At 71.1% G+C, this 42262-nt stretch carries 29 protein-coding genes and 1 pseudogene; 11 read left to right on the top strand and 19 right to left on the bottom strand.

Annotated features, from left to right (window positions below; translation table 11 throughout):
• Together aqpZ and FJ251_01610 are read left to right on the top strand one after the other, a co-directional pair.
• The coding region (gene aqpZ, locus FJ251_01615) for an aquaporin Z (GenBank protein ID MBM4116427.1) at positions 1–459 on the top strand (459 nt) is incomplete at its 5' end.
• A gap of 287 nt (positions 460–746) precedes the next feature.
• Complete coding sequence (locus tag FJ251_01610; protein ID MBM4116426.1) at positions 747–2519, top strand: hypothetical protein; 1773 nt, start codon at positions 747–749, stop codon at positions 2517–2519.
• Positions 2520–2533: 14 nt separating this feature from the next.
• On the opposite strand, the gene FJ251_01605 is transcribed toward FJ251_01610, so the two are convergent.
• The 4 genes from FJ251_01605 to trxA form a co-directional block, all read right to left on the bottom strand.
• Positions 2534–2758, bottom strand: coding sequence for a NifU family protein (locus tag FJ251_01605; protein ID MBM4116425.1), 225 nt, complete (start codon positions 2756–2758; stop codon positions 2534–2536).
• 62 nt (positions 2759–2820) lie between these two features.
• Positions 2821–4029 (bottom strand): aminotransferase class I/II-fold pyridoxal phosphate-dependent enzyme, encoded by a 1209-nt coding sequence (locus FJ251_01600; protein MBM4116424.1) that lies wholly within the window; start codon positions 4027–4029, stop codon positions 2821–2823.
• A 111-nt stretch (positions 4030–4140) separates the two neighbouring features.
• Positions 4141–6039: an ATP-binding cassette domain-containing protein gene (locus tag FJ251_01595; GenBank protein ID MBM4116423.1), complete on the bottom strand. Its 1899-nt coding sequence runs from the start codon at positions 6037–6039 to the stop codon at positions 4141–4143.
• A 161-nt stretch (positions 6040–6200) separates the two neighbouring features.
• The gene (gene trxA / locus FJ251_01590) at positions 6201–6527 is read right to left on the bottom strand and encodes a thioredoxin (protein ID MBM4116422.1); all 327 of its coding nucleotides are present in this window, start codon (positions 6525–6527) and stop codon (positions 6201–6203) included.
• Between the two features lie 394 nt (positions 6528–6921).
• On the opposite strand from trxA, the gene FJ251_01585 reads away from it, so the two are divergent.
• The 6 genes and pseudogenes from FJ251_01585 (at position 6922) to FJ251_01560 (ending at position 15600) form a co-directional block, all read left to right on the top strand.
• On the top strand, positions 6922–7905 hold the full coding sequence (locus FJ251_01585; GenBank protein ID MBM4116421.1) for an AAA family ATPase: 984 nt from the start codon (positions 6922–6924) through the stop codon (positions 7903–7905).
• Between the two features lie 5 nt (positions 7906–7910).
• Positions 7911–8801: pseudogene (locus tag FJ251_01580) on the top strand (DUF58 domain-containing protein).
• 1336 nt (positions 8802–10137) lie between these two features.
• Positions 10138–11133, top strand: coding sequence for a VWA domain-containing protein (locus FJ251_01575; protein MBM4116420.1), 996 nt, complete (start codon positions 10138–10140; stop codon positions 11131–11133).
• On the top strand, positions 11130–12194 hold the full coding sequence (locus FJ251_01570) for a VWA domain-containing protein (GenBank protein ID MBM4116419.1): 1065 nt from the start codon (positions 11130–11132) through the stop codon (positions 12192–12194). The genes FJ251_01575 and FJ251_01570 overlap by 4 nt, the downstream gene beginning before the upstream one ends.
• Positions 12176–12967 carry a hypothetical protein gene (locus FJ251_01565; GenBank protein MBM4116418.1) on the top strand — a complete coding sequence of 264 codons (792 nt, stop codon included), beginning with the start codon at positions 12176–12178 and terminating at the stop codon, positions 12965–12967. Before FJ251_01570 ends, FJ251_01565 begins: the two co-directional genes overlap by 19 nt.
• Before the next feature lie 2 nt (positions 12968–12969).
• The gene (locus FJ251_01560) at positions 12970–15600 is read left to right on the top strand and encodes a tetratricopeptide repeat protein (GenBank protein ID MBM4116417.1); all 2631 of its coding nucleotides are present in this window, start codon (positions 12970–12972) and stop codon (positions 15598–15600) included.
• A 78-nt stretch (positions 15601–15678) separates the two neighbouring features.
• On the opposite strand, the gene FJ251_01555 is transcribed toward FJ251_01560, so the two are convergent.
• Positions 15679–16377 carry a hypothetical protein gene (locus FJ251_01555; protein MBM4116416.1) on the bottom strand — a complete coding sequence of 233 codons (699 nt, stop codon included), beginning with the start codon at positions 16375–16377 and terminating at the stop codon, positions 15679–15681.
• On the opposite strand from FJ251_01555, the gene FJ251_01550 reads away from it, so the two are divergent.
• On the top strand, positions 16369–19710 hold the full coding sequence (locus tag FJ251_01550) for a hypothetical protein (protein ID MBM4116415.1): 3342 nt from the start codon (positions 16369–16371) through the stop codon (positions 19708–19710). The genes FJ251_01555 and FJ251_01550 overlap by 9 nt on opposite strands.
• A gap of 4 nt (positions 19711–19714) precedes the next feature.
• On the opposite strand, the gene FJ251_01545 is transcribed toward FJ251_01550, so the two are convergent.
• Positions 19715–21655 carry a hypothetical protein gene (locus FJ251_01545; protein ID MBM4116414.1) on the bottom strand — a complete coding sequence of 647 codons (1941 nt, stop codon included), beginning with the start codon at positions 21653–21655 and terminating at the stop codon, positions 19715–19717.
• A gap of 591 nt (positions 21656–22246) precedes the next feature.
• Here FJ251_01545 and FJ251_01540 point away from each other — a divergent pair.
• The gene (locus FJ251_01540) at positions 22247–23689 is read left to right on the top strand and encodes an MFS transporter (protein MBM4116413.1); all 1443 of its coding nucleotides are present in this window, start codon (positions 22247–22249) and stop codon (positions 23687–23689) included.
• 169 nt (positions 23690–23858) lie between these two features.
• Positions 23859–24389 carry a cyclic nucleotide-binding domain-containing protein gene (locus tag FJ251_01535; protein ID MBM4116412.1) on the top strand — a complete coding sequence of 177 codons (531 nt, stop codon included), beginning with the start codon at positions 23859–23861 and terminating at the stop codon, positions 24387–24389.
• A gap of 51 nt (positions 24390–24440) precedes the next feature.
• Here FJ251_01535 and FJ251_01530 read toward each other — a convergent pair whose 3' ends face one another.
• The 13 genes from FJ251_01530 to FJ251_01470 all read right to left on the bottom strand — a co-directional run.
• Positions 24441–25340, bottom strand: coding sequence for a methionine synthase (locus FJ251_01530; GenBank protein MBM4116411.1), 900 nt, complete (start codon positions 25338–25340; stop codon positions 24441–24443).
• Between the two features lie 2 nt (positions 25341–25342).
• A complete protein-coding gene (locus tag FJ251_01525; protein ID MBM4116410.1) occupies positions 25343–25996 on the bottom strand; it encodes a cobalamin-binding protein in 654 nt (217 codons plus the stop codon).
• A 19-nt stretch (positions 25997–26015) separates the two neighbouring features.
• On the bottom strand, positions 26016–26729 hold the full coding sequence (locus tag FJ251_01520; GenBank protein MBM4116409.1) for a hypothetical protein: 714 nt from the start codon (positions 26727–26729) through the stop codon (positions 26016–26018).
• The gene (locus FJ251_01515; GenBank protein MBM4116408.1) at positions 26726–28453 is read right to left on the bottom strand and encodes a hypothetical protein; all 1728 of its coding nucleotides are present in this window, start codon (positions 28451–28453) and stop codon (positions 26726–26728) included. The genes FJ251_01520 and FJ251_01515 overlap by 4 nt, the downstream gene beginning before the upstream one ends.
• Entirely contained in the window at positions 28339–29367 is a 1029-nt protein-coding gene (locus FJ251_01510; protein ID MBM4116407.1) for an RluA family pseudouridine synthase, read from the bottom strand. The genes FJ251_01515 and FJ251_01510 overlap by 115 nt, the downstream gene beginning before the upstream one ends.
• On the bottom strand, positions 29276–30274 hold the full coding sequence (locus tag FJ251_01505) for a hypothetical protein (GenBank protein ID MBM4116406.1): 999 nt from the start codon (positions 30272–30274) through the stop codon (positions 29276–29278). The genes FJ251_01510 and FJ251_01505 overlap by 92 nt, the downstream gene beginning before the upstream one ends.
• The gene (locus FJ251_01500; protein ID MBM4116405.1) at positions 30274–33483 is read right to left on the bottom strand and encodes an amidohydrolase family protein; all 3210 of its coding nucleotides are present in this window, start codon (positions 33481–33483) and stop codon (positions 30274–30276) included. Before FJ251_01500 ends, FJ251_01505 begins: the two co-directional genes overlap by 1 nt.
• A 183-nt stretch (positions 33484–33666) precedes the next feature.
• Positions 33667–34152, bottom strand: coding sequence for a hypothetical protein (locus tag FJ251_01495; GenBank protein ID MBM4116404.1), 486 nt, complete (start codon positions 34150–34152; stop codon positions 33667–33669).
• 33 nt (positions 34153–34185) lie between these two features.
• The gene (locus FJ251_01490) at positions 34186–36396 is read right to left on the bottom strand and encodes a thiolase domain-containing protein (protein MBM4116403.1); all 2211 of its coding nucleotides are present in this window, start codon (positions 36394–36396) and stop codon (positions 34186–34188) included.
• Entirely contained in the window at positions 36389–37501 is a 1113-nt protein-coding gene (locus FJ251_01485) for a hypothetical protein (GenBank protein MBM4116402.1), read from the bottom strand. The genes FJ251_01490 and FJ251_01485 overlap by 8 nt, the downstream gene beginning before the upstream one ends.
• 214 nt (positions 37502–37715) lie before the next feature.
• Positions 37716–38915 (bottom strand): ABC transporter permease, encoded by a 1200-nt coding sequence (locus FJ251_01480; protein ID MBM4116401.1) that lies wholly within the window; start codon positions 38913–38915, stop codon positions 37716–37718.
• A complete protein-coding gene (locus FJ251_01475; GenBank protein MBM4116400.1) occupies positions 38912–40132 on the bottom strand; it encodes an ABC transporter ATP-binding protein in 1221 nt (406 codons plus the stop codon). The genes FJ251_01480 and FJ251_01475 overlap by 4 nt, the downstream gene beginning before the upstream one ends.
• Positions 40104–42262, bottom strand: a 2159-nt coding sequence (locus FJ251_01470) for a M28 family peptidase (protein MBM4116399.1), incomplete at its 5' end; no start/stop codon positions are given. The genes FJ251_01470 and FJ251_01475, both read right to left, overlap by 29 nt.

The raw sequence follows: 42262 nt of genomic DNA, 5'->3' as shown, positions 1-42262 counted from the left end.
GGTAAGCTGATCGCCTACATCGTGGCCCAGGTCGCGGGCGGCATCGTGGCCGGCGGCATCCTCTACCTCATCGCCAGCGGCAAGGCGGGTTTCGACGTGGGCGCGGGCTTCGCGAGCAACGGCTACGGCGACCACTCCCCGGGCGGCTACTCGCTGCTGGCGGCCCTCGTCTGCGAGATCGTGATGACGATGATGTTCCTCATCGTCATCCTCGGCGCCACCGACAAGCGCGCGCCGCAGGGGCTGGCGCCCATCGCCATCGGCCTCTGCCTGACGCTCATCCACCTCATCAGCATCCCGGTGACGAACACCTCGGTGAATCCCGCGCGCAGCACGGGCGTCGCCGTGTTCGTGGGCGACTGGGCCCTGGGCCAGCTCTGGCTGTTCTGGGTGGCGCCCATCCTCGGCGCGCTGCTCGGGGCTCAGGTCTACCGATTCATCGGGAGCGAACAGACCTAGCGCCGATCGCGCGGGGGCGGCCCTCCTGCCCCCGCGCTTCGCCAGCCGGGGCGACAGGTGTACTGGCGGCGCCGGGCGAGGCGGAGCGCGTCGATCCCGCGGGACCGCGGCCGGGGCCGGCTCTCAGGCCGGCCGAATCACACCTGTGAAATGTAGGAATCCGCACAATATGGGAGATTTCCCAGGGGGGCCCCGTTTGGTGCATGGTAGAATTGTGAGATCTCCGAGTACTCGCGGCGCTCAATTCACGGCCCCTCTCGGGCCCCAGCGACGATGGAGGTCCTCAAATGAAACTCCCCCGACGATTCCGATCGCTCACTGCCTCCGTGTTCCTCCTGCTGGCCTGGGCGGCCTTCGCTTCGCCGGCCCGGGCCGACGGCGAGATGGGCGTCGGTTGCGGGCCGCCGGCCAAGGGCGGCTGGGTGAAGCTGTCGATCACGATCGCGCGGCCCACCCTGCCCGATGGCACCCAGGTCACCGAAACCGCCATCATCGAGCTGCAGATCACCGGTCCGCCCGACTGGACCGCCGAACTCAAGGCCGAGCTCTTCCGCACCGGCCTGCCGTCCGAGTTCGAGGGCAAGATCGAACTCAGCGGCGAAGGCCGAGAGGTCTGGGCCACCGGCAAGAAGGGCTGGCGCGTCTCGTCGATGAGCATCTTCGGTGACGAGACCAACGAGCCCGACGCCACGCTGTCCGCCGTGACGCCCACCGACGAGCTGGGCTTCTGCTCCCTGAGCGGCATGGCCAGCGGCCTGAGCGCCAGCGGGGCACCCGGTCGCTTCGCGCTCAACGCGGGCGGTCATGCCGTCATGGTGCCCACCGCCCCCGGCATGCCCGCCCAGGTCGTCGAGCAGCAGGTCTTCATGCAGCTCCTGGCCCAGGGTGCCACGGTGCGCTTTGCGACCGCCGCGGACCTGGCGCTGCTCGGCGCGGTTCCCCACGACGGCACGGCGCTCGTCATCGAGGGGCTCGACGCGGCGGGGCTCGCGCAGTCGCTGAGCGACACCGGCCTCACCGTCGACCTCGCGGGCCTCGCCTCGCCGGTGCTGCCGGCGGCCGATCCCGTCGCGACGGTTCCCGGCACCGAGCCGGATGGCACCTTCGTGGCGTTCGGCTCCGGCAGCATCCCACCGCTGCCCGGGGGCTTCTTCGGTCCCGGATCGGATCCCTTCTTCGGCACCGTGTGCTTCGCCGGCGAGCCGCTCGCGCCCCCGGTTCTGGGCGACGCCTCCACCGTGGTCCAGCGCCACGGCGGCTTCCTGGATCCCTGGGCGCCACCCGGGTCGCACGTGGAGATCCCGATCGAGATCCTCGCGCTGAACTTGGTCTCCTGCGAGCCGATCACCGTGACCTACAACGGCGGTACCCAGCCGGAGTCCTGGAACGTGCAGGTGGACCTGTCAGTCAGTCACCCCTCGACGGGCACACTCGGAGCGACGAAGACCCATCCGAACGGAGGCACCTTCAGTTCGACCTTCTTCGTGCAGCCGCGCTTCGTCTTCACGCGCGTGAGCGACCAGCACCAGGTGGAGCTGGAGGCCGGCCTGCCGCCGCTGCTGTTCACCGCGCCCGATGGACATTGGGTCCACGCGATGAACCCGGCTCTGGGCGCCCTCGCTTTCTCGGACGGGTCCTTCGTACCGGGCGTCGAGGAAGTGATGCCTGGCGATCCCCTCTCACAGCAGCTGCGCCGGCTGCACGCCCATGAGGCCAGCGGCGCCGCGCGGCACACGGTCTTCCCGGCGCGGCTGCCGGGGACCGCCGTGCCGAGCGCGGCGGACGGCGAGTTCTGGGTGCGCTGCTACCCGAATCCCAGCAATCCGGGCCCGCGGATCGTCTACGCGATGCCGGCGCCGGGCGCGCTCGCGATTGCCATCTACAACCTGCGCGGCGAGCGGGTGCGGGCGCTCGTCGACAGGATCGTCGATGCGGGGGCTGGTTCGGTGATCTGGGACGGCAGGGACGATCGCGGCGCGCAGACGGCGTCGGGCATCTACCTGTGCCGGATCGAGGCGCTGGGCCGGGCGGCCAGCACGAAGGTCGCGCTCATGAAGTAGGAGGCAGACGAGCGCTAGAAGACGCTCTCGACGCGGGTGACCTCGGGGATCTCCTGCTTGAGCGTGGCCTCGATGCCGGCGCGCAGGGTCATCGTGCTGGCCGGGCAACCGTGGCAGGCGCCGACGAGACGGACGAGCACGACGCCGTCCTCGGTGACGTCGACGAGGTCCACGTTGCCGCCATCCATGATCAGCGCCGGCCGGATCAGATCCAGGGCCGCTTCGACGCGCTCGCTCAGTGTCGCTTCCGCCATCGCATCCTCGTTTCTCGGCCGGAAGGACCGGCCCGTTTGCTGTCGCGCTACGCGCGCGTCGCCATCGGCAGTTTGGCCAGGGCCTGCTCCAGGTCGGCCTGGATCTCGCTCGCGTCTTCGATGCCCACGCTCAGGCGGACCAGACCGTCCGTGATGCCGGCCTGTCGTCGCAGCTCGGCTCGCATGCTCGCGTGGGTCATGCTCGCCGGGTGCTGGATGAGCGTCTCGACGCCGCCCAGGCTCACGGCCAGCGCCGCGAGCTGGACGCCCTCCATCAGCGCGCGGCCCGCCGCGAGTCCGCCCTTCAGTTCGAAACTGATCATACCGCCGGGCCCGCTGGCCTGCTGGCGGCTGAGCGCATAGCCCGGATCGGCCGGCAGCCCCGGGAAGCGCACCCAGTCCACGGCCGGGTGCCGGGCGAGGAACTCGGCGATCCGCTGCGCGCTCTCGCAGTGGCGAGCCATGCGCAGGGCGAGCGTCTTGAGCCCGCGGTGGACGAGGAAGGCGTCATGCGGCGGCAGCGTACCGCCGGCCAGGTTGAGCGTCTGCCGCAGCAGCTTCCAATCGGCCTCGGTCTTGGGGACGATGATGCCGCCCACCACGTCCGCATGGCCGTTGAGGAATTTCGTCAGGCTGTGCATGACGACGTCCGCGCCGAGCGCGAGCGGCTGCTGCAGGAGCGGCGTCAGGAAGGTGTTGTCCACGGTCAGGCGCGCGCCCGCCGCATGGGCCAGCGCGGCGGCGGCGGCGATGTCCGTCACCGAGAGCGTCGGGTTGGCCGGGGTTTCGATGTGCACGATCGCCGTCCCCGGCCGGATCGCGGTCTTCAGCGCCGCCAGGTCGCTGCTGTCGACGAACTGGGTCACGACGCCCAGGCGCGCAAAGAGCCCGCCGAGCAGGCTGGTCACCGGCCCGTAGATCGACTCGCTGCAGACGACGTGATCGCCGGCCTTGAGGAAGGCCGCGAAGGTCGTGTGGATGGCGGCCATGCCGCTCGCGCAGGCGAGGCCGTCGTGGCCGCCCTCGAGTTCGGCGAGCGCGCGCTCGAGTCCGCGCACGGTCGGGTTGCCGAGCCGCGTGTAGATGTAGCCCTCGCCGCGATCGGCGCCGCCGGCGAAGAGCGCGGCGCCCTGCTCGACGCTCTCGAAACGGAAGGTCGAGGTCTGGTAGATCGGCGGCACGATCGCGCCGTGCGCATCGCGGCCGACGCCCGCGTGGACGCAGAGGGTGTCGGGCTTGTGCTGCCGCTTGCTCATCGGGCTCTCCTCGCTGCGCTCCCGCAGGGAGCTGCCTGGGAACGCGCCTTCAAAATAGTCCCGGCGACCCCGCTTGTCACCCCCGCGACCGGGCGCCGCGCGGCGCCCGGCCTAGCTGCCGCTGGCGAACTGCAGCTCATAGAGCTGCTTGTACAGCCCCCCCGCCGCGAGCAGCTCCTCGTGTCGCCCCTGCTCGACGATGCGCCCCTCGGCCAGGGTGACGATCCGCTGCGCCCCCTGCACCGTCGAGAGCCGATGGGCGATGACCAGGGTCGTACGCCCGCGCATCAGCCGCTCGATCGCCTCCTGCACGAGGCGCTCGCTCTCGCTGTCGAGCGCGCTCGTCGCCTCGTCGAAGATGAGGATCTCCGGGTCGCGCAGGATGGCCCGCGCGATGGCCAGGCGCTGCCGCTCGCCGCCCGAGAGCGAGAGGCCCCGCTCGCCGATCGCCGTGTCGTAGCCCCGCGCGGTCGCCAGGATGAACTCGTGCGCGCGGGCGGCGCGCGCGGCGGCCTCGATCTCGACCTGGCTCGCCTCCGGGCGCCCATAGGCGATGTTGGCGCGGATGCTGTCGTTGAACAGCAGCACGTCCTGCGTGACGATGCCGAGCTTGGCCCGCCAGGCGCGCAGGCTGAAGTCGCTGAGCGCGCGGCCGTCCATCGTGATCGCGCCCTCGCTCGGCTCCCGGAAGCGGGCGAGCAGATCGGCCAGCGTGCTCTTGCCGCTGCCGCTGGGACCGACCAGGGCCACCACCTCGCCCCGGCGCAGCTCGAGGTCGATGCCCGTCAGCACCGGGCGGCCAGGCTCGTAGGCGAAGCCCACGCCCGCGAAGCGGATCGCCTCGCCCAGGGGGCCGGGCTCGCTGCCGCCCGCAAGCAGTGCCGTTTCGCCCTCCTCGTCGAGGAGCCCGAAGACGCGGCGACCGGCGGTGTAGCCGTCCTGGAGCATCTGGTTCAGCTCGGAGACCTTGCGCAGCGGGCCGACGAGCGAGATCGCCGCCACCAGGAAGAGGATGAGCTGGCTCGCGCCCATGCGGCCGGCCAGCACGTGGTGGCCTCCGTAGGCGACGATGAAGACCACGGCAAGGGTGCTGAGCATCTCGCTGAGCGGCGCGTTGAGGGCGCCCAGCGCCCGCAGGCGCACGTAGCTGCGGAAGTAGTCCCAGTTGAAGCGGCGGAAGCGCGCGATCTCCGCCTCCTCGCGCCCGAAGGCCTTGACGACGCGCGCGCCGGCCAGGGTCTCCTGCAGGTGGCCGGCCATGTCGCCCATGCGCACCTGGATGCGCGTGCTGTCGCGCTGGAGCAGCTTGCCGAGGCGGCGCATCAGCCAGGCGTTGAGCGGCACGACCAGTAGCGCCGCCAGGGCCAGCCGCCAGTTGAGCCCGAGCAGGAAGCCGAGAAAGATGACGAGCAGGAGGCCCTCGCGCAGGAGCGTGGCGGTCGCGCCGATGATCGCCCCGCGCAGCATGTTGACGTCGTTCACCACCCGGCTGATCAGCTCGCCGGTCTTCTGGCGGCCGAGCCAGCCGAGGGGTTGCTGCTGGAGCGCGCGGCAGAGGTCCTGGCGCAGGTCGAAGAGGCAGCGCTGCTCGAGCCAGTTGACCAGGTAGGGATCCAGGTAGCCGAAGAGGTTCTTGAGCAGGAAGACGAGGACGATCAGCGCCACCACCCGGCGCAGCCGCGCGAAGGGATCCCCGCGGTCCAGCCAGGCCCGGCCGGCCGCCAGGCGCTCCTCGACCCAGCCCCGGGCGCCGTCCAGGGCGGGGAGCTGGCGGGCGAGGGCCTCGCCCATCCCCTCGGCGATGCCCGGCGGCTCGCCGATCGGCGCCGCTGGCAGCTCGATCCCCGGGGCCGGCCGCCCCGCCTGGAAGAGGTTGTCCAGGAAGGGCACCAGCAGGGTCAGGGAAGCGCCACTGAGGACCGCGTAGGAGAGGATGGCGGCGAAGGCCAGCAGGGCCCGTCGCCAGTAGGGCCGCAGGTAGCCGAGGAGCCGTAAGTAGATGCGAATCATGGCCCTTTCCCGGTCGGGGCGCGGCGCGGCGCCCACTGGCGGGCAGGCTAGCACCCGGGCCGGAGGGGGCGCAAGCCAACGAGAGCGGGCGGCCCCTTGCGAGGCCGCCCGTCCCTTCCGCTTTCCTATTACTATCACAAGGGCTTAGCTGTGTTCGTCACCTACAACACATGTTTTTCAATGCGATCCCGCAGGGTGAAGCGCGGCGGCACCCCGGTGATGGTGTCCACCGGCCGCCCGGCCTGGAAGACCAGCAGCGTCGGCACGCTCTGGATTTGGTACCGAATGGCGATCTGCCTGGCCTCGTCCACGTTCACCTTGACGAAGCGGACGCGGCCGCCGAGGAGCTGGTTCATCTCCTCGAGCATCGGCTCCATGGCCTTGCAGGGAGCGCACCAATCGGCCCAAAAATCAACCAGGACAGGCACTTGCGAATCGCGAATGACGGCGTCGAAGGCTTGGCTGCTGACGTCCTGGATGCCGGCCATGCACGAGACCTCGCTGCGCTGGGGAAGGCGATGACGGGCGCACAGTACCCATGCTGGGGCATCGTCTGGCAAGGGGATTTTCTGAGAGAATTTCGCGCCACCTTCATTACCAATGACCGTGGACAACTGCAAGACCAATGGGCGCTTAGCGAACGGTGATTTGGGTTTCCTGGTGCGGGTTTAGGGGTCGGGTTTCCGATACTTCTAATACTCGCTTCAATCCCGCCGGTGCGACCCCCAATCCCTTGCCCGACCGAGACTTGTCGGAAGGCATTCGCCGTGATATATCTACCGGAACTTCGCCGAGGGGCTGGCGTAAGGGGCCCTCGCTCCCGATTTCGCGCCAATCCACGAAATGACAGGCAGTTAACCGCAAGCAAGGGCAGGCGTCCGCATGGAGAAGAACTACGACGTGGAGGTGCTGACCGAGCGGGTGGAGCGCGAGAGCCGCTTCGTCCGCGCGATCAGCGAGGAGCTGGGCACGGTGATCGTCGGCCAGCACTACCTGGTGGACCGTCTGCTCATCGGCCTGCTCTGCGGCGGCCACGTGCTCCTGGAGGGCCTGCCCGGCCTGGCGAAGACGCTCGCGGTCAGCAGCCTCGCCGGCACCATCCGCGCCCAGTTCAAGCGCATCCAGTTCACGCCGGACCTGCTGCCCGCCGATCTGCTCGGCACGCAGATCTTCGACCCCAAGACGGGCGGCTTCTCCACGCGCAAGGGCCCGATCTTCGCGAACCTCATCCTCGCCGACGAGATCAACCGCGCCCCCGCCAAGGTGCAGAGCGCGCTGCTCGAGGCGATGCAGGAGCACCAGGTCACGCTCGGCGCCGAGAGCCACCCCCTGCCCGAGCCCTTCCTCGTCCTCGCCACGCAGAACCCGATCGAGCAGGAGGGCACTTACCCGCTGCCCGAGGCCCAGGTCGACCGCTTCATGCTCAAGGTCAAGGTGGACTACCCCAGCCGCAGCGAGGAGAAGGAGATCCTCGCCCGCATGGGCGGCCTCGAGACGCCGGCGGTCAAGCCCGTCATCGAGCTCGAGCGCATCTTCGCGGCGCGCAAGCTGGTCAGCGAGATCTTCATGGACGAGAAGGTGAAGGACTACATCATTGCCCTCGTCTTCGCGACGCGCGAGCCCGAGCGCGGCCTCAAGGACCTCATCGCCTACGGCGCCAGCCCGCGCGCCACGCTCTACCTGGCCCGGGCGGCGCGCGCCCACGCCTTCCTGCGCGGGCGCGGCTACGTCACGCCCGAGGACGTCAAGAAGGTGGGCCTGGACGTGCTGCGGCACCGCGTCATCGTCAGCTACGAGGCCGAGGCCGAGAACCTGGACAGCGACGCCGTCATCCGCCGCCTCTTCGACAGCGTCGAGGTGCCCTAGCCGCGATGGCCGAGACCGAACGCATTCCGCCCGAGATCCTGCGCAAGGTGCGCGCGATCGAGCTGTCCACGCGCCATCTGGTCGACGACTTCTTCGGCGGCGAGTACCACTCGGTGTTCAAGGGCATGGGCATGGAGTTCGACGAGGTGCGCGAGTATGCGCCCGGCGACGAGGTGCGCTCGATCGACTGGAACGTCACCGCGCGCATGGGCCGACCCTTCATCAAGCGCTACCGCGAGGAGCGCGAGCTGACCGTCATCCTCGTCGTCGACGCCAGCGCCAGCGGCCTCTTCGGCAGCCGCAACCGCCTCAAGAGCGAGGTGATCGCCGAGGTCGCGAGCGTGCTCGCCTTCAGCGCCATCCGCAACCAGGACAAGGTCGGCTGCCTCTTCTTCACCGATCGCGTCGAGATGTTCATCCCGCCCGCCAAGGGCCAGCGCCACGTCCTGCGCATCATTCGCGAGCTGCTCTACTTCAAGCCGGCGGGCAGTGGCACCGATCTCGCCACGGCCCTGGAGACCCTCGGCCGCCTGCTCAAGCGGCGAGCGGTGCTCTTCCTCGTCAGCGACTTCATCGCCCCCGACTTCGAGACGCCCCTGCGCCTGGCCGCGCGCCGGCACGACCTCATCGCGCTGCAGGTGCGCGATCCGCTCGAAGAGGCGCTGCCCGACGTCGGCCTGCTCCAGGTGCGCGACGCCGAGACCGGCGAGCGCGTCTGGCTGGACACCGGCAGCGCGGGAGTGCGCCGCCACTTCCGCGCGGAGGCGGCCGCGCGCGCGGCGCGGCTCAGTCAGCTCTGTGCGCGCCACGGCGTCGACGAGATCCGCCTCGACGCGACCGAGGACTACACGCGCCCGCTCGTGCAGTTCTTCCGCCGGCGCGCCAAGCGCCTGGCCAAGGGCTTCGGCCGCAGCGCGCGCGGCGGCGCCCGCGCCTGGCTGTCGCCGCTCCTGGCCGCAGCAGCCCTGGCCCTCGGCGGCGCCGGCGCGCTCGCCCAGCGGCCGACGATCCCCCAGGCGCCGCCGGCGCCCGGCCAGCCCGGCGCGCAGCCGGCGCCCGGCCGGCCCGGCGCGGCGCCTGCCGGACCGAGCTTCCCGGTCGTGCCCCGGGACGCGCTCGAGAAGGCCGATCTGCCGACTCTCGACGAGCTGACCGGCGCGGCGCGCCCGCGCCTGGACAGCACGCGCGCAGAAGGCATCGCGGTGGAGACCCGCCTCGCGCGCGACCTGCAGGCCGTCGGCCAGCCGAACGAGCTGCGCTGGCGCGTCCTGCTTGCGCCCGGCGCGCGGTTGGACAGCCTCGTGGTCGAGGGCGACCAGCTCCTCCCCTTGCCGGATCGCCTCGACGCGCGGCTCGCCGAGGAGCTCAGCGCGCGCCGGGCGCGCGGCGAGCCGATCGGCCTCGCGGACTTCATCGCCGCCGATACCCTGCGCGGCGCCGGCGCCGACACGCTCGAGTACCGGCTCGCCTTCACCTGCGCGGTGCCGGACACCTTCCTCATCCCGGGCCAGCGCCTGCGCTACCGGCTCGCCGGCGAGAGCGAGGCGCGCAGTCTCAGCACCGCGCCGCTCGCCCTCGCCTGCCGGTCGACCCTAGCCAGCGGGCCCGACAGCAGCGCCCTGCGCGACTGGAAGGCGCCGGGCGAGCTGCGCGGCGACTGGCTCGGCCTGGCCGCGCGCTGGGGCTTGCCGATCGCGCTCCTGCTGGCGGCCCTGCTCTGGTTGCTCCTCTGGTGGCGACGCCGGCGCGCCCGCGCGCTGGCGCCCGCGGCGCCAGCCGTCCCCGCCGACGAGGAAGCGCTCGCGGCCCTCGAAGCTCTCGCGCTGGCCGACCTGCCCGCGCGCGGCGCCTTCGTCGACTACTACTTCGAGCTGTCGCGCATCCTGCGCCGCTACCTGACGCGGCGCTTCGGCCTGCCCTTCAGCGACTGGACCCGCGAGGAAATCGAGAGTGCGCTGCATGGCGGACCCGACGGCGACCGCCAGCTCGTTCTCGATCCCCAGCTCAGCGCGCCCCTGCTCGAAGACCTCGCGCGCGGTGACCTCGTCAAGTTCGCCCACCGCCAGCCCAGCCGCGCCGAGTGCGTGGAGTCCCTGGCCGCCGCGCGGCGCCTGATCAAGGCGACGCGCCCCCTTGCGGAGATCGCGAGTCCCGAGGCCGAAGCGGAGGCCGCCGCATGAAGGCGCGCGAGTTCGGCTGCGTGGCCGCCGCAGGCTTGCCGGAGGCGGTGTTGTGATCGAGCGCTTCGTCTACCCGGCCGCCCTGGCCGCGCTCGCCGTCCCGGCGCTGCTCGTCGCCTGGCGCTGGTGGCGGCGCGACCGCCACGAGCTGGTCTTCACGGTGTCGGCCGCGGCGCTGCACCGCCTGCAAGCCGGGCGCGGCCGCGTCGCGCTGCGCTACCTGCCGCCCGCGCTGCGCCTGGCCGCACTCGTGCTGCTGGCCATCGCGCTCGCCCGGCCGCAGGGCGGGACGCGCACGCGGGAAGTGACGAGCGAGGGCGTCGACATCATCCTCACGCTCGACAGCTCGACCTCGATGAAGGGCGAGGACTTCCGCCCGCGCAACCGCCTCGAGGAGGCGAAGGCGCAGGCGGCCGAGTTCGTCAGCCGGCGCCAGAACGACCGCATCGGCCTCGTCGCCTTCGCCGGACAGGCCTACACGGCCTGTCCGCTCACGCTCGACCACGACCTCCTCACCCAGTTCCTCGGCCAGGTGAAGATGGGCGTCGTCGTGGACGGCACGGCGATCGGCACCGCGCTGGCGACGGCGACCAACCGGCTGCGCGAGTCGCAGGCGAAGAGCAAGGTCATCGTCCTGCTCACCGACGGCGACAACAACGCCGGCAGCGTCGACCCGCTCACCGCGGCGCGCGCGGCAGCGGCCATGAGCATCAAGGTCTACACGATCGGCGTGGGCAAGGACGGCCAGGTGCCCTATCCGGTCGACGATATGCTCTTCGGCAAGCGCTACCAGTACGTGATGTCCAACCTCGACGAAACGGTCCTGCGCCAGATCGCCGAGCTGACCGGTGGCCGCTATTTCCGTGCCACCAGCAACGAGGCGCTGGCGCGCATCTACGCGGAGATCGACAAGCTCGAGCGCAGCGAGGTGCAGAGCATCGAACGGGTGGACTACCACGAAGCCGGTCTGCCCTTCCTGCTGCCGGCGGCGGCGCTGCTGCTGCTGGAGTTCCTTCTCGCCCAGCTCTGGCTGCGGAGGTCGCCATGACGGCCGGTGCGGGCGCTCTCTTCGCCATGAGCATGAGCTTCGGCGAACCGCGCCTGCTCTTTCTCCTCTGGCTGCTGCCGCTGGCCTTGCTGGTCGCTCTCTTCGGCGGTCGGGCTCGCGCCCGCGCCCGCGGCCGTCTGGTCGACGCCGCGCTGCTCGCCCGGCTCGTGCCGGGCTTCGCCCCGGCCCGGCTGCGCTGGAAGCTCCTTCTCTTCCTCGCCGGCTTCGGATTCGTGCTCTTCGCGATCGGGCGCCCGCAGATCGGCTCGAACCTGCAGGAGGTCAAGCGCCGTGGCCTCGACGTGGTCGTCGCCCTCGACACGAGCAAGAGCATGCTCGCCGAGGACCTGCGGCCCAACCGCATCGGCGCGGCCAAGCGCGAGGTCGAGGACCTCTTCCGCCTGCTGCGGGGCAATCGACTGGGTCTGGTCACCTTCGCCGGCGAGAGCATCACGAGCTGTCCGCTCACGCTCGATGCCTCGGCGGCAACCCTCTTCCTCGACGGCGTGGGCGTGAATGCCGTGCCCGTGCCGGGGACGAACCTGGAGAAGGCCATTCGCCGCGGCGCAGCGGCCTTCGGCAGCAGCGAAAGACGCTTCAAGGTGCTCGTCTTGATCACCGACGGCGAAGGCCACGAGGGCGACGCCCTGGCCGCCGCCAAGGAGGCGGCCAAGGAGGGCGTCGTCATCTTCACGATCGGCATCGGCACCCCCGAGGGCTCGACCGTGGGGCTGCGCGATCCGGACTCGGGCGCCCTCCAGGAGAACCTGCGCGATCGGCAGGGCCGGCCCGTCTTCAGCCGCCTCGACCGCAATGCGCTGCAAAAGGTGGCCGCCGCGACCGGTGGCGCCTACTATGAGTCCAGCGGCGGCAACCTCGAGCTGGACCACCTGCAGCAGACCATCAGCCAGATGGAGACGCGCGAGATGACCGGACGCCAGGCGCGCAAGCCGATCGAGCGCTACCCGCTCTTCGTCGGCTTCGCCCTGCTGCTCCTGGCGCTCGAGTTCGCCCTCGCCGAGGGTCGCAAGGAGGAGACGGCATGGTCCGGCCGCTTCTAGTCGCGCTGTGTCTCGTCGCCGGGCTCGGCGCCGCACGGGCGCTCGCCAAGGACCCGGCGCCGCCGAGCAAGCCACCGCGCGTTCCCGTCGCGGTCGCGCGCGCCAACGCGCGCGGCAACGCCCTGCTCGCGGACGGCAAGTTCGACGAGGCGGCGAAGGCCTACCGCGAGCAGGCCCTCAAGCGGCCGGAGAACGCCGTCCTGCAGCAGAACCTCGCCGGCGCGCTCGCCCGCTCGGGCCAGCTCGAGGAAGGTCTGGCCGCCTCGCAGCAGGCCCTGCGCTTCGCGCCGACCCCCGCGGCCAAGGCCGGCGTGCTCTACGACCTCGGCAACGCGCTGGCGACCAGCGGGCAGCTCGAACCCGCCCTGCAGACCTACATGGCCGCAATGCTCCTCGACCCGGACGACATGGACGCCCGGCACAACTACGAGCGCGTCCTGCGCGAGCTGCAGCAGCAGCAACAGCAACAGCAGCAGGACCAGCAGCAGAACCAGGATCAGGAAGATCAGCAGAACCAGCAGCAGAACCAACAGCAGCAGCAGGAACAGCAGCAGCAGGAACAGCAACAGCAGGAGCAGCAGCAGCAGGAACAGCAGCAACAGCAACAGGAGCAGCGCGAGCAACAGGTCCAGCAAGCTCAGGACGAGGAGCAGATGAACCCCGAGGACGCCCAGCGCCTGCTCGACGCGATGCTCGAAGAGGAGAAGGAGCTGCAGGCCGAGCGCAACCGGCAGCTCCAGCCGCGTGACCCCCGCGTGGACAAGGACTGGTAGCCATGCGTCGCCCCCTGCTTGCGCTCTCGCTCGCGCTCGCCCTGGCGACGCTGGTCGCGCCCGCTCCACGCGCCGACGACGAGGTCCAGATCGACGCCACGCTGGACACGCAGTCGCCCGTCGAGGGCGAGTCCTTCAACTTGACGATCACCATCACCGGTCCGATGCGCGGCAGCGAAGCGCCGCTCCTGCCCGAGATGGCCGACTTCGCCCTCGCCGGCAGCTCCAGCTCGAGCAGCTTCTCCTTCGTGAACGGACAGACGAGCAGCTCGAAGATCTACCGCTACACGCTCGTGCCGCTGAAGAGCGGACAGCTGCAGATTCCGGCCATCCCCGTGCGCGTGAAGGGCAAGGTCTACCAGACGCGGCGCCTCGACCTGCAGGTCGCTCCGGCCGGCAGCGGCGCCCCCGCACCCGGCGCCCCGCCCGCGGGCCAGCCCAGCGCGCCGCCCGCGCGGCGCGGCGGGCGCGAGGATGCGGGTGCCGGCAACCGCGACGTCTTCGTGCGCTCCTGGCTGGACCGCGAGCGCGTCTATGTCGGCCAGCAACTCACGCACCACTTCGCGCTCTTTCGCAAGCCGACCGTGAGCTTCCTCGGCACGCCGCAGTACGCGCCGCCCGAGTTCACCGGCTTCTGGACCGAGCCCCTCGGTGACGAGATCAGCGGCTTCCGCTCGGTAGACGGCGTCAACTACGCGGCCACCGAGCTGCGCATGGCTCTCTTCCCCAGCGAGCCGGGGACGCTCAAGGTCGGCGCGGCCGGCGTCCAGGTGCGCCTGCGCGACCGCAGCCGCTGGGATCTGTTCGCCTTCGACGCCGGCCCCGAGAAGCTCCTGCGCACGCCCGAGCTTGCGGTCGAGGTGCTGCCCCTGCCCAGCGCCGGCCGGCCCGCGAACTTCCAGGGCACCGTCGCCGAGCAGCTCAGCCTCGACCTGCGCGTCGATCCCGGGCCCTACGCCGCCGGCCAGCCGCTCACGGTAACGATCGCGCTCAGCGGCCTCGGCAACCCGCGCGCCTTCGCCGAGCCGAGCTACGAGCCCGGCCCCGCCTTCAAGGCCTACGACGCCGAGCTCGACAGCAAGACCAAGGTGGACGGCGAGCGCATCCGCGTCGACAAGCGCTTCACGCGCGTGATCGTGCCGCGCGAGGAAGGACGCTTCACGCTGCCCGCGATCGAGTACGCCTGGTTCGATCCCACGCAGGGCCGCTACCGCACCGAGACCACCCAGCCGATCACGCTGCAGGTGGCGCCGGGCACGGGCCAGGAGACGGCGCCGGTGGTCTTCGGCGATCTGCGGCCGGACCGCGTGGAGCTGCTGGGCAAGGACGTCCACCACATCAAGACGCAGCCGCTGCTCGCCGAGGACGGCAAGCGTTTCCCCCGCTCGCCGGCCTTCTGGATCTTCCTCGCGCTGCCCTGGCCGCTGGTCGCCGGCACCTGGGTCTGGCGACGCCGTCGCGAGGCCGAGCTGGCCGATGCGGCGGGCACCCGCGCGCGCGGGGCGCTGAAGGTCGCCGCGACCCGCCTGCGCGCGGCGCAGCAGGCGCGCGCGGCCGGCGACTACGACGGCTTCTGCACCGCGCTGGCCGTCGGCCTGCGCGGCTATCTCGCCGATCGCCTGAAGCTCTCGGCGGCCGGCCTCACCGGCGATGCGGCCGAGAGCGGCCTGCGCGCGGCCGGCGCCGCCGAGGAGTCCTGCGCGCTCACGCGAGGGCTGCTCGAGGACTGCGACTACGCGCGCTTTGCGCCGGGCGTCGCCGAGAAGCAGGGCGAGCGCATGGACGCCCTCATCGAGCGGGCGCGCGCGCTCATCGTGCGCCTCGACGGCGAGACGGGCGCGCCGCGCCGCGGCCGCCGCCTGCCCATCGGCCTTGGGCTCATCGCGCTCGCGGCGCTCCTGGCGGCCACCGGCCTCGCGCCGCGGGCGCTGGCCGCGGACAGCCTCGAGCAGCGCATGGCCGACGCGGCGGCGCGCTACGAGGCCGACGACTTCGCGGGCGCGACCGGCATCTGGGAGTCGCTCGCCCGCGAGGGTCTCGAGGACAGTCACCTCTGGTACAACCTGGGCAACGCCTACTACCAGCAGGGCGATCTCGGGCGGGCGATTCTCAGCTATCGGCGTGCAGAGCGCCTGGCTCCGCGCGACGCGCAGCTGCGGGACAACCTCGCTCTCGCACGCGCGCGCCGCGCCGACGGCGATCAGGTCGCCGCGGGCGGCTCCGCGGCGCCGCGCGCTTGGCGCGGGCTGCGTTCGCGCGTCTCGTCGGGCGAATTCGCGGTGGCGGGGCTCGTCCTGCTCTGGCTGACGGCTGCACTCGCGGTGCTCGGCCTCCTGCGCGTGCTGGCCTGGCGGCGCCTGCGCTGGCCGCTCGTCGGGCTGGGCGTGCTGCTGCCGCTGGTCTCGATCGCCGCCTGGACGGCCGAGTGGCAGGACTGGAACGGCCGCGAGGCCGTGCTGCTCGCGCCGCAGGTCGGGGTGACCAGCGGGCCCGGCGCGGACTTCTTGACCCTGTTCCAGATCCACGCCGGCGCCGAGCTGCGCGTCGAGGAGGAGCGCGGTGACTGGCTGCGCGTCAGTCTCGGCGAGCAGCTCGAAGGCTGGATCCCCCGCGGTAGCTGCCAGACGCTCTAGCTGTTCAGTTTCGCGGCTGCGCGGCCTCGTCTTTCTGTGCTATCATCTGATTCGCACGGGAAGGGAGGGGCCATGCGCTCAGCGTTCCTTGCGATCATCCTCAGTATCATCGCTGGCCCGGCGGGCGGAACTGTCATTCGGGTAAACCCGGACGGCAGCGGGAACTTCCTCAACATCCAGACCGCGATTGATCATGCCGCCAGTGGTGATACCGTCCTTTGCGGACCCGGTACCTACCGGGGCATCGGTAACAGCGGCATCCGGCTGCGAGGGCTGGACATCCTGGTCATGAGCATTGCCGGCTCCGGCGGAACCACGATTGATCCCCAGAATCTCAACCGCGCCTTTTACCTTTCCGGTGGAGAGAGCCCGGCCGCTGAGATCCGAGGCTTCACGATCTACCAAGGGAGGATCTCGGGTGTCGGCCGTGGCGGCGGCATCTACCTCGACGGTTCGCGTGCGACCCTGCGCGATCTCGTCTTCTCCACTTGCCGGGCCGGCAATGGCGGCGCACTGGCTCTTCATGCCACCGACGTCCAGCTCTTCGACATCCGGATCAGCGGGTGCACGAGCACGGGCGACGGCGGGGCAATCCACCTCGACCAAGCGCAGGTGACCGTCGCGGGTGAGTTCCTTCTCACGGACAATGTCGCCGGCGATGATGGCGGGGCGATCTATGCCAGCGGGTCGGAACTCGCTGCCACCGGAGCCACTTTGCGAGGCAACACCGCCGACGACATCGGGGGCGCCTGTTACGCGACGCAGTCCGTGATTCACCTGAGTGAGGCGCTGATAGCCGCAAACCAGGCCGGCAATACGGGCGGCGCCTTCTCAGCCCTGAACTCGACGCTCGATCTCCAGAGCCTCACGATCGTCGCCAACACTTCACCCCTGGCCACGCTCAATTTCGGCTATCAGGCAATCGGCATGCTCGGCGAGAGCCTCGTTGCCTTCAACGCCGGCAGCGGTCTGCAGCGAACGAACAGCGCCACGGTAACTCTGAACTGCTGCGACCTGTACGGCCACCCCGGCGGTGATTTCGTCAACTTCCCGGAAGACCCGATCGGCGTTGACGGCAACATCAGCCTAGACCCACGCTTCTGCGACCTCGATGCAGGTGACTACTCGCTCGAGATTGCCTCCCCCTGCCTGCCTGAGCACAACGATTGCGGTTCTCTCATGGGCTGCTTCGCGGTCGGGTGCACCTATCCAAGCATCGTCATTGCCGGGCACGTGATCGACGGCGATGGGCAGCCGCTCGTCGGCGTCGAGATCACGGGAGCAGGCGGCCCGCCGGTCCTCACGGACGCGAGCGGCAGCTACGCCGTCGATGTGGTGGACGGCTGGAGCGGCACCCTCGTCCCAAGCCTCCTTGGCTACGCCTTCACTCCCTCGAGTCGAGTCTACACCGGCGTTGTCGTCGACCAGATCGACCAGGATTTCGTTGCTTCGCACGACACCGGTCTCGAAGTGCCCCTTGATTACCCTACGATCGCAGCGGCCCTTGCGGTGGCTGCCCCGGGCGACACGGTCTTCGTCGCTCCGGGCACCTACGCGGGAACGGGGAACCGCAACCTGCTCCTGCCCCCCTTCGACGTGGTGGTGCTCGGTTCGGGAGGCTCTGAAGTGACCACCCTGGATTGCGGCAACTACTATCGTGCTTTCACCGTGAATCAGGGCCAGACACCGGCCACATTGATCCAGGGCTTCACGATTCTCGACGGCATGCCGAGCAGCGCCAGTGGCGGGGGCATCTACAGCGCGGGTGCCTCGCCGACCCTGCGCGATCTTCGCTTCGTGCACTGCCGCGCCGGCGGTGTCGGCGGCGCCGGCGGCGCGATCTACATGCAGGGCGCAGCCGGGGCACTGCTCGAGGACATCGTCATCGTGGATGGCTATGCCTACGACGGCGGCGGCGCGGGGATCGCCTTGCGCCAGTCCAGCGTCGCAATCGACGGATTGCTCGTGGGCGGCAACCGCAGCGCCGTCCTCGCCTGCGGTCTCGACGCCCAGAACAGTCAGCTCAGTCTCATGAACGCCACCTTCGTCGATAATGCCTGCACGGGCGTGGGTGCGGTCATCGCGCTGGCCGGCGGCAGCGCCACGCTCAGTCGCTGCCTGGTCGCCTTCAACGCTGGGGACGGCGGCATCTCGGGAAGCGAGGACGCGCTGCTGTCGATCAACTGCAGCAACCTCTGGCAGAACCAGGGTGGCAACTACACGGGCGAGTTCGGCGATCTCACGGGGCAGGGCGGCAACCTCGCCGCGGATCCCCTGTTCAGCGACCTCAGCGCAGGCGATTGGCATCTGCACGCCGACTCGCCCTGCCTGCCCACCGGCAACACCTGCGGCGTCCTCATCGGTGCGTTGGGCGAGGGCGGCACCGGCGTCCTGCACCGCATCGCCGGTACGGTGCGCGACGCGGCCAGCCAGGGGCTGCCCGGCGTACTCCTTGAAGGACTGGCCGTCCTCGTAGAGACCCAGGCAGACGGCAGCTACGGCGTCTGGCTCCCGGAAGGCTGGAGCGGGACACTGACCCCGGGCGCGGCGCACCTGCGCTTCACACCCGCCGCCCGGAGCTACGACGAGCTGGCCAGTGATCACACGGCCGAGGACTACCTCGCCAGCAACCCCACACGCTTCCAGTTTCCCACCGACTTTGCCGACCTGCAGGAGGCCGTGGACTTCTGCGACGACGGCGACACACTCATAGTGCTCCCCGGCACCTACAACCTGCCAACGGACGAGTACGGAATCCCAGGACTCGATCTTGGCAACAAGGCGATCTGCATGCAATCGCTCAGCGGCCCCCAGGTGACTGTCCTGCAACATGGCTCGATCGGGCTCTTGATGCAGGCGAATGACGACCTCACGATCCGAGGTCTCACGATCGCGGACTGCGACGTAGCAGTCAGCTGCTATGGCCTGGGGGCCCCACGCTTCGAAGATGTGATCATCGAAGACAGTGGCGCCCTGCCCGACGCCCTGTACGCCCTGGACAGTGCAGCGTTCTCTTGCTGGGGATCCAGCCCTCAGCTCGTGAATGTCCTTTTTCGGAACAACGATGGGCGACAAGAGGGCGAGCTGACGCAGGGCGGCGCTGTGTACTGCAGCGGCAATGCTGCCCCGCAGTTCTTCGGCTGCCGATTCGAGAACAACATCGGCGTCATGGGCGGTGCGATCTACCTCCAGGACGCTTCACCGATCTTTATCAACAGCCAGTTCATCGGCAATCAGGCAGCCCCTCTCTACACTTACAACGAGCGCTGGACCTGGGATGCCTACGGCGGCGCCATCTATTGCGAGGGTGGTGCCCCGAGCTTCATCTACTGCAGTTTCGTCGACAACGAGGCCTGCATGCTCGACGACCCGGGAGATGTCTCCGGCGGTGCCGTTTACCTGGCGGGCAGCGCAGCGCCGAGCTTCCTCAACTGCAGTTTCTCGGGTAACGGCGCCATCGCGGCGGGGCACACGGCCCTCGGCGGCGGCATCTACCTCGAGGCCGGCGCCGCACCCGTGCTGGCGAATTGCATCCTCGCTTTCGGCACCGGGGGCGGCGGCTTCTACAGCCCGAACGACACGCTGGCTCTGGCGATGAGCTGTAGCGATGTCTTCGGCAACGAGGGCGGCGACTTCCTCGGCCTGCCCGATCCGACGGGCAGCCAGGGTAACATCTCCCTCGATCCTCACTTCTGCGATCGCGAAGCGGGCGACCTCCAGCTTGCCGCGAACTCCCCCTGCCTCCCCGCGAACAACGCGTGCGGAGTACAGATGGGTCCCTTCGGGCAGGGCTGCGCAGCTACGGCCCTGCCCGATGCGGATGTGCCGCGGGCGCTGAGCCTCTCGCAGAACAGCCCGAATCCCTTCAATCCGAGCACGACGATTCGCTTCGGCTTGCCACGGCCGGCTACGGTCGATCTCTGTGTCCACGATGCGCTCGGCCGTCGGGTCGCCACCTTGATCGCCGGCGAACGCCTGCCGGCTGGCTACCACGAGCCGCGGTGGCTTGGGAAGGATGCCGCCGGTCGCGCCCTCGCGTCGGGCGTCTACTTCCTGCGGCTCGAGGTCGAAGGCCGCCGCCTTACGCGGAAGATGCTCCTGCTCAAATGAGCATCTAGGCGCGACGCCCCCCGAGAATCTCGAAGCGCGGCGGCGCGCTGGGCGCGGGCGCCGGGCGCTGCGAGATCATCTCGAATGCCGGCGCGGGTGCGGCGGCCGCGGGGCGACCGGGCAGCGGCGTCGGCTCGTCGCCGATGGGCCGCGCGCCACCGGCGGCAAAGTCCGGCGGCGGCGCAGCGGGCGCGAGCGCCGGCGGCGCGATCGCGCTCGCCGCGGCGCCGCTCGGCGCGAGTTGGCCGGAGGCTGCGCTCACGTCGCGCACGCTGATCACCGAACTGACCGCGGGTGTCGGCAGCAGTTCGAGCAGCTTGCAGGTAGCGCCCAGCTCGCGCGCCAGCGTGAGCAGCAGGTCCTGCAGCTCGGCGGCCGCTTCCTGCCAGTCCTGCTGCGCCGCCCCGGGCAGCGACTCCCCGCGCAGGCCGCGCGGCGAGAGCCGCCCGAGCCCGCTCTGCAGGGCCGTCATCACACCCACGGTGCGATGCAGGGCGCCCGTCAACTCGGCGTAGGTCTGGGCGTCGGCGCCCGCGCGCAGGCCGCTGCGCGGCAGGCGGGCGAGGCGCGCCTCCGTCTCGCCGAGGGGCGCCATCAGGGCCTCGATCTCGCGGCCCAGGCGCGCAAACACATCGACGACCTGCTTGAGCTCGGGGGCGAGCGCGGCGTCCTCGCGGCAGTGGCGGGCGTGGTTCTCCAGTCCGCGCAGCAGCTCGCTCAGGCCGGCGGCGCGCCGCAGCGCCTGCAGCGCGGAGCCGGGGCCGCGACCGCCGAGCGGATCGCGGCGGTGCTCGGCGATGGCCTCGCTGCCGTCAGCCAAGGCGTGAAGCGTGCCCTGCAAGCTGCCGAGGATGGCCGCAAGGAGCTCGTAGGCCTTCTCGGCCGGGGTGAGCGGCGCGCGCGGCGCAGCCATCGGCGGCCGCTTGGGCAGCGGCGCCGGCTTGTAGGCCGCCGGACGCGGCGCCCGCCGAAGCAAGGGCCGCCGGCGTTTCAGGAAGGGCACGCGTGTCAGGGAGGGCAGCGCGCCCCGCCGGCGACGAAGGAACCCGAATGCCAGGACCGTGAGGACGACCAGCGCCGAGGTCCCGAAGGCGCGCGCCGGCCAGCTGGTCAGCTCGGCCCGCGTGGGGAAGATCGCGCGCAGGTCGCGCCAGCTCCGCTGCCAGGCGCCGGCCTGCGGCAGATAGGCGCGCAGAGTCCAGCGCTGCTCGCCTCCTGCCGTGATCGGGTACTCGATGACGTCGCAGTCGAGACTGCCGAGCGCGGGCTCGTCGCCCGCGATCAGGTCGCCCGCCCCATCGAAGAGCGCGACCGCGCTGCCGGGCTCGGCGCCGGGCGCCCGGGCCGCCTCGGCGACGCGCGCCGCGAGCGGCGCGAAACGCAGGCAGTGGCTGAGCACGGCGACGAGACGCTGGCCCGCGAAGACCGGCACCGTCACGCGCAGGACCTCATCTTCCTTGACGAAGACGCGGGCGACGTCCGGGTCGTCGACCGGCCCCTCGATTCGCGACCGCGCCTGGGCGCCGGCGGCCGCGAGGGCGAGGAACCAAGGGCGCTGGCGGAAGTCGTCGAGGTAGAGCGTCTGCGAATCGACTGGCAGCTTGTCGGCGCCGTGCGCGTTGACGGCGACGAGCTGGCCGTCGAGATCGACGAGCTGGGTGAGCAGCAGGCCGTCGAGGCTGGCCACCGTGCGATCCATGAGCTGGACGATCGCATTGTCCTGCCAGGGACGATACCAGTGCTCGTGGTGGCGAAAGAGAGGATCGCTCGCGAAGGCGGCCGTGAACTGGCGCAGGCGGGTGAGTTCGGCCTCGATCTGCTGCGCGAGCAGCTCGGCATCGGCGTCGGCCGGCGGCAGCTCCGCAGCGCGTGCCGCCGGAGCGACGAGCGAGAGGAGGACGGCGGTGGCGAGCAGGCGGCGGAGCGAAGGCTGGCGAGCCGGCACCGGGAACCCCCGAGCTGGGACGGCGGGGCGGCGGACGCTTTTCGTCCAGCCGGCGGCGCGAGACTGGCCGCCGGATACCGCCCGCGCGGCAGGCCCCGAGGTCGCCCCCGGCAAGCGCTTGTGACTGCTTGCCTTCGGCGCCGGGCCCGCGCATCGCCGCCGCGGACGGGGAAGCCTGTGCAAGCGCCGTGCAGAACTTGCCGCCCAGCGGGAAAGCAGCGGCCAGGGCCTTCCGCTCATTCGCATACTAAGCTCATTCGCAGAAGGCCCTGGCCGCCGCCGTCCACCCCGCAGCAAGGTCTGCACGGACCCGCGCTGGTGCCGCGTCCGCGGCGGGGGTGCGGCGGGCCGGCAATCGTGGGCGCGCGCTACAACTGCAGCCGCGTGGGCAGGGCCCGGCGCGGGGGTTCTGCCGCGGCGCGACCGGCGGCCTACGCAAGCCACGGGGCACTGCCAGGGCGGCGCGGGCCCGCTGCACCTTTCTCGAGCGAGCTTAGTATGCGAGCGAGGGGAAGGTGCAGCGGACCTGCAGCGCCGTCTTGACAGTGCAGCCCGCGTCGGGGTCTTCTCGCGCGGCTTCAGCGGAGGGGCGTGCGCATGATCGACGAGCAGCCGTTGCCGGCCGCCGCGGACGCCGCGCTCGTCCAGCGCGCGACGCGCATCTCCACGGTCGAGGGCGCCCTCGCCCAGATTCACTTCACCATCGCCCAGCCGGGCAGCGTCTTCACGACGAAGTTCGCGCTCCTGCTCGGCGCGGGGCCGCTGCAGCTCGGGCTCCTCGCGGCGATCGGGCAGTTCTCGCTGCTCTTTCAGCCGCTGGGCTCCCTGCTCACGCGGCGGCGCCGCTCGCGGCGCGGCGCCACCGTGGCCTGGGCCGCGACCAGCCGGCTGCTCGTGTTCGGTTTCGGGCTCGGCGCGCTGGTCTGGTCGCCCGCGGCGGCGCTCGCGCTCTTCATGGCGCTGCTGCTCGCGAGCGCCGTCACCCAGTCCGTGAGCGCGAACATCTGGGTGGCCTGGATCAGCGACCTCATCCCGCGCGAGGTGCGCGGGCGCTTCTTCGCGCGGCGCTCGCAGTGGCTGCTCGTGGCGGGCACGCTGGCGGGCACCCTGCTCGGCCTCCTGCTCGACGGCATGCAGAAGAGCGGCGACTGGCCGCTCATCGCGCGGCCGGGCTGGGCCCGCGCCGAGAACCTGCTGCCGGCCTTCGCCTGGCTTTTCGCTGCCGCGGCGCTGGTAGGCGGCATCGGGCAGCTCTTGCTATGGCGTCAGCCCGAACGGCCGAAGGCGCACGAGGTGGACAGCGCGGCCACCCTGCTCGTCGCGCCCTTCCGCGACCCGAACTTCCGCCGCCTGCTCGTCTTCGCGGTGTGGTGGATGCTGGCCGTCGGCGTCGGCGCGCCCTTCTGGCAGCCCTTCATGATCGACAACCTGGCGATGCCCCTGGTCGAGATCCAGATCTACAGCACGATCAGCACCGTGGCTTCGCTGCTTTCGCTCAGCGTCTGGGGGCGCCTCGTCGATCGCCTCGGCAACCGCACGGCGATGGCGCTGTCGATCGTGATGGGCGGCTTCATCCCGCAGGCCTGGCTCTTCGTGTCCGAGGGCCACTACGGGATCCTCTTCGTCGAGGCCTTCTTCTCGGGCGTGATGTGGGCGGGCGCGGGGTTGGTGGGGACGAACTTCGTGCTGGCGATCGCGCCGGCCAACCGGCGGCAGGCCTACGCCGGCCTCTACGGCGCCTGCGCGGGCCTCGCCATGATGGCGACGATGCTGCTCTCGGGGATCTTCCTGCCCGAGCCGCTCGCCCTCGGGCCGCTCGCGCTCCAGTCCGAGCAGGTGCTCTTCGGCCTCACGGGGCTCCTGCGCTGGACGGCGCTGATTCCCCTGCTGCTCATTGCCGAGCCCGAGGTGCCCTCGACGGCCGAGGCCTTCATCACGTTGCAGAACTACGCCCGCGTGCGGATCGCGATGGCGGTAGGCCGCATCGCGCGGCGGCGTCGCGTAGACCGTCATCCCTGGCGAAGACACGGCTAGGCCGGGCGCACTCGACCTGCGCGAAGATGCGCGCCGGCTCAGGAAGGCAGCGAGCTTGCCTTTTCCGGAGGCAGTATCCTATGCTGGATTCGAGGCTTCCCTCCGATCCTCGCGATCGCCGCGGGGAATCGGAAGCCGAGCGGATTGCTTGCAGGGGAGGACCGAAGCGATGGTGGACCTACGCTCGCTGAGTGCCGCCGACATGCTTGCTGGGTTGACGGACGCTGATTTGCAGAAGCTCGGCGCCATCGCCGAGGAGAGGCAGACCGCCCCGGGAGAACAATTGCTCAAGAGGGGAGACACGGCCGAGTCACTGTACCTGATTCGGGACGGCCGCTTCGCGCTGACCATCGCAATCGTCGCGGCCGGGCACCAGACCGAGGTGCCGATCGAGGAGAAGGGACGCGGCGACATGTTGGGGTGGTCGGCCCTGGTCGAACCTCGCACCTCGATCTACACGGCAGTGTGCACCTTGCCGGGAAGCGTGATCGTCATTCCCAGAGATGCCTTCCTGGTGCTCGCGGCTTCCGACGCCGGACTCGGCTATCGATTCATGATCAACCTCTGCCGGCTCATCAAGAGCAGGGCCAGCACCTTGCAGGCGCTCTGGATCGAAGAGGTCGAGCAGAGCATGTCGCGGGTGAAGTACTGGCTGAACCGGGGCCCGCGCAGCGATTCCGCTGCCGGCCGAAACGGCTGATCCAGTGCGGCGCCGCGGCGCTCAGCGAAGCGCCCGGGGCGGGAAGGCGACTCAGGCGCGGGCGCTGAGCCAGCGCGCGCGGGTCTCGGCGAGGGCCCGGATGTGCTCGGGCGTCGTGCCGCAGCAACCGCCGACCACCCGGACGCCCAGGTCCAGCAGCTCGCGCGCCCGCTCCGCCATGAACGCGGGCGATTCGCCGTAGATCGTCTTCCCGCCCACCACCGCGGGCCGGCCGGCGTTGGGCTGGATGATGACGGGCAGCCGCGTGGCGGCGACGAACTCGCGGGCCACCTTCACCATCGCCGCCGCGCCGTTGCCGCAGTTGGAGCCGACGACGGCCGCGCCCGCCGCGGCCAGGCCGGCGGCGGCGGCGGGCACGCTCGCGCCCATGATCGTGAAGAAGCCCCGCGGCGTCTCGTCGAAGGTCATCGTGGCAAGGATGGGCAGCTGCGGGGCGGCCTCTCTGGCGGCCGCGACGGCGAGCACAGCCTCGGCGAGGTCCGTCATCGTTTCGATGGAGAAGGCGTCGACGCCCGCCGCGGCCAGGGCGGCGGCCTGCCGGGCGAAGCCCGCCGCCAGCGCCGCGGGCTCGGTGTCGCCGTAGGGCTTCAGCAGCTTGCCCGTGGGACCGATGCTGCCGGACACGGCCGCGCGCGCGCCAGCGCCGCGCCGGGCGGCGGCCACGGCAGCAGCCACGATTTCCTCGAGCCGGTCGGCGAGGCCGTAGGCGGCCAGCTTCTGGGGCGAAGCGCCGAAGGTGTTGGTGACGACGAGGTCGGCCCCGGCCGCGGCGTAGGCGCGGGCGATCGCCTCGAGCCAGTCGGGGTGGGACAGGCTCAGGGCTTCGGGGCAGGACCCGGGTCCCATTCCCCGCTCGATGAGCTGCGTGCCCAGGGCGCCATCGCCGATCAGGACCTCGCCCGCCGCCAGGCGCTCGCCGAGGCCGCGCATCCTCAGCGCTGCCCCGCACCGGCGCCGCGGAGCAGGGCCTCCACCGTCTGCACCGCGTTGGCGCCGTCGAAGGCGTAGGCATCCGCCCCGATCTCCGCGGCGAAGGCCGCCGACAGCGGCGCACCGCCCACGACCACCTTGATCTTGCCGCTCAGGCCTTCCGCCCGCAGCAGCTCGACGACCCTGCCCATCACGGGCATCGTCGTCGTGAGCAGCGCGGACATGCCGATCAAGCCCGCCCCCTCGGCCTTCGCCGTGGCGACGAAGCGCTCGGGGGCGACGTCGCTGCCGAGGTCGATCACCTCGTAGCCGGCGCCGCGCAGCATGATGCCCACGAGGTTCTTGCCGATGTCGTGCAGGTCGCCCTGCACCGTGCCGATGACCACCTTGCCGCGCCCGGGCACGCCGGCCTGCTCGAGCAGGGGCTTGAGGAGCCCCAGCCCGGCGTACATCGCCCTGGCCGCGAGCAGCACGTCGGGCAGGAAGATCTCGTGCGCGCGGAAGCGCTGGCCGATCGCGTTCATCCCGGCGATGAGGCCCTCGTCGAGAATCCGCCCGGGTGGCGTCCCGGCCGCGATCGCCGCGGCGACCGCCGTCGCCGTCCGCTCGTCCTCGCCCGCCATCAACTCGGCCGCGACGCGTTCCAGGATCTCCATGCTCGCCCTCCCTGGATGTCTAGGATTGCAGGATGGTTCGAATCCGCTGGCGGCATCCCCGCGTGTCGCAGTCGGCACAGAAGGGATAGTCGTCCGCGAAGCTGTGGATGGCCCCCGGCCCCGCCACGATCACCCCCGAGATCGACTTCAGCGGCTCCATGAGGTAGCTCTCGCGCAGGGTGATGCCGATCGCCGCCGGCCGCAGTGCGGCGAAGAGCGCGCCTTGGCCGCTGAGGTGCCAGCCGCAGTAGCCAGGGCTGTAGCGCAGAAGCCGCGTCTGGCCGTTGAGGCCGCCTGTCTCGCCAAGGGCGCGGGCGTAGTTCCGCTGCAGCGAATCGGCGATCAGCTCGGCGCTCTCCGAGGCCGCGGCGTCGAGCATGGCGGCCAGGGCGAAGTCGCCGGCGGCGAAGAGCGATGCGATGCGCTCGGTGACCGGGGCGCCCAGCGTCAGGGCGAAGAGCGCCAGGCGCTCCGCGCGGGGAGCGATCTCGGCCAGCGGCGAGCGCTCGGCATTGCGACCCTCGCCGCAGTAGACCGCGGCGAAGTCCGCGCGGGAGAGCTCCTGGAGGAGACCGGTCGGCCGCGCGAGTCCCTCCAGGAGTCCGAGGGCCTCGGTGCAGAGCCCGGCCGTGCGCGGGTCCGCCGCCCGATCGCGCTTCACGCCCTGGGCGCGCAGCACCGCCTCCGGCGCCGGCACGAACTCGGCGGCGGTGAACCCGAAGACCTTTCTCATGCCGGGCGCTCCGGCAGCCTGGCGAGGCCGAAGCGGGCGGCCTCGGCCGTCATCAGGCGGATCAACTCGGCCTTCGTCTCCTGCGGCAGGCGCGAGGGCGCGTAGGCGGCCAGGTGGGCTGCGACCTCGCGGCGGGCGCGCGCGTCCAGCGAGAGGCCGCCCTCCTCCCGCCAGCGGGAGCGATTGGCGCGGTCGATGACGGGGCCCGGGAAGTAGTGCTCCGCGCGCAGGTGGCGCCGGGTGTGCGTGGAGATGAGCAGGTGGCCCTCGGCGAGCAGCTCCTCGAAGCGGGGCAGCGCCGGGAAGTCCTCCCTGGGCTCGATGCCGCGCGTGAGGCGCAGCGCCAGACCGCAGAGCTCGTTGTCCAGGACCAGCTTCTCCAGGCTCTGGCAGCTCTCGAAGTCCAGCATGCCCGGCCCGCTGACGTTGTTGATGCCGGCGAGCGCGGCGAGGGTGGCGCCCATCGCCGTCTCCGCGCCCGCCTGGGCGTCGAGGCGCTTGGCGTCGCTGAGACCGATGTAGGCCTGGGTGGGCAGACCGAGGTACTTCCCGATCTCGCAGTAGGCGCAGTCGATCATCTGGGTCTCGACCGCTCCCATCGGCGTGGTTTCGTAGCGGAGGTCGAAGGCCGCGGGCGAGCCGCCGTAGAGCGCGGGGGCGCCGGGGCGGACCAGTTGCGTCATCACGACGCCGCTGAGCGTTTCGGCGGTGTGCTGGACCAGCGCGCCCACCAGCGTGACCGGGGACATGAAGCCGGTGAGCGGCATCGAGATGTACTCGACGGGGACGCCCAGCTCGGCGCAGTCGACGAGGTTCTGGCTGGTGACGTCGCTCCACTTGAGGGGGGCGGTTGGGCAGACGCTGAACACGGTCAGCGGCTTCGCGGCGAGCGCCGCCGCGGAGCCGCGCACGGCGAGCTGGAGGTCGCGCATGAGGGCGAAGGACGCGATCGTGAAGGCGCCGGTGACGACCGGCTTCTCGCCGTAAAGCAGACTGAGGAAGAGTCGGTAGGAATCGGACACGCCTTCGGGTACGTCGGCGGGGATGAAGGCCGTGGCCTGGGAGGCCAGATGCGGCAGGCGGGAGACGAGCTTCACGAAGTCGACGTAGTCGACCGTCGTCGGCGGCCGCATCTCGCCGCTGTGCGCGTCCAGGACGTTGATGGCGGCCGAGCCCGGTGTGAAGTGGACCTTGTCACCCGCGAAATCGCAGGCCTCTTCCCCCAGCACATCGTAGAGCTTGAAGGCCGGAGCCGCCGTCTGGAGACCGCGATCGATCACGCTGGCGGGGAAGCGGACGCGCCGCGTGGCGCGATCGACCGCAGCCCCGTGCGCGGCCAGGCGGTCGAGCAGGCCCTCGTTGTGGATCTCCATGCCGAGCTTGGCGAGGATCTCCCTCGCCTCGTCGAGGATGCGGCCGATCAGGCTGTCGTCGAGCAGTCGCAGTCCGGGTCTCACGCGCTGGCCCCCCTTGCCGGCCGGGGCGCCCCAGCGCCCCGCAAGCGCGGCGAGCCTAGCACCCGAACCGCTCGGATGCCAGCGCTTGCTCAGGGGGCAGGATGCCGGCCGGGGCGAGTGTCCGCCTGGGGGTCGCAAGCGGCCGCGCGCATCTAGCCCGCGCGGCCGCGCGCGCCCCGTTCCGTTGCGCTTAGGAGCGCCCGCGGCGGCGGACAGCGGATGTCCACGGGCTCGCCCGTCTCCGGATGCGCGAAGGCGAGGCGGCAAGCGTGGAGCAGGTAGCCCGGCGCGCCGGGGCGAGCGGCATCCTCGCGCAGGCCGCCGCCCGCGGCGTAGAGCGGCTCCCCCACGAGCGGATGCCCGGCGGCCGCCAGGTGGATGCGAATCTGATGCGGCCGGCCGGTCGCAATGCCCACCTCGACGAGACTCTCCCCTTCCCTTCGCTCCAGCACGCACAGCTCGCTGCGCGCGGCCAGACCCGCGGGATGCGCGGCGTAGACCGCACCGAGCATCGGATGCGGAACGCGCCCGATCGGCATCTCGATCAGGCAGGAATCCTCCGTGGGACTGCCGGCGACGAGTGCGCGGTAGACCTTGCGGACGCGCCCTTCCCGCCAGGCCAGCGCGATCGCGCGCGCCGCGGCGGCCTTTCTCGTGAAGAGGACGACGCCCGAAGCCCCGCGATCGAGCCGGTGCAGCGGCGAGGCAGCGGGGAAGCGCTGGCGAACGAGCGCGAGCAGCGTGTGCTCGAGGTAGCCCCCGCCGGGCAGGGTCGGCAGGCCGATGGGTTTGGCGACGGCGACGAAGCCGGCGTCCTCGTACAGGATCTCGTAGCTGAGCGGCGCCGCGGGTTCCACCCAGGGCGGCCGCGCCCAGGTGACCGTGTCGCCGGACGCGAGTGCTGTGTCAGGCGTGGCCGGATCTCCGTTGACCCGAACTTGCCCCGCTGCGATGCGCTCCCGCCACTGGGCAGCACTGCCGTGCGGGTAGCGCCACGCGAGGTGCTCGAGCAGCGGGCGCCCGGCGCCGCGGGCGTCGATCCGTTCGGTGTAGGTGTAGCCCCGATTCAAGGTGGATCGCGGTCCTTCCTCAGTCGGCGCCACTCGCTCCCGGGCGATCAGGCGCGTCGGAGGCGCGCGTGGCGCGCTCCCGGATCGCGTTGGCGTAGCGCAAGACGCCATCCGCGTAGGAATCGATCGGATTGTAGCGGAAGATGCCCCGCCTTCTGGCCGCGGCGCTCGGACCGTAGCCATTGGCCTGCAGGTAACTCGCCACGCTGAAGACGGCGTCTGGCCAGTGATTGAGGTCGATGACTCCGTCGCCATCGCCATCCGCGGCGTGCCGGAACGAGGCCGGCATGAACTGGGGATAGCCGATCGCCCCAGCCCAGGATCCCAGCATGAGCGTGGGATGGGGCCCTTTGGCCTTGGCCAACCGCACGAGCGCGACCAGATTGGTGACCGCTCGCCGGGTCAGCTTCTGGATGCGATGAGCCTGCTCCTTCGGCGTCGTTGCTTCGAGGGTCCCCGGCCCGTCGATGGCGCGCTGCTCCTCGCGGGCAACCCGCATCGCCGGCTCGAGATAGAGCAGCTGGCCGAGCAGCACATCGAAGACGCGATGGCGACCCACGTGGCGCCCCAGCCCGGACTCCCACATCAGGATCGCCACGATGTCCTGCGGGGCGACCTCGTAGCGCGCTTCCGCCGCCCGCAGCAGCGCGTCGTGCTCCTGCAGGAAGTCGGTGCCGGCCTGCACTTGCTCCGCCTGCATCAGGCTGCGCACGAACTCGGCATGCTCCCGATCTTGATTGCGCTTGCTGCCGGGCACGGCATAGCGGAAGAGCGCCTTGCGGTCGACCAGGGGACCGGCCTGGTCGCAATAGGCGAGGAACTCCTCCGCGCTGACGGGCGCGCCCTCCCCGGCCGGGCTCTCCAGCCGCCGCAGGACCTCCGCAATATCAGGATTCGCCGGCGCGCCGCCCGGAAAGACAGCCGCCGCGGAGATCGCCCACTGCTCCTGGCCTTGCGCCTGGCCGGTCGTCGACCCGGCTACCAGGACAGCGAAGGCGAGGATCTGCCGCGAACGCATCACTCCCACCAGAACCTTCCCCGCGTCCGCGGCTCGGGCGCGAGCTCGTTCATCGTCTGCGGGTCGTAGAGGCGCCCGTTCGCCATCACGTAGCGGAGCTGGGTCGAGTTGCGGATGTCCGCGAGCGGATCGGCGCCCAAGACGACGAGGTCGGCGAGCTTGCCGGCCTCGATCGACCCCAGGTCCCCGTCCAGCCCCACGTACTGCGCGCCGGCAAGTGTTCCGCAGCGCAGCGCCTCGTGCGGCGTCATGCCGCCCTGGACGAAACTCCACAGCTCCCAGTGCGCGGCGAGCCCCTCGCGCTGGCCGTGGGCGCCGAGCTGCACCGACACGCCGGCATCGAGCAGCGCCTTCGCCACTTCGGCCGCCTTGATGTGATTCCACTCCTCAGCGGGCGCGAGCTGGCGCCGGCGCGCGCGGGCGTCGAGCAGCGGTCGCGGCACGAAACTCGCCAGCGGCTGCTCCTTCCAGACCTCGGTGTGCGCGTACCAGTAGTGCTCCCCGTCGAGCCCGCCGTAGGCGACGCCGAGGGTTGGCGTGTAGGTGACCGCGGTGCCGCCCCAGAGCTGCTCGACGTCGTCGTAGATCGCACCCTGCGGGAGCGCGTGCTCGATGCCGGTATGGCCGTCGACGACCATCGTCATCACGGCCGGAAAGAGCGCGCCGCCCTCGGGAATGACCATCATCCCGAGCTCGCGCGCAGCGGCCAGCACCTGCTGGCGCTGCTCGCGCCGCGGCTGGTTGTAGCTCTTCACCGTGATGGCGCCCATCGCCTGCATCCGCCGCAGGTGCGCGCGCGCATCGCCAAGCGAGTCGATCTCGGCGCGGTAGGCGCCCATCGCACCGTAGAGGATGGTGCCTGTCGAGAACACCCGCGGGGCGACGATCCTCCCCGCCTTCTGCAGGTCGGCGGCGGCGAAGACCTCGCGCGAGTCGTTCGAGGGGTCGTGCGCCGTGGTGACCCCGTAGCAGAGGTTGGCGTAGAGCTCCCAGCTCTCTTCGGGGATCCAGAGGTCGGAGCCGAAGGCGCCGTGCCAGTGCACGTCGACGAGACCCGGGATGACCGTGGCGCCCGCGATGTCGATGGTCTTCGCCCCGACCGGCACCGTCACTTCGCCGCGCCGGCCGACAGCCGCGATGCGATTGCCCCTGACGACCACGACACCGTCCTCGATCACCTCGCCTTCGCGCATGGTGACGAGCCGCCCGCCGACGAGCGCGATCGTGCCCGCCGGCTTGCCGTAGGGCACGTCGAAGGAGAGATCGATTCCCTCCGCCGCGGGCGCGGGGAGCGGCTCCGGCGCACCGGCGAGCCAGGCGAAGGAATCCGCGAGGTCGCGCGTGAGGAGCTGCGGCCCCAGCGACCAGTGCAGCCGCCGCGAGTCGCCCGACCAGCGCAGGTTGTCGCCGGCATCGCGCGCCACCTTGGCGAGCGGCATGGCGTCAGCCTTGGGGCCGATCTCGACGCTCCTCCCCGTGGGCACGAAGGGCGTGACGAACACCTGGTAGCGCTCGGCGAAGGCGAGCCACCTGCCGTCCGGCGAGACGCGGAACTCGACCGCCGCGGCGGAGCTCGCGTGCCTGCGCTCGTCGGAACCGTCGAGCTCGAGGGAAACGAGCGCGCGCTTGTCCTCCTCGCCCTCGCGCAGCAGGAAGACGCGCCGCGGGTCGGCGCCGAAGTGCGGGGCCTGGCCGGACTTGGTCACCAGCACCGGCGTGCCGCCCGCCCCCGCGACGGCGTAGATGCCGGGCGCCCGCCCCCACTCGCGCGAGCGCAGCCAGTTGCCTTCCGCCTTGCGGTAGACGACGGTCTTGCCGTCGGGCGAGAAGCAGGGCTCGAAGTAGTGGCCGGGCTCGGGGGTGAGCACCTTGCCCTCGCCGCCCGCCGCGGGGACGACGCGGATCGCCCCCAGCGCCTGGTCGTCGAAGCTGGCGTAGACGATCCACTTGCCGTCGCGCGAGAAGGCGGGAAAGGCCTCCATGTGGCTCTCCTGCCGCGTCAGCCGCCGCGCTTGGCCCGCGGGCAAGGGGCGAATCCAGAGCCGGCCCAGCGTCTCGAAAACGACCGACTTCCCATCGGGCGCCACCTCGACGCCGCGCAGCATCGTCGGGCGGAAGGTCTCGGGAGCAACGGCGACCGGATAGCGCAGCGCCGTCGCCACCTTGCGCGTCGACTGCACGTGGAAGGGGATCGTCGCCACGGCGCCGGTCTCGGCGTCCACCTTGCACAGCTTGCCGCCCGCCCAGACGACGATCGCCTGCGCGTCGGGCGTCCAGGCCATCTGCGGGTAGACGCCGTGGATCGCCCAGATCTCCTGGAGGTCGCGGTCGAGACCGGACCAGAGCGCGCGCTCGGCGCCCGAGGCGAGGTCCTGCACGAAGAGCGTCGATTGGAAGCGCACGCGGCGGATGAAGGCGAGCCGCTTGCCGTCGGGCGCGGGCGTCGGCCGGATCGCGCCGCCGGGGCCGGTCACCCAGTCGACGATCTCGCCCGTCTCGCGATCGAGGCGGCGGATGACGTAGATCTGCCCGTTCGCGTCCTTGTTGTACTCGAAGTGGTCCCCCGGCGTCGCGTCCTGGCTGAAGTAGAGGTAGCGGCCGTCGGGCGAGAAGGCCGGCTCGCCCAGGTCCTTCTGGTCGTTCGGCTTCTCGGTGAGCTGCAGCCCGGCGCCGCCCGTGCGGTGATAGAGCCAGATCTCGCCGGCGCCGGCCGAGCGGAACTTGGTGAAGTGCTTGCGCGCGGCGATCCACTCGCCGTCGGGCGACCAGGCGGGACTGTTCAGGAGGCGATAGCTCTCCTTGCTCACCTGCTGCGGGTTCGCGCCGTCGCGATCCACGATCCAGAGGTTGTCGGCGCCGCCGCGGTCCGAGGTGAAGGCGATCGAGGCGCCGTCCGGCGACCAGCGCGGCTGCTCGTCCCAGGCCAGGCCCGTGGTGATCGCCTTTGCCTCGCCACCCGCGATCGGCAGCGTGTAGAGATCGCCGAGCAGGTCGAAGACCAGCGTGCGCCCGTCGGGCGAGACGTCCACCGACATCCAGGTGCCCTCCTCGACGTCGATCGCCACCTCCTGCCAGTCCCAGTCGCCCTCGGGATCCTCGACCGACCACCTCTGCTCTTGGGGATGGTCGTCGCCGGCGAGAGCGGGCGCGGCGAGCGGAGCGGCGAGGGCGAGACAGTGCAGGAGCGCGCGGCGGATGAAGCGGAACATGCGGGCCTCCGAAGGCGCGGATGGCGCGGCAACGGCGCTGTAGAGGGAAATCGGCGGCGCCAAGTATGCGTCCGGCTCGCGCGCCTGTCAACGCGAGCGCCCTGCTGAGGGCGGCGGGGGCGACCACGCGATCGATCTCGCCGAATCCCCGGCGGGGCTGCGCGACCGCTGCGCGGAGCGCGCCTAGGCGGAGGGCTTCTTGGCAGGGCCCTTCGCCGCGCCCGCCTGGCCCGCGAGCACCTGCGCCGCGAGGGCATCGGCCGCCGGGCCGGCCTTGATCTCCGCTGCCGATGCCACCATGACGAAGACGCGGATGTTGTTGCTGCCGCTGTCCGCCGGGAAGAGGAAGAAGCCGCTGCGCGTCGGGTTGTAGGTCAGCGAGTAGCCGCACTCGAGTTCGCCATCGCGAAAGAGCACCGCCACCTTCTTGCCCTTGGAGGTCTCGGGTGGGGCCGCAAGGAAGCCCTGGAGCTTGGGTCGCTCGCGGTCGCCCTCGAAGGTCTTGACGAAGTAGAGCGCCTTGAGCTGGTCGCAGCGAACCTCGCGCGCCTCGGTGCTGCCGATCGGGAACAGGTGGAACAACTGACCCGTGGGATTGAAGTCCCAGGTGTTGCCCTTGATGACGCTGCCATCGCCGAAATGGGCGACAACGCGCAGTGCTTCTGGCATGCGGATCCTCCCTTGACGGTACGCTGCGCGCGCCTACTTGCGCCGCGCCGCCTTCAGCCGGAACTTGACGTGCTCGGGGCCGACCTTCTTGCCCGTCGGCACCAGCTCCACCGCCGCGCCGACCTGGGCCGCCTGGCCCTTGCGCAGCTCCAGGACGCCGAACAGGCTGCCGACGGTGCCCGGATAGCCCACCTGCGCGACGACGACGGGCGCGTCCAGCAGATGCCCGGAACGGTCCTCATGGACCTCGGTGAAGGACAGCACGACGCCCGACGCCACATTGACCGCGCGCGCCTGCTTGTCCACGTCGAGCAGCACCATGCCGAACTCGCAGAAGGCCGTCGGCGGCACGTGCACGGCCTCGCAGTGCGAGCACCAGGTGCCGCTGAGCCTGCCCTTGGCCAGATCGGCGTAGAAGCGGCTGCCGCCCAGCCCGGCCGTGTAGAGGTACTCCATGGGGATCCTGCCCGGGAACGACTTGGCCGACGCGGCGTCGATCTCCGCGGGCTTGATCGGCTTGACGGTGCGCAGGTTTCTCTCCCGGGTCCCCAGCGGCCGGAAGTACTTGATGTCCAGCACGGAGCCTTCCCGGTCCTTCGCGTCCTTCCAGACTGCCCTGACCTTCATGCCGATCTTCACGTCCTTCGCGCTCACCTCGCCCAGCCTGTGCACCAAACCCATCTCGGGCGCCGCGCCGTCGATGGCGATCACCGCGAAGACGTCCACCCGTCCCCTCGGCAGGGGCGAGGAGTCCCAGTTCACGTGCGACAGCGTGTAGGTCTGCACCGTGCCCGTGTCGGGCAGCTCGCAGTAGTCGTGCACCGGCTGCAGATTGCAGAGCTCGCAGAAGGACCGCGGGGGAATCATGATGCGCCCGCAACCCGTGCAGCGCGAGCCGCGCAGGGCGCCCTGCTTGAACCCTTCCAGATAGCTCGTCAGCGCGTAGCCGTTGTCGTAGGAGTAGCGCAGGTCGGGCTTGTAGGCGATGTGCGGCACGTCCTGCACCTGCTTGAGCGGCGTCGCCGGCAGGTCCTTCGCGGTCATCGCGCCCCAGCGGCCGTGCCCCGACGGCAGCGCGCCCTCGGAGGACATGACCACGACGGTGCCGACCTGCATCAAGTCGCCCCAGGCCTGCGCCACACCGCGGTGGGCGCTCTTGGCGACCTGCCGCTTGCCGGCCTGGCCGGAGAGCTGGAAGTACAGCTCGGCGATCTTCATCAGGCCCGTGGCGGCGATCGGATTGCCCACGCCCAGCGCGCCGCCCGAGGGGCAGATCGGATGGCTGCCGTCGCGCGCAAATGCGCCGGCGTCGAAGAGCTCGCGCACCTTGCGGCCCGACTTGTCCAGAAGCAGGGCGTTCATGTGGTGCAGGGCCTTGTAATTGAAGGGGTCGTAGGGCTCGTAGATGTCGATCTCCGTGTCCGGCTTGGTGATGCCGGCCATCGCATAGGCGTCCTGGGCCGCCATCGCCACGTAGTTCGGATAGGCCAGGTCGCGCGTGCACCAGTAGGCGGTCTCCAGGCGGAAGCCGACGCCGTCGATGAAGACGGGCGCCTTCGAGTGCGTGCGCGCCACGCGCTCGTTGCAGAGGACGATGGCGACGGCGCCGTCGGACGTCGGGCTGATGTCCCGGCGCTTGACCGGCCAGGAGAGCACCGGCGAGGAAAGGACGTCCTTGACGGTGATCTTCTCGGCGACCTGAGCGGCCGGGTGGTGCAGGGCGTTGCCCTTGCAGAGCACCGAGATCTCCGCCAGGTCCCGCTCGCTGTAGCCGTAGATGTGCATGAAGCGGCACATCTCGATGCCGAAGATGTGCAGCAGCGTCAGCTCCAGGGGCTGCTCGGTGGTGTGGTCGAAGATCGTCAGGAAGGCGCCGGCCGGGTGCGGGACGCAGGGCGACATCTTCTCCTCGGCAACGACCAGGCAGGTCTTGTACTTGCCGGAAGCGACGTGCATCCAGCCGTGGATCGGACTGAACACGCCGGTGCCGCCGCCGACGAAGTGCCGCAGGTAGGGCTTGCCGACGGCGCCGGCGCCGGCGATCAGGTGCTCGCCGTTCATGTGGACGCCGTCGAAGGCATCGGGCGCCGTGCCCAGGCAGACCGCGTCGATGTCGTCGATCGTGAGCCCAGCATCCGCCAGCGCCATCTGCACGGCCTGAGCGGCCAGCTCGCCGGGGGTCTCCTTGGCGCGACGGACGAACTTGGTCATGCCCGCGCCGATCACTGCGACTCGATTACTCATGGCTGCCTCCGTTCGCGTCGAGGATGACCACGGCGCAGGAATCCGTGGGCAGGCCGCGCCAGCCGTGGACCAGCGCGGTCTTGGCGCCCTCGACCTGATGGGCGCCCGCCTCGCCGCGCAGCTGCCGGACCGCGTCGTAGAAGCGCGCGCCGCCCGTGGCCTCGAAGAGGTCGCCCATGCCCTGGGCGCCGCCGTCGGGATTGATGAAGGGCAGGAACTCCGGGCCGAGCCCCAGGGCCTCCATGTGCATGAGCTGCCGGTGGGCGTAGAGGTCCGCCACATAGGCCAGATCCAGCTCGGACTCGGGCGCGGTGATCGCGGCCTCCGCGTAGGCCGTCTGCGCCGCAAGCTGGGTGCCCCTGGACACGTAGTGGGCGCGCCGCTCGATGATCGAGTTGCCCGATGCCCAGCCCGTGCCGGAGATGTAGACCGGCTTGGACGCCGTCTCCAGGGCGACCTCCTCGCTGCCCAGGACCACGATCACGGCGGCGTCGGCGGGGCGCGCGACCATCAGCTCCGTGACCGGCGTGGCCAGCGGGCGACTGCCCAGCACGTCCGCCGTGCTCAGCTTCTCGCCGTAGGGCGCCAGGGGATTGCCCAGGCAGCGGCGGCGGCTGCGCGCGGCGATCTCCGCGACGTCGGCGGCCGAGAAGACGGAGTTCTGGACGAACTGCTGCATCTCGATGCCGGCCAGGTAGTGCGGCGACAGACCGAAGCGGTTGTAGGTGGGATCCAGCGCGAAGTGCAGGATCTCGTCCTTGGTCAGCAGGTTCGAGGCCTTGCTGTAGCCCTCCACGACGAGGAGCTTGAAGCGCCCGGTCTGGATCTGCATGACGGCCGAACAGATGCCGTGCGTGAAGTCCCCGTTGATCGTGTAGACGGGCTTGCGGACCATGCCCAACTGATCCGGGGTGTACTCATCGGCGATCGAGTAACCCGAGATGAAGTCCTCTTCGCAGCTGACGGCGCCTTCGATCTGTTCCGCGGTGACTCCCGCCTCTTCATAGGCGGCCATCGCCGCCTTGGCGATCAGCTCCCGGTACGACAGCCCACTCGAGGTGGGAAAAGCTCCGCAGATGCCGACGCCCATGACGACAACACCCATGATTCGCTCCTTGTCTGTGCAAACCCAGGTCCGTACGGATTATCGGCCGCGTGCGATCATAGGTCAGCAGGTGAATACTGTCAACGCGACGGGCCCGCTCGGCAGCGGCGAACGCCACGATGCGGGCGAGTCCAAGCGAGATGCGCAGCTTCTTGCTGCTTAGCTGAATGCGGGGCAACGGCAGCGGCGCCCGCGCTGCCGGGGAGGCGCGCGCTCACACGTCGCGTGCCTCCCGCGCCCAGCGCAGGATCTCCCGCCACGAGGGCTCCTTGCCGTACATGAGCATCGCCACCGCGAAGATCCGCCCCGCCAGCCGGCGGAGCAGCACGATGCCGCCGGCCAGCAGGAGAAGCGCGAGCACGATCTCGACCGCCGGCACCGAGCCCAGGACGAGCCGAGCCGGCAGCACCGCGGAGGAGGTCCCGGGGAGCACACTCAGAATGCGCAGGATCGGGGAGTCGGGCTTGCCGAGGGCGAAGAACGCCAGGGCCACGGGGATGAACGGCAAGAGCATCACCGTGGAGCGAGACGAGGTGTTGGGATCGTTGATCGTCGCCGCGACGGCGGCGAAGAAGCAGTTCCAGAACAGGACCCCGAGGATCGAGAAGAGGGCGAAGAGCAGGGTCGCTGCCGGCTCCAGGGTCGGCAGCGCCAGGGGCTGTCCCGCCAGCAGCCGCGGCACGAGGACGGTGATCACGACCGTGAGCCCGAAGCCGATCGTGCCCAGGAATGCGGTGGCCGTGATGCCGAGGAGCTTGCCGTCGATCCAGGTCTGCGGCCTGATCGCCGACACGACCTGCTCGGTGACCCGCAGCTGCTTCTCGCCGGTGATCGCGGTGAAGAAGTACGCGAAGCCGAGATAGATGGCCGAGATCATGAGCCCGATGAGGATCCCCGCCGTCAGCTTCGCGGCCTTGCTCGAAGGGCGCGCGCCGGAGTCCTGGAAGCTGACCGTGAGATCGACCGGCGCCAGGATGTGCGCCAGGTCCGCCGGGGACAGGGCCGCCGCCTGCAGGGCGGCCTGCCGCCGGGCCGCGGTGAGGAGCTCGAAGAGCTCCGCGCGCCAGGGCGGCTCCCGGGGAACGATCAGCTCGGCGCGCTCGAGTCCGTCCAGGATCAGGAGCCCATCGATCGCCCGGCGCGCGACCGCGTCCCGCAGCTCCGGCTCGCCCCGCTCCCGCGCGGCCTCGAGCCGGAGCCGGCTCCCCGGGGCCGGGGTGAGCGGCAGCGACTCGCCGTGCATCACTGCGAGGCGAACGGGCGCGGCATCGCCGCGGTTGATGAGCTTCGTCACCCCGTAGAAGGCGAGCCCGATGCCGACGCCGACGAGCAGCGAGAGGAGCTGATCGCGGAGCTTGAAGAAGCGCCGGAACTCCCAGCCCGCCACCGTCCAGACCAGTCGCGTCTGATTCACTGCGCGGCCTCCCTGCCGCCGCCGCGCCCCGTGATCGCCTGCACGTAGATGTCGTGCAAGGTCGCTTGCTCGGAACGCACGTCGAGGATGTCGAGCCGCCCGCCGACCCCGGCCAGGAAAGCGCCGAGCGAAGCCCCGTCGCCGAGGACGACCGCCAGCTCGTCGGGCGCCGGCCGCTCCACCGCGCGGACGGCCGGCAGATCGGCGAGCGCTCCTTCCGGCGCCTCCCCGCGCAGGCGAAAGACGATCCTTCGGCTCGCGCCCGCCCGCTGGCGGAGCTCGGACAGGGTGCCCGCGAGCACCTCGCGCCCGGCGTCCATGAGCAGGACGCGATCCGCCACGCGCTCCACGAGCTGCATCTGGTGCGCGCTGAGCAGGATCGTCATGCCCTCCGCGCGCAGCTCGCGCAGGAGATCGAGGAAGGCCTCCTGGTTCACGGGATCGAGGCCGGAGAACGGTTCGTCGAGCACGGCGAAGAGCGGACGGTGCACGATGGCGGCGATGAACTGCACCTTCTGCTGATTGCCCTTGGACAGGGCGTCGAGCTTCTCCCCCGCGCGCTCGGCCAGACCCAGGCGGCGCAGCCATTCGCGCGAGGCCGCTTCGGCCGCGGGCCGGGGGAGTCCGCGCAGCTGCCCGAAGTAGACGAGCGTGCGCAGGATGGGCAGGTCCTTGTACAGGCCCCGATCTTCGGGGAGATAGCCGAGGTCGGCCGGCTGCGGCCAGGAGCGCGGCGCCGGACTTGGCGCGGCCGGCGCCCACTCGCCGGCCGCGGGAGTGCGCAGCGCCTGGTAGGCGATCGTTCCCGCGTCGGGCCGGAGAACTCCCGTGAGCATGCGCACGAGCGTCGTCTTGCCGGCGCCGTTGGGACCGAGGAGCGCGAAGATCTCCCCCCGGCGCACCGCGAACGAGATGCCGTCGACCGCGGAGACGGCCGCGAAGCGCTTGACGGCCGACTGCACGGTCACGATCACGCCGTCGCCGGCGGCGGTCCGGCGCGAGTCGACGGCCGCATCTGGAATGCCTCGCTGCATCTGCTCCTGCCAGTCCTGGCTGGAGGCCGCGATTCGCTGCGCGCGATCGGCGTGCCCCCGCGGATCTCTCGGGTCGCATCGAGTATGCGTGCGGCTCCCGCACGCGTCAATGCGAGCGCCGGCCTGAGCGCGCTGGCGGCAGGCCCGGTCGCGATCAGCGCCCGAGAACCTCCACCAGCCCATCGAATTCCGGCGGCGCCGCAGCGCAGCGCAATCCGGTGGCGGGGTCGAGCTGGATGGCGGCCCAGTAGCTGACCCGGCTGCGGCGCTCCGCGGCCGTCATCGCCCGCAGGGGCTGCCCGAGCGCCTCGACGCCGGCGACGACGTCGGGGGCGAAGGCGTCGGCTTCAATGGCCTGGCGGGCGTACTCGCTCGCCTCCCCGCCCCACCAGGGCCCCCAGAAGCGGGGCATGGCCATCGACTGCCGCGGGGTGAGGCCGCAGTCGAGGATGTCGACCACGGCCTGCAGCATGCACTCGTGCAGCGCGTTGCCGATGGCGCCGGCGGCGAGCACCGGCTGGCCGTCGCGCAGCGCGATGACCGGGTTGACGACGTTGGGCAGCCGCTGCCCCGCTCCGGCGCGCGCCATCATGTCCTGCTGGAAAGACGCCGGGTCGGGAATCGACACGCCATCGACGAAGATGCCGGTCGCGCCCCACAGGCTGGTGTTGATCGAGTGCACCAGGACCGTGATGTCGCCCGCCGCATCCACCACCACGATGCAGTCGGAGTGGCCGCCGCTCGCCGGCGCCGGTGGCGGCGAGAGCTCCGCCGCCAGCTTCGCTTCCCATCCCGGCGACTGCAGCCGCTGCCACAGCGCCGCGGCGTGGGCGGGCTCGATCCGCGCGCCCGGGGCGATCCAGGGGATGGGCTGGGGCCGGCCGGGATCGGGCTGGTAGACGGGCGAGTAGGTGAGGACGTAGCCGGCCCGGCACACCTGGATGAACCGGTGCAGCGCCGCGGCATCGCGGCTGTAGTGCGGATCGCGCGGCAGCCCGGCCAGCGCGAGCAGGTTGAGCCCCTCCACCAGCTGGACGCCACCCAGCTCCGAGCCGCCCAGGGTCGACAGCGCGAACCCGTGGTAGGCCATCCGCAGCGGCGGCTCGAAGCGCGCCCGGTACCCGGCCAGGTCCTCCGCCGTCAGGCGCCCGCCTTCCGCGCGCACCGCGTCGACGCAGCGGGCGGCCCACTCCCCGGTGTAGAAAGGCGCCGAACGCAGCTCGGCCAGCGCGCGCAGCGTCGCGGCCAGGGTCGTCTGCTGAAGGCGGTCCCCGGCGACCGGCAGGCGGCCCTCGCGCAGGAAGATGGCGCGGGCGGCCTCGGTGCGCGACAGCAGGGCCTCGCGCGCCTTCAGGATCCGCGCCAGGAAGGCGTCGACCACGAAGCCCGTGTCGGCCAGCGCGATCGCCGGCTGCACCAGGGTCGACCAGGGAAGCCGGCCGAAACGGCCGTGCAGCGAGTCGAGGCCGGCGGTGAACCCGCCGACCAGCGCCGTGCGACCGCTCGGGGTCGGCGCGCGCGGGATCGACAGCGGATCGGTCTCCGCGCGCGGGATGTCGAAGCCGGCGTTGAGGGCCACCACCTCGCCGGTCGCCGCCTCGTAGTGCAGCGCGTAGAGCATGCCCGCGAAGCTGTCCCAGGCGCCGGCGCACAGCACCGTCTGCGCGAGCGCGATGGTCACGGCGGCGTCGGCCGAACTGCCGCCTGCCCGCAGCGCGGTGGCGCCGGCCTGGATCGCCTTCGCCCCCGAGGTCGCAGCGATCATCGCCTGAGCGCGCGCGCAGGCCCCCTTGGGTTGGCCGTAGCCGGCAGCGGCCGCGCCTGCGCAGGGCGGCCCCGGCTCCTCGGCCAGCGCGTAGGCCATGATCGCCACCGCGGCGACGTTCTGCGCGAGGGCCTTGCCGTCGATCTTGTCGAAGGTGTCGGCCGGGCTGTGGTGATAGTCGAAGTAGCGGGCCGAGTCGACCCGGTGCCCGATGCCGACCACCCCCTGCTCGACGAGAGTGGAAACGTCGACGCCGCTGCCGCCGGGCCCGATGTCGGCCGCGTCCAGGAGCGCCAGCAGCGGGGCCGCGAGGTCGCGCAGGCGCAGGACCGTGAGCGAGTCGGCCTCCACCCGGAAGCCGACGGGCCGAAAGCCCCCCGAGTCGCATTCGAGCGCCGCGCGATGGCAGGCCAGCTCCTCCGCGTGGGCGGCGGCGTAGGCCTTGGCGCCGGCCTGGGTCTGCTCCTCGTCCGCGAAGAGAACCAGGCGCAGCGTGCGGCGTGGGACGAGTCCCAGCTCGCGCAGCAGGCGGACGGCTTCCCAGGCGA

The sequence above is a fragment of the bacterium genome (assembly GCA_016873475.1).
GTDB lineage: Bacteria > Krumholzibacteriota > Krumholzibacteriia > JACNKJ01 > JACNKJ01 > VGXI01.
This window is presented reverse-complemented; position numbering and strand designations above follow the sequence as displayed.

Excerpts from the sequence above, each read along its gene's own strand:
- FJ251_01595 (MBM4116423.1), bottom strand. The coding sequence starts at position 6,039 with ATGATTCGCATCTACTTACGGCTCCTCGGCTACCTGCGGCCCTACTGG.
- FJ251_01485 (MBM4116402.1), bottom strand. The coding sequence starts at position 37,501 with ATGGGTGTTGTCGTCATGGGCGTCGGCATCTGCGGAGCTTTTCCCACC.
- FJ251_01520 (MBM4116409.1), bottom strand. The coding sequence starts at position 26,729 with ATGAGAAAGGTCTTCGGGTTCACCGCCGCCGAGTTCGTGCCGGCGCCG.
- FJ251_01490 (MBM4116403.1), bottom strand. The coding sequence starts at position 36,396 with ATGAGTAATCGAGTCGCAGTGATCGGCGCGGGCATGACCAAGTTCGTC.
- FJ251_01500 (MBM4116405.1), bottom strand. The coding sequence starts at position 33,483 with ATGTTCCGCTTCATCCGCCGCGCGCTCCTGCACTGTCTCGCCCTCGCC.
- FJ251_01525 (MBM4116410.1), bottom strand. The coding sequence starts at position 25,996 with ATGGAGATCCTGGAACGCGTCGCGGCCGAGTTGATGGCGGGCGAGGAC.
- FJ251_01535 (MBM4116412.1), top strand. The coding sequence starts at position 23,859 with ATGGTGGACCTACGCTCGCTGAGTGCCGCCGACATGCTTGCTGGGTTG.
- FJ251_01565 (MBM4116418.1), top strand. The coding sequence starts at position 12,176 with ATGGTCCGGCCGCTTCTAGTCGCGCTGTGTCTCGTCGCCGGGCTCGGC.
- FJ251_01530 (MBM4116411.1), bottom strand. The coding sequence starts at position 25,340 with ATGCGCGGCCTCGGCGAGCGCCTGGCGGCGGGCGAGGTCCTGATCGGC.
- trxA (MBM4116422.1), bottom strand. The coding sequence starts at position 6,527 with ATGGCCGGCATCCAGGACGTCAGCAGCCAAGCCTTCGACGCCGTCATT.
- FJ251_01510 (MBM4116407.1), bottom strand. The coding sequence starts at position 29,367 with ATGGCGTCTTGCGCTACGCCAACGCGATCCGGGAGCGCGCCACGCGCG.
- FJ251_01505 (MBM4116406.1), bottom strand. The coding sequence starts at position 30,274 with ATGCGTTCGCGGCAGATCCTCGCCTTCGCTGTCCTGGTAGCCGGGTCG.
- FJ251_01600 (MBM4116424.1), bottom strand. The coding sequence starts at position 4,029 with ATGAGCAAGCGGCAGCACAAGCCCGACACCCTCTGCGTCCACGCGGGC.
- FJ251_01570 (MBM4116419.1), top strand. The coding sequence starts at position 11,130 with ATGACGGCCGGTGCGGGCGCTCTCTTCGCCATGAGCATGAGCTTCGGC.
- FJ251_01475 (MBM4116400.1), bottom strand. The coding sequence starts at position 40,132 with ATGGGCTGGTGGAGGTTCTCGGGCGCTGATCGCGACCGGGCCTGCCGC.
- FJ251_01495 (MBM4116404.1), bottom strand. The coding sequence starts at position 34,152 with ATGCCAGAAGCACTGCGCGTTGTCGCCCATTTCGGCGATGGCAGCGTC.
- FJ251_01560 (MBM4116417.1), top strand. The coding sequence starts at position 12,970 with ATGCGTCGCCCCCTGCTTGCGCTCTCGCTCGCGCTCGCCCTGGCGACG.
- FJ251_01585 (MBM4116421.1), top strand. The coding sequence starts at position 6,922 with ATGGAGAAGAACTACGACGTGGAGGTGCTGACCGAGCGGGTGGAGCGC.
- FJ251_01610 (MBM4116426.1), top strand. The coding sequence starts at position 747 with ATGAAACTCCCCCGACGATTCCGATCGCTCACTGCCTCCGTGTTCCTC.